This window comes from Sutcliffiella sp. FSL R7-0096 (assembly GCF_038595065.1).
Lineage (GTDB): Bacteria > Bacillota > Bacilli > Bacillales > Bacillaceae_I > Sutcliffiella_A.
Map to the genome: position 1 here is coordinate 461,374 of NZ_CP152003.1, position 57,671 is coordinate 519,044.

47 protein-coding genes, 3 rRNA genes and 4 riboswitches (1 of these 54 running past the window's edge) are annotated in these 57,671 nt (G+C 43.8%); of the genes, 38 read left to right on the top strand and 12 right to left on the bottom strand.

The annotated features are described in order from the left end of the window. Positions 1-58: 58 nt before the first annotated feature. Complete coding sequence (locus tag MKY77_RS02575; protein WP_339148674.1) at positions 59-1,966, bottom strand: acyltransferase family protein; 1,908 nt, start codon at positions 1,964-1,966, stop codon at positions 59-61. A gap of 338 nt (positions 1,967-2,304) precedes the next feature. Between MKY77_RS02575 and MKY77_RS02580 the strand changes: the two genes are divergently transcribed. The 4 genes from MKY77_RS02580 to MKY77_RS02595 all read left to right on the top strand — a co-directional run bounded on the left by MKY77_RS02580 (position 2,305) and on the right by MKY77_RS02595 (position 9,636). After that, a complete protein-coding gene (locus MKY77_RS02580) occupies positions 2,305-2,802 on the top strand; it encodes a sigma-70 family RNA polymerase sigma factor (protein ID WP_339148676.1) in 498 nt (165 codons plus the stop codon). After that, positions 2,802-3,659, top strand: a complete 858-nt coding sequence (locus MKY77_RS02585) for a DUF3298 domain-containing protein (protein WP_339148678.1) — start codon at positions 2,802-2,804, stop codon at positions 3,657-3,659. Before MKY77_RS02580 ends, MKY77_RS02585 begins: the two co-directional genes overlap by 1 nt. Before the next feature lie 364 nt (positions 3,660-4,023). Further along, positions 4,024-8,259, top strand: a complete 4,236-nt coding sequence (locus MKY77_RS02590) for a S8 family serine peptidase (RefSeq protein ID WP_339148680.1) — start codon at positions 4,024-4,026, stop codon at positions 8,257-8,259. Positions 8,260-8,391: 132 nt separating this feature from the next. Next, complete coding sequence (locus MKY77_RS02595) at positions 8,392-9,636, top strand: helix-turn-helix transcriptional regulator (RefSeq protein ID WP_339148682.1); 1,245 nt, start codon at positions 8,392-8,394, stop codon at positions 9,634-9,636. A gap of 34 nt (positions 9,637-9,670) precedes the next feature. On the opposite strand, the gene guaC is transcribed toward MKY77_RS02595, so the two are convergent. After that, positions 9,671-10,654: a GMP reductase gene (gene guaC, locus MKY77_RS02600; RefSeq protein ID WP_339148684.1), complete on the bottom strand. Its 984-nt coding sequence runs from the start codon at positions 10,652-10,654 to the stop codon at positions 9,671-9,673. A gap of 81 nt (positions 10,655-10,735) precedes the next feature. Further along, positions 10,736-10,835, bottom strand: a riboswitch (purine riboswitch). A gap of 397 nt (positions 10,836-11,232) precedes the next feature. Here guaC and MKY77_RS02605 point away from each other — a divergent pair. The 11 genes from MKY77_RS02605 (at position 11,233) to MKY77_RS02655 (ending at position 21,352) form a co-directional block, all read left to right on the top strand. Further along, positions 11,233-11,784 (top strand): HD domain-containing protein, encoded by a 552-nt coding sequence (locus MKY77_RS02605; protein WP_339148686.1) that lies wholly within the window; start codon positions 11,233-11,235, stop codon positions 11,782-11,784. Between the two features lie 98 nt (positions 11,785-11,882). Then, entirely contained in the window at positions 11,883-12,410 is a 528-nt protein-coding gene (locus tag MKY77_RS02610; protein ID WP_339148687.1) for a hypothetical protein, read from the top strand. Positions 12,411-12,462: 52 nt separating this feature from the next. Then, positions 12,463-12,891: a hypothetical protein gene (locus MKY77_RS02615; protein ID WP_342515638.1), complete on the top strand. Its 429-nt coding sequence runs from the start codon at positions 12,463-12,465 to the stop codon at positions 12,889-12,891. Positions 12,892-13,142: 251 nt separating this feature from the next. Further along, positions 13,143-13,331 (top strand): hypothetical protein, encoded by a 189-nt coding sequence (locus tag MKY77_RS02620; RefSeq protein WP_339148689.1) that lies wholly within the window; start codon positions 13,143-13,145, stop codon positions 13,329-13,331. Positions 13,332-13,879: 548 nt separating this feature from the next. Then, positions 13,880-14,920: a DUF3231 family protein gene (locus MKY77_RS02625; protein ID WP_339148691.1), complete on the top strand. Its 1,041-nt coding sequence runs from the start codon at positions 13,880-13,882 to the stop codon at positions 14,918-14,920. A gap of 231 nt (positions 14,921-15,151) precedes the next feature. Then, complete coding sequence (locus MKY77_RS02630) at positions 15,152-15,838, top strand: response regulator transcription factor (RefSeq protein ID WP_339148692.1); 687 nt, start codon at positions 15,152-15,154, stop codon at positions 15,836-15,838. 1 nt (position 15,839) lies between these two features. After that, complete coding sequence (locus MKY77_RS02635; protein WP_339148694.1) at positions 15,840-16,847, top strand: HAMP domain-containing sensor histidine kinase; 1,008 nt, start codon at positions 15,840-15,842, stop codon at positions 16,845-16,847. Positions 16,848-16,982: 135 nt separating this feature from the next. Next, positions 16,983-17,666, top strand: a complete 684-nt coding sequence (locus tag MKY77_RS02640) for an ABC transporter ATP-binding protein (RefSeq protein WP_339148696.1) — start codon at positions 16,983-16,985, stop codon at positions 17,664-17,666. After that, positions 17,663-20,239 (top strand): FtsX-like permease family protein, encoded by a 2,577-nt coding sequence (locus MKY77_RS02645; RefSeq protein WP_339148698.1) that lies wholly within the window; start codon positions 17,663-17,665, stop codon positions 20,237-20,239. The genes MKY77_RS02640 and MKY77_RS02645 overlap by 4 nt, the downstream gene beginning before the upstream one ends. Before the next feature lie 214 nt (positions 20,240-20,453). After that, positions 20,454-20,654 (top strand): hypothetical protein, encoded by a 201-nt coding sequence (locus tag MKY77_RS02650; RefSeq protein WP_339148700.1) that lies wholly within the window; start codon positions 20,454-20,456, stop codon positions 20,652-20,654. A gap of 329 nt (positions 20,655-20,983) precedes the next feature. Continuing rightward, a complete protein-coding gene (locus MKY77_RS02655; protein WP_339148702.1) occupies positions 20,984-21,352 on the top strand; it encodes a VOC family protein in 369 nt (122 codons plus the stop codon). 257 nt (positions 21,353-21,609) lie between these two features. Here the strand turns inward: MKY77_RS02655 and MKY77_RS02660 are convergent, their stop codons facing one another. Together MKY77_RS02660 and MKY77_RS02665 are read right to left on the bottom strand one after the other, a co-directional pair. After that, the gene (locus tag MKY77_RS02660) at positions 21,610-22,011 is read right to left on the bottom strand and encodes an anti-sigma regulatory factor (protein ID WP_339148704.1); all 402 of its coding nucleotides are present in this window, start codon (positions 22,009-22,011) and stop codon (positions 21,610-21,612) included. A 178-nt stretch (positions 22,012-22,189) separates the two neighbouring features. After that, positions 22,190-22,879 carry a Na-translocating system protein MpsC family protein gene (locus MKY77_RS02665; protein ID WP_339148706.1) on the bottom strand — a complete coding sequence of 230 codons (690 nt, stop codon included), beginning with the start codon at positions 22,877-22,879 and terminating at the stop codon, positions 22,190-22,192. 387 nt (positions 22,880-23,266) lie between these two features. Between MKY77_RS02665 and MKY77_RS02670 the strand changes: the two genes are divergently transcribed. From MKY77_RS02670 to MKY77_RS02710, 9 genes are all read left to right on the top strand, one after another. After that, on the top strand, positions 23,267-24,220 hold the full coding sequence (locus MKY77_RS02670; RefSeq protein WP_339148707.1) for a MoxR family ATPase: 954 nt from the start codon (positions 23,267-23,269) through the stop codon (positions 24,218-24,220). Beyond that, on the top strand, positions 24,220-25,434 hold the full coding sequence (locus tag MKY77_RS02675) for a DUF58 domain-containing protein (protein ID WP_339148708.1): 1,215 nt from the start codon (positions 24,220-24,222) through the stop codon (positions 25,432-25,434). The genes MKY77_RS02670 and MKY77_RS02675 overlap by 1 nt, the downstream gene beginning before the upstream one ends. Before the next feature lie 2 nt (positions 25,435-25,436). Then, positions 25,437-27,650: a transglutaminase domain-containing protein gene (locus MKY77_RS02680; RefSeq protein WP_339148709.1), complete on the top strand. Its 2,214-nt coding sequence runs from the start codon at positions 25,437-25,439 to the stop codon at positions 27,648-27,650. Between the two features lie 40 nt (positions 27,651-27,690). Further along, positions 27,691-27,792: riboswitch (purine riboswitch) on the top strand. 398 nt (positions 27,793-28,190) lie between these two features. Then, positions 28,191-29,711, top strand: coding sequence for a glutamine-hydrolyzing GMP synthase (guaA, locus tag MKY77_RS02685; RefSeq protein ID WP_339149935.1), 1,521 nt, complete (start codon positions 28,191-28,193; stop codon positions 29,709-29,711). A 155-nt stretch (positions 29,712-29,866) separates the two neighbouring features. Then, a riboswitch (purine riboswitch) is annotated at positions 29,867-29,968 on the top strand. Positions 29,969-30,097: 129 nt separating this feature from the next. After that, on the top strand, positions 30,098-31,423 hold the full coding sequence (locus MKY77_RS02690) for an NCS2 family permease (RefSeq protein WP_339148711.1): 1,326 nt from the start codon (positions 30,098-30,100) through the stop codon (positions 31,421-31,423). Between the two features lie 498 nt (positions 31,424-31,921). Next, positions 31,922-33,473, top strand: a 16S ribosomal RNA gene (locus tag MKY77_RS02695). Positions 33,474-33,675: 202 nt separating this feature from the next. Further along, positions 33,676-36,607: ribosomal RNA gene (locus MKY77_RS02700) — 23S ribosomal RNA — on the top strand. A gap of 119 nt (positions 36,608-36,726) precedes the next feature. Next, a 5S ribosomal RNA gene (rrf, locus tag MKY77_RS02705) occupies positions 36,727-36,843 on the top strand. Together the 16S, 23S and 5S rRNA genes form the textbook arrangement of a ribosomal RNA operon. Positions 36,844-37,539: 696 nt before the next feature. Continuing rightward, positions 37,540-38,076, top strand: a complete 537-nt coding sequence (locus MKY77_RS02710) for a topology modulation protein (protein WP_339148713.1) — start codon at positions 37,540-37,542, stop codon at positions 38,074-38,076. Positions 38,077-38,110: 34 nt separating this feature from the next. On the opposite strand, the gene MKY77_RS02715 is transcribed toward MKY77_RS02710, so the two are convergent. From MKY77_RS02715 to MKY77_RS02745, 7 genes are all read right to left on the bottom strand, one after another. Next, positions 38,111-38,887, bottom strand: coding sequence for an ABC transporter permease subunit (locus MKY77_RS02715; protein WP_339148715.1), 777 nt, complete (start codon positions 38,885-38,887; stop codon positions 38,111-38,113). After that, a complete protein-coding gene (locus MKY77_RS02720) occupies positions 38,884-39,780 on the bottom strand; it encodes an ABC transporter ATP-binding protein (RefSeq protein WP_339148716.1) in 897 nt (298 codons plus the stop codon). The genes MKY77_RS02715 and MKY77_RS02720 overlap by 4 nt, the downstream gene beginning before the upstream one ends. Before the next feature lie 13 nt (positions 39,781-39,793). Then, positions 39,794-39,985 (bottom strand): PLD nuclease N-terminal domain-containing protein, encoded by a 192-nt coding sequence (locus MKY77_RS02725; protein WP_339148717.1) that lies wholly within the window; start codon positions 39,983-39,985, stop codon positions 39,794-39,796. Next, positions 39,985-40,206, bottom strand: a complete 222-nt coding sequence (locus tag MKY77_RS02730) for a transcriptional regulator (protein ID WP_339148718.1) — start codon at positions 40,204-40,206, stop codon at positions 39,985-39,987. Before MKY77_RS02730 ends, MKY77_RS02725 begins: the two co-directional genes overlap by 1 nt. Further along, positions 40,203-40,538 (bottom strand): YxlC family protein, encoded by a 336-nt coding sequence (locus MKY77_RS02735; RefSeq protein WP_339148719.1) that lies wholly within the window; start codon positions 40,536-40,538, stop codon positions 40,203-40,205. Before MKY77_RS02735 ends, MKY77_RS02730 begins: the two co-directional genes overlap by 4 nt. Beyond that, a complete protein-coding gene (sigY, locus tag MKY77_RS02740) occupies positions 40,531-41,070 on the bottom strand; it encodes an RNA polymerase sigma factor SigY (protein ID WP_339148720.1) in 540 nt (179 codons plus the stop codon). Before sigY ends, MKY77_RS02735 begins: the two co-directional genes overlap by 8 nt. Before the next feature lie 202 nt (positions 41,071-41,272). Further along, positions 41,273-41,770 (bottom strand): Hsp20/alpha crystallin family protein, encoded by a 498-nt coding sequence (locus MKY77_RS02745; protein WP_339148722.1) that lies wholly within the window; start codon positions 41,768-41,770, stop codon positions 41,273-41,275. 292 nt (positions 41,771-42,062) lie between these two features. Here MKY77_RS02745 and MKY77_RS02750 point away from each other — a divergent pair, with 292 nt between their 5' ends. Continuing rightward, on the top strand, positions 42,063-43,310 hold the full coding sequence (locus MKY77_RS02750) for an MFS transporter (RefSeq protein ID WP_339148723.1): 1,248 nt from the start codon (positions 42,063-42,065) through the stop codon (positions 43,308-43,310). Between the two features lie 100 nt (positions 43,311-43,410). Here MKY77_RS02750 and MKY77_RS02755 read toward each other — a convergent pair whose 3' ends face one another. Then, entirely contained in the window at positions 43,411-44,949 is a 1,539-nt protein-coding gene (locus MKY77_RS02755; protein WP_339148724.1) for a BCCT family transporter, read from the bottom strand. Positions 44,950-45,163: 214 nt separating this feature from the next. Between MKY77_RS02755 and MKY77_RS02760 the strand changes: the two genes are divergently transcribed. The 13 genes from MKY77_RS02760 to purH form a co-directional block, all read left to right on the top strand. Continuing rightward, positions 45,164-45,718 (top strand): DUF5698 domain-containing protein, encoded by a 555-nt coding sequence (locus MKY77_RS02760; protein WP_339149936.1) that lies wholly within the window; start codon positions 45,164-45,166, stop codon positions 45,716-45,718. After that, entirely contained in the window at positions 45,682-45,888 is a 207-nt protein-coding gene (locus MKY77_RS02765) for an NETI motif-containing protein (protein WP_339148725.1), read from the top strand. Before MKY77_RS02760 ends, MKY77_RS02765 begins: the two co-directional genes overlap by 37 nt. 105 nt (positions 45,889-45,993) lie before the next feature. After that, positions 45,994-46,096: riboswitch (purine riboswitch) on the top strand. A gap of 422 nt (positions 46,097-46,518) precedes the next feature. Next, positions 46,519-47,007, top strand: a complete 489-nt coding sequence (gene purE / locus MKY77_RS02770) for a 5-(carboxyamino)imidazole ribonucleotide mutase (RefSeq protein ID WP_339148726.1) — start codon at positions 46,519-46,521, stop codon at positions 47,005-47,007. Beyond that, positions 46,991-48,145 (top strand): 5-(carboxyamino)imidazole ribonucleotide synthase, encoded by a 1,155-nt coding sequence (purK, locus tag MKY77_RS02775; protein WP_339148727.1) that lies wholly within the window; start codon positions 46,991-46,993, stop codon positions 48,143-48,145. The genes purE and purK overlap by 17 nt, the downstream gene beginning before the upstream one ends. Then, complete coding sequence (purB, locus tag MKY77_RS02780; RefSeq protein WP_339148728.1) at positions 48,142-49,434, top strand: adenylosuccinate lyase; 1,293 nt, start codon at positions 48,142-48,144, stop codon at positions 49,432-49,434. The genes purK and purB overlap by 4 nt, the downstream gene beginning before the upstream one ends. Positions 49,435-49,801: 367 nt before the next feature. Then, positions 49,802-50,527, top strand: a complete 726-nt coding sequence (gene purC / locus MKY77_RS02785) for a phosphoribosylaminoimidazolesuccinocarboxamide synthase (protein ID WP_339148729.1) — start codon at positions 49,802-49,804, stop codon at positions 50,525-50,527. After that, complete coding sequence (gene purS, locus MKY77_RS02790; RefSeq protein ID WP_060664027.1) at positions 50,520-50,774, top strand: phosphoribosylformylglycinamidine synthase subunit PurS; 255 nt, start codon at positions 50,520-50,522, stop codon at positions 50,772-50,774. Before purC ends, purS begins: the two co-directional genes overlap by 8 nt. After that, positions 50,771-51,457, top strand: a complete 687-nt coding sequence (gene purQ, locus MKY77_RS02795) for a phosphoribosylformylglycinamidine synthase subunit PurQ (protein ID WP_339148730.1) — start codon at positions 50,771-50,773, stop codon at positions 51,455-51,457. Before purS ends, purQ begins: the two co-directional genes overlap by 4 nt. Further along, the gene (gene purL / locus MKY77_RS02800; protein WP_339148731.1) at positions 51,441-53,663 is read left to right on the top strand and encodes a phosphoribosylformylglycinamidine synthase subunit PurL; all 2,223 of its coding nucleotides are present in this window, start codon (positions 51,441-51,443) and stop codon (positions 53,661-53,663) included. Before purQ ends, purL begins: the two co-directional genes overlap by 17 nt. Then, entirely contained in the window at positions 53,648-55,063 is a 1,416-nt protein-coding gene (gene purF / locus MKY77_RS02805) for an amidophosphoribosyltransferase (protein WP_339148732.1), read from the top strand. Before purL ends, purF begins: the two co-directional genes overlap by 16 nt. A 290-nt stretch (positions 55,064-55,353) precedes the next feature. Further along, complete coding sequence (gene purM, locus MKY77_RS02810) at positions 55,354-56,394, top strand: phosphoribosylformylglycinamidine cyclo-ligase (protein ID WP_339148734.1); 1,041 nt, start codon at positions 55,354-55,356, stop codon at positions 56,392-56,394. After that, positions 56,391-56,981, top strand: a complete 591-nt coding sequence (gene purN, locus MKY77_RS02815; protein ID WP_339148735.1) for a phosphoribosylglycinamide formyltransferase — start codon at positions 56,391-56,393, stop codon at positions 56,979-56,981. The genes purM and purN overlap by 4 nt, the downstream gene beginning before the upstream one ends. Next, positions 56,978-57,671: the 5' end (the start) of a bifunctional phosphoribosylaminoimidazolecarboxamide formyltransferase/IMP cyclohydrolase gene (gene purH / locus MKY77_RS02820; RefSeq protein ID WP_339148736.1), read on the top strand. Its footprint extends 836 nt past the window's final position; 694 of the gene's 1,530 nt are visible here — the first part of the coding sequence; its start codon is at positions 56,978-56,980; its stop codon lies off the right edge, out of view. The genes purN and purH overlap by 4 nt, the downstream gene beginning before the upstream one ends.

A 57,671-nucleotide genomic window follows, 5' to 3' on the forward strand; every position in this document is an offset into this window, starting at 1 on the left:
GGCTGGTGAATTTATACAAATAATTATTTTGATTATTAGTATTAAATTTAAAAAGACATTATTGTAAAGTTATCTTAGTGAGAGAGTGGTGAATAAGGTCAGTTAAGGCTTCTATTCCTTTGGGCAATAAATGGACACCGTCTGCTACAAAATATTCTGGGTGATCAATAGCTTCGGAATGCCAATCAACCAACTTCACATTCTCATATTCTTGGGCTTTTTTATAGAATGCCTGATTTACTTTTCCTTCCCATGGGCGAGGAACACGTGTGTTAATTAAATAAATTTGAGCCTCTGAGAAAGAATTGAGTAATGTGTCGATTTGATGTTCGGTAAAATAGCCGTTTGTTCCTAGATGAATAATGACTGCTTTTTCAGGATGATTGAAATCTGCATAGCTGGGGGCCAATTTGACCGCTTGTGAAACTTGTCTTCCAATTTCTGCATCTATTGTGATGTTTGGAAATATTTTTTGCAAGCTGGCAGCCAAATCAATCATTACGGAATCACCAATGGCAAGTATCCCCGTATACGGTTGATGTAGAGGCTCATCATTTGTATTCATTATCTCCTTTTGTGATATTTCTTCGTCGATTTCAGGTTTATATACTTCGTCAATAACTTGATCGGATGGATTTATTTCAGATTCCTTGATCTCCTTGTTCTCGTCGTTTTTACCTAAAGATTCTCCGTCATTAATTTTTACAGTAGCTGGGTAGGAAACCATTGCATCCTTTTGTTCTTCATCAATAAATAGACCTGTGATCCCGATAACAAACACAAGAAAGACTAAAGGAAAGAGCCCTGTTAAAGCTTTTCTGGCAAAAGGAGAGCTTCTCCACTTTATCCTGTTGATGACAAAGTGGCTTTGAAAAAATAGTCGGAAACCATGTTGTTGGATCGGCATTTCAATGAAGCGATAAGATAGTTCCGCTAGGATGAATGTGAAAATGAGTTGGGACGCTATAAGCCAGTATTCAGGATTTCCAATTTGATAAACTGGCGTGCTCAACACCATCACTGGATAGTGCCAGAGGTAGATACCGTATGATCTTTTACCTATCCAGCGAAGGGGCTTCCAAGCGAGTAAGTGTCCTAAAAAGCTTGCTGGATGACAAATGCAAGCGATTAGGATCATAGCATTCAAACAAATCAGGAACATGCCTCCTCTGTACAAAAGCTCCTGATATTCATCCACAAACAATAAGCAAAAAATGAAGATGGCAAGTGAAAGGATACTTATTATATCCAGTGTAAGATGATGTTTGATAGAAAGTTTGTTTGACGAAAGTCTCTTCATTGGCCAGACAAGAGCCAGCCAGCAGCCCATGAGCAATTCAAATGAACGGGTATCCGTTCCATAGTAGACACGACTGGGGTCTGCCATGGGTTCATAGAGCAGACCCATTAATATAGCAGAAAAGATTGCACCGCCAAAAACAAAAATCGCAAATTTGCTTTGCTTTTTAAATATATATAGCCCTATTGCCAACACAATCGGCCATATGAGATAAAATTGCTCTTCGATAGCTAAAGACCATAAATTTTTCAATGGTGAAGGGGCTCCGAAACTATCAAAATAGGAAACTTCATGAAAGATAAACCACCAATTGCTTGTATAAAGTAGAGAAGAGACTGCATCTCCCCTTACTGTATGAAGAAGTTCTTTGTCAAATAACGTTACCCACACGATAATAACCATAATCATGACATATGCAGCAGGAAGGAGACGCCGCATCCGCCCGACCCAAAACTTACGCAAATTTATTGTAAACCTCTCTCCATGATCCGGTAAGATGATCGATGTGATTAAATAACCTGATAAAACAAAAAAGATACTTACCCCGAGGAACCCACCTTTAGCCCAGCTGAAGTTAAAATGGTATGCAATGACAAATAATACCGCTAGAGCTCTAAGCCCATCCAATCCACGGATATAACGGCGTTTTTCTACTTTTCCTCTCATAATCTCTTCCTCCAATTTTTGTTCTGCCCTATGTTGAAAATAAATAATAGTTTGGGAGAGTAAAAAATCATTCCGATGAATAGACGTGGCCGCCCAATCATTTAGTTTCAAAAAAAACAAAAGTAAATAAATTACATTTATTTACTTTTTTGAGAACAAAAATATTTGTTCTATTCAACAATGGTTGTTTAAAAAGAGATAAAATTGGTTGGTATCATTTTTGATTGTGCGAATGAAACTTTTTAAGGATGTTTCTTCGTCTAACATACGAAAGATTAATCAGCATGATTTTATGCTTTCTTAAGAAGGTATTTTTGCAAAAAGGGGCCATCTAAATAATGAAGAAAAAACATATGAAAAAACTACTTGTCACCTGTATAAATGAGCACAAAGAGGATTTTTATCGGTTGGCATTCAGTTATGTGAAAAATCAAGAGGATGCATTGGATATCATCCAGGAATCAATAAAAAAGGCCCTCATTTCGATTGAAACAGTTCAAAAAGCGGAATCGATTAAAAGTTGGCTTTATACGATCATCATTCGTACTTCCATTGATTTTTTAAGAAGACAAAAGAAAATAACTCCTATGGATGATCAAACTATTGAACTACTAAGTCTTGGAAATGAGGACGAATACAAGGACATAGATCTATCCAATGCATTGGAGGAATTACCTGTTAAGTATAAAACCGTCATTATCCTGCGATATTTTGAAGATATGAAACTGGATCAAATAGCTGAAATCATCGGTGAAAATGTTAATACCGTGAAGACAAGGCTCTATAGGGGAATAAAGTTATTGCGCATCAGCATTACGGAGGAGGAAATAATCTGATGGATAAGAAATTAAGAAATTTGAAAAAAGAATATAAAGATACACCTATCCCAGATGAATTGGATTTTATCGTAAAAAAAGCCCTCAAGGAAAAAAATAAAAGAAATGGGAGCTGGATGAAGCGTATTATTGGTGTAGGAATAGCGGTGCTGGTATTCATCACGGTGGTTAATGCGAGTCCGAGCTTTGCAAATGCCTTATCAAGGATGCCTGTGGTTGGTTCACTCATTAAGGTGTTGACTGTTAAGGAATTTAAAGTGGACGAGGGAACAGCCAAAGTGGATATAAAAGTACCTGCCATTACGAGCATGGAAAATGAAACACTCGAATCCACCTTGAATGAAAAATACCTAGAAGAAAGTAGAAAACTATACAGTGATTTTCTATCGGAAATGAAGGAAGTAAAGGAGAATGGTGGAGGTCATTTGGGTGTGGAAAGCGGTTATGACGTAAAAACCGACAATGAACAAATTCTTGCTGTGGGCAGATATGTTGTAAGCACGGTTAATTCATACTCAGAGTATACCTATGATACGATCGACAAGAAAAATGAACTTTTGATCACCTTACCGAGTTTATTTAAAGATGGTGAATATATAAACCTGATAAACGAAAATCTCGAGGAACAGATGAAGAGTCAAATGGAAAGCGACTCTGACAAGTTTTATTGGTTGGAAGGGGAAATGGGCTTTAAAACAATTGCCAAAGATCAAAGCTTTTATATTAACGATGAAAGTAAACTTGTCATCGTATTTAATAAATACGAAGTCGCACCGGGGTATATGGGTGTTTGTGAATTTACCATTCCGACGGATGTCATTGAGGATATATTAGTAAGTAAAGAATATATTAAATAGCAGAATTCCAACAAAAAATCAGGGTTTGGACCCTGATTTTTTGTTGGTGTATACCAAGCACACTATTAACTTCTGGATGTGGAACCTATTAATCCCTATACTTACCAGGGGAAAATTTAATAACCCCAATTCAGCAACTCTATAGCTGAGGCTTTTTGACTATTTGTCTATCGATAGAGCAGAAAATATGATGAAAAATCACTAATAATTATGTGTGGATTAAGGTCTATCACCTCCTTTTAACCCCGATTTACACTGCAATAGTCACCATGCTACCATTCATATTGAAAAGTTAGACTTTTCAAAAAATAGAAAAGGAGCGGAATGTTTGATTGCCGGAATAATTTAAAGGGGGAATAGAGACGTGAAGTCTAATGCTTTGAAAATAATCACATCATTAGTATTGATTTATTGTTTATGCATGACTCCAATAAGTTCGTTGGCAATGGGGTTGGATTACTTGAAAAAGGCATCAAATGATAATATGGGGATTTCTGATGCGGAAGGAATCCTAACAAATTTAACCGATGAACAAAGGTCGAAGTTTAAGGACTTATATTCATATGAATTATCTAAATTGCGTATTTCATCGGATGTAAATCTAAACAATGAGGAAGAGTTAGATATTATCGTTCAGTTTCAAGTAGACCCAGCAGTCGTGCAAGTGGCAAAAGAGAAAGCTAAAGGTAAGTCTGCGAAAACTTTAGGGCTTAAAGAAGCGAAGGAAAAAGTTGATAAATCCCATAAAGATTTTAAAGATAAAATGAACAAATCAAAATCATCTAGAAAAAATAAGATTTTGAAAGAATATAAAGATGCCTTTAACGGTGTATCAATGACAGTACCAGCCAAGGAGGTAATGGAGCTCATCGAATTTCCAGAAGTTAAAGCTGTTTGGGTAGATCAAAAGCTGCAGCTGGAACTTCCTCCTGAAAAAGCAAAAGAATCCATTGCTCCCCAGATGATCGATAGTATTCCTTTTTTGGGAGTCGACGGCCTTCATGATGAAGGAATAAATGGGGAAGGGATTAAAGTAGGAGTTCTAGATACTGGAATTGACTATCACCACCCAGATTTAGAGGATGTTTACAAAGGTGGTTATGACTTTGTAGATAATGATGAAGACCCAATGGAGGCTACTTATGAAGAGTGGCAGGGTCTGGATCCTGACTCATGGCCAGAAACATGGAACGGGGTCCCATATTGGACATCACATGGCACACATGTTTCCGGTATCATTGCAGGACAAGGAAAAAATGACTCGATGCATGCGATAACAGGTGTTGCGAACGGAGTAGATTTATATGCTTACCGTGTGTTGGGACCTTATGGTTCAGGGTATACAAGCTCGGTATTAAGCGGCATTGATAAGGCGGTTCAAGATGGGATGGATATTATTAACCTATCTTTGGGAGCTGCCGTGAATGATCCTCTTTATCCAACATCCATTGCATTAAATAATGCGATGATCGCAGGAACAGTAGCACTGGTAGCTGCAGGAAATTCTGGTCCTAATGACTATACGTTGGGCTCTCCTGGAACATCCCCATTAGCTATTACAGTAGGTGCCAGTGATGTTTCTGTCAGCATTCCAACAGCAAAAGGAAAAACGGGAGAACATTTATATAATCTTCAATTGATGGGAAAGCATTTTGATGACAACATAGTCGATTTATCTGATATATCCCTTGAGATAGTCGATGCAGGTTTAGGTTTTGCAGAGGATTTTGATGGGAAAGATTTTTCTGGTAAGTTAGCGTTGATTGAACGGGGTTCCATCTCTTTTAATGAAAAAATTGCAAATGCAAAAAATGCAGGCGCAAGTGCAATCATTATATGGAACAATGTTGACGGAGCAATTTCCAACTATTTAGGTGAAGGAATCGATTATCTTCCTACTTTCACGATGACGAAAAAAGAAGGGCAAAGTCTAAAAGATAATTTATCCGAAGAGAAGCAGATTACATTTAAAGATATCAGCGAGATCAAGACAGAAGGCGACAAATTAGCGGACTTCAGTTCTCGTGGACCAGCTTTAAAAACGTATGATATCAAGCCAGAAATCATCGCACCAGGAGTCAGTATCTTATCGACTGTACCGGCCTTTATTCACGACAAGGAAGATCCTTCTAATTACCAGTATGCATATGAAAGATTGTCTGGAACATCCATGGCTACCCCATATGCCGCTGGTGTAGCTGCACTTGTCCTTCAACATAATCCTGATTACTCACCATTCGATGTGAAAACGGCATTGATGAATAGTGCAGACGATTTACGCGAAGATTATAGTGTATTTGAAGTCGGTGCCGGAAGAGTCGATCCAAAAAATGCTGTCCATTCAAGAGTGAAACTGCAAGTGATGGACAAGACGACATCATTTGATGGTGCCAATAATGAGATTATCATCGATGATATCACAGGTGCGATTGCGTTTGGATATCATTACAAACAAAAAGATTCAGCAATTGCAGATAGTAGAAAAATAGAATTGCAAAATGATAGTGATGAAAAGAAAGATTTTCATATAAGTGTAGAACTATTGTCTTCAGAGGTTTCAGGTGCAAATGATGCAGAGACAAATGGAGTTGCAATTAATGTAAGTGACTCGGTATCGGTGGATGCAAACAGTAAGGTGGAATTTTCTGCAAGTATCGAAGTACCATCAGCAGCGGAGGCAGGAACATATGAAGGATATATTCATTTTACAAATACCAAAGACAATCATGAAATCTATCAAATTCCTTTCTCTATAATTGTGGCTGATAGAGGAATAAACTATTCAGTCGATCGACCGGCATTCGCCTCGGATGGTAGTAATTATCATGCTCATATGAGTGTTCCAGCTACATTTTTATATGTGGGGTTAAGAAGTCCGATGGAAACAATGGATCTAGTTGTAAAGGATGGGGATACAGGTGAATATTTAGGATATCTTGGCTATATTGATACAGATTTTTTAAATGATCAAATAGGTATCGACTTTTTAGTTCCCTTTGTCTTTGGGGGAGGGGCATACTATCCATTCACTGGAGATGAAGAAAATCCAATAAGTGGGGAAATGGTGTTAGCACCTGATGGAGCATATCAACTAGAAATCATCGGAGTGAATGAATTTGGGGAAACGTTCAAACCATCAGACCATGTATTCATTGATAATCAAGCTCCGAAAATTACGATGGAAAAGGGTCCTGGCGTCTATGAAATAGAGTATAACAAGGATGATGAACAAGGAATCACATGGTTTAATGGAAAAATATACGATTCAAACGTTGATTTAATGAAAGAAAAAGGACTAAAGGAAATAAGGAATAATCTTGATGGACAGTTTAGTCCTGTTGACCAAGGGTTGAACACAGTTGTTGGCTATGATAGTAAAGGCTGGGGATGGCCTACCCATTATTTTACTCCTGAAGCGGATGGAAGCTTTGAGTTTGGTGTAACTCCTAAAGAAGTTGCAGAGGGTCAATACGTAGACTTTGGTTTCTATGGGTTTGATGCTGCTACCGCAGGTGATCAAGGAGGCGGTATGCATAAATATTACTTCATAGGAAAAGGCGAAAAATATGCTACGGCTAATCTTAATAAGAACGAACTGTACTTGGGTGATGAAGTTACGGTTACATTAACGATGAATAATGTGGAAGATTTCATTGGTGGAGAATTTAAACTTAGCTACCAAAATTCTTATTATGAATTCGTTGATGCCAAAATCAACCCTGAATTGAAGAAATTCGCCGATGATAAGAATCTACGTACAAAAGTGGAAGTGGGAGAAATAGAGCATGATTTTTGGGAGCATCACATTCCACTTAGTGCATTTTTAGAAGGAGATGTAACAAGCGGGGTAGATGGTAATATGCCAATTCTGGATGTAACCTTCAAGGTCATTAACGACGAGTTTTATAATTATCTCACATCTTTTATTTTTACAGATGCTAAGTACCATAAAGCAGGAGAAAAGGAAGCTGTACAAGTCCCAGGCTTTATTACAGATAAGTTAGAAATAGTGCCTAAGCATACTGTTGTCTGGGGATATTTAGGACCTGAAGCATTCCTTCATGAACAAGGTTGGGTAAATGTTGATTTACATGATAAAGGTGTTGAAATTACAGCTATTTCACCAGATGGAGAAAAATATAAAGGTGAACTCGTAAAATCATCAAAATCAGAATTTGAAATTCATGGTATCCCAGCTTCTGAAGAGACCTATAAAGTAGTGGTGAAAATACCAGGGCACTTTGAATCCCACACGACAGTTACGGTAGGTAAAGAAATAAATGGGGATGTATTGGGAGTAAGAGAAAGAATGTATCCCGGATTACAATTAGCTGGGGATGTCAATGGTGACCAAGTCATTGATATCAAGGATGCTTTCTTCTTGAAAAATCATTTCAATAAGACCGGAAATGGACCGATAAAAGCAGATATCAATCAAGATGGAACGATTGATGCCACTGATATGAGATATATCGTCCAAAATTATTTGCGTGTGAATGAAATGGTAGACAGTACATCAGTACCAAAAGAAAAGCAAGGTGGCAAAACACTTGAAGATATTCTTAAGGAGTTAGGATTAGATGATTTACTAGAACAATAAGTATTTTATATAAGAGATAAATCCCACTTTGATTTAACGTTAAAGTGGGGTTTGTTAATTAATTGCAATAAATAGATTACGCAAGAAATATTTAGCAAAAACTAAAGTGGATATGAAAAGGGGGGCTTTTGGATGATCGAGGGGAAAATCATTAAGTTTTATCGCGAGAAAGCGAAACTGACTCAAGGGCAACTTGGCCGGGGCATCTGTTCTGCCACTCATTTAAGTAAAATTGAACGAGGATTAACAGAGTGTTCCCCATATACAATAAATCTTATTGCAAAGCGTTTGGGAATAAATATGGAAAAGGAAATGGAAATACATAACTCCATAAAGAAGCTTCTGGATCGTTGGCTTGAGGTGATGGTGAAAGAAGGAGTACCAGAAATGGATGTAATCAAAAAGGAGCTTGAACACACTCTATTACTAGAAATTTCTACCTATAAACATTTATACAGCTTGCATAAGGTAAGGTACGAACTTATTCAAAATAACCATGAAAAAGCCTCTGAATCAATTCAAGACATCCATAAATTAGAACCCCATTTCTCTACATATGAGAAGAATCTATTTAAACATGTAAAAGGTATGTACTTCTTATCGAGAGGCGATTATCAAAAAGCAATAGATATTCTAAAAACGATTTCACCTAATGAGTATAATAATCCGGAATATTATTATCACCTGGCAGTCGCGTATCACAATTTAAACTCTCAAATAATGTGTTATCACTACGCATACAAAGCATTGCATTATTTTAAGAACAACAATAACATTCTTAAGATTATTGATACGGAAATGCTTTTGTTGGTCCAACTCCAATTTGATAAGCATCATGATTTTGAAGATACAGTAAAACAATATGAAGGCTTAATTGAAAACTGCAATATTTGTAATGCGAAAAGAAGGAAATCAAAGCTTTTACATAATTTAGCGTTCCAATATTTAATTAGGAACAACTATCCTAAAGCAAGTGAACTTTATAAAAAGTCATGTGATTTAAAGAATCAGAAGTCAAGCGAATACTTATTATCCTATGAAGGATACATTCGCAGCTTATTCGAAGGGGGACTATTATCAAGGTATCAATTAGAAAGCTTAACTAGTGAGGGAATAAAAAAGGCGAAGGAAATAAATCATGAACTATTTATTATCCTTTTTACTCTCTTAATGTATCTAATAAAAGATCAACAAGATGAGTATTATAACTACTTATCTACAAAAGGCCTACCATACTTTAGGGAATTTGGATTAATCTATTTGGTTCAACGCTCAGAAAAAGAGCTTTTTAATTTTTACATTAACAATGGAGAAGCGGAAAAGGCTTTGGATATAACCAAGCATTTTTTTAAACAGAATGAGGAAGAAACACAATAAAAAACAGCATAATCAGATTATGCTGTTTCCCTGTTTAATACACCTTATCCCCATTAAAAATAGAGTTCTTCACAATCACATAATCTACGTGACGGATGGAGTCCAAAGTGGTTCCTCCAGCGTAGGAGATGGAAGATTGAAGGTCTTGTTCCATTTCAGTCAATGTATCCTGTAAGGAACCTTTATGCTCGACGTACATTTTTTTACCTTCTACGTTCTTCTTTTCGCCTTTTTGGAATTCGGAAGCGGAGCCGAAGTATTCTTTGACTAGCTTTCCGTTTACTTCGCTGGTTTCGCCTGGTGATTCTTCATGGCCTGCAAAAAGGGAGCCGATCATGACCATCGTTGCCCCGAAACGTACGGATTTAGCGATATCTCCGTGAGTACGGATTCCACCATCTGCAATGATCGGTTTGCTTGCAGCCTTTGCACATAAACGTAGTGCCGCTAACTGCCAGCCACCAGTTCCAAAACCAGTTTTAATTTTCGTGATACATACTTTACCAGGACCAATCCCGACTTTTGTTGCATCTGCGCCTGCATGTTCCAGTTCGCGCACAGCTTCAGGAGTACCAACGTTACCAGCAATGACGAAGCTCTCTGGCAGGTGCTTTTTGATATGCTGGATCATGTTGATGACAGCATTTGAATGCCCATGGGCAATGTCGATTGTGATGAATTCTGGAGTAAGCGCTGCTGATGCAAGCTCTTCAACAAATGTATATTCTTCTTCTTTCACTCCTACACTGATGGAAGCGTAAAGGCCTTTTGCATGCATGTTTTCAATGAATGCCTGACGCTTTTCTGGCTCAAAGCGGTGCATGATGTAAAAGTAATTATTTTCAGCAAGATAAAGGGCAATCTTTTCATCAATGATGGTTTGCATATTGGCTGGCACGACAGGAAGCTTAAATTGACGGCCACCAAGTGTCACCGTTGTATCACACTCGGAACGGCTGTTAACCACACATTTATTTGGTACTAATTGAATATCTTCATAATCAAATACATTTTCCATGAGATACACCCCTAAAAAATTATTTTCAAAGTAATGTTCGATGAATCTTTACGCAACAAAAAATCCAGACTAAAAATGGGCAGAGTTATCCTACCCATTCGTAGTTAGGATTTTACGGCTCCTAGTAGAAACTCTTAGACCATATCTCTAAGAATATACGAATGAAACGATATAAGTTATTTCAACACAAGTTTGATTATAAACGAACTTTATTGTTGTGTAAATAATAAAATGTTCGTATTTTATCGAAAAAGAGGTGGAGATTTAAATATTGCCACTTGAAATGAAGGTTATTTACTAATGGTATAGGCATGAAATCCTAGGGGGTTTCGTGTGTCTTTTTTCTATGAATCAGTTTAGACTTAGAGAAAGAGACAGAAAGAATGCACCGGATTTTGGAAGCACTCTATACTTATAATTTTCTTATAAATTGAATAGTAATTTTTAATCAAACGTTTGATCAAATTGAATTTTGTTATTGAACGAAAGGGCCTAAAAGTGGTTCGGGAAATATCGACTATTTTCGAATGGTATATTGATATAAATTAGGAGCGGAGCTTAAGGAGGAGGATAAAGATATGAATCTAGTGGAGACAGCCATAATGTTCGCAGCAGAGGCACATAAGAATCAAACAAGAAAAGGGACGGAGGTACCATATATCACACACCCTTTTACAGTTGGAATGATGTTGCAAGGCGCAGGTTGTTCGGAAGAAGTGGTTGCTGCGGGTATTTTACACGACACATTGGAAGACACAGAAGCCACTTATGAAATCCTGGTGAAAGAGTTCGGTGGTCGTGTCGCAGATTTGGTTGTGGCTGCTTCCGAAAATGACAAGAGCCTGTCATGGGAAGAAAGAAAACAACACACCATTGATGGATTGAAAAATGCATCCATGGAAGAATTGCAAGTGATCGTTGCCGATAAGTTACATAATTTACGCTCCATCAGAAGGGACCTTGTCGAGCATGGGGATATGATTTGGCAGCGATTTAATCGTGGGAAGCAGAAGCAACATTGGTACTATGCAAGCATTGTGAAGGCATTAACTCCTGGAAAGGGAGACTTTAAGTTGATTGGTGAATTGGAGGAGGAAGTTAAAGGGGTTTTTGGTTCTATAGATTTCTAAATGGAAAGGCTCCCTTAATGGAGGCTTTTTTTATCCTGAAAAAGGAAAAAAAGTCTATATCTTCTTAGTAATCCTTGCTAATATGAGAAAGGAAGGAGATGGAAATTATAGAAAAAGTAAAAATGTTATTGCTAGTGGTGGGTTTATTTGTAGTAGGAAGTGTACTGACTGCTTGTAGCGAAATGGTGGATAAAATAAATGAACAGGCCGAGGCGCAAGACGAGATCATAGACTATATTGAGGCTAGCAATCCAGTCATCCAAGCTGCTGCGGATGCCGAGATCGCGGCAGATGAATTTGTGTTTGGAGAAGAGGACTTGGAACGAGCTCACACATTCTTAGTCAAGACGACCATTCCTGAACTTGAAAAAGTAGTAGCAGATACAGAGGCGATTGTACTTACATTGGAGCCGTTGCAGCCATCACATGATAAGTTGATTGAGGCTCATAATAAACTGTTAGAAGCCTATTCGACCTATGCAGAAGGCTTTTACAATGGAGACGAAAGCCTGTTGGATAAAGGAGACATGCTTTACGAAGAATATGGAGCCATTTCTGAAGAGCACGAATTCCTGTTCACGGAATTAGCGGACGAGTATAGGTTAGAGGTGGAAAAGAAGAAATAGAATAGGACAGTAAAAAGGATGGAGATAATTGAAGAAAGTAGTTTTTTTCCTAATGTTAGCTATTATCTTAGGTGCTTGTGATCAACAGAATGGGGTTGTGGATAATGAATCACCACCTCAATTAGTGGTCCGTTCTAATAGTAATGAAGTTGTTGCAGCTCTTGGAGAGTATAGCTGGACTATAGATAATGGTGATGGAACAGCCACTACTACTAGTGTTGACTCAGATATACCTCCGAGAATAGTGGGGAACCAAGTGAATCCATTTGATACCGAACTGGGCACAGAAATCCGATTGGATTTTGCAAAACCTCCACAAGAAATTATGGTAAATATATGGAACAATAGTCAAAGGGAAAGAGAAGTTGAGGTTGAAGGTGCTACTTTTAAAACAGATGAAAAAGGTTATATTGTATACGAGATTATTGCTACCTGGGACCAAGGTAAGGTTCATTACGCAGTAAAACTTAATGTTCAATAACGAGGTCTTGTTGAACTGCAGGATTCTATCCTTTAATCAGTTACAAAAATGAATAGTAATTTTTAAACAAACGTTCGATTAAGCTGGCTTTTTTTGTTGTAATGGCGGTCTTAAAATTGCATCGAGTAATATCGACTATTTTTGCATAGTATAGTAGAAAAATATTTGATGGGACGGATTGTTCTTGCTCATGGGGGTAAAATCTCACTCCTACCACATCCACCGCATATACTGGTTCAGAGGTGATCCAGATGGGAGACATCATCCCTTTTCGCAAGCGTGGGTGCACATTAACTGACCAAGAATTAGAGGAATATTACTACATTAAACAACAAATAAAGCAGGCTAAAACACTTAGAGAATTTTTTTATTGTCGAAGGATTGTGAAGGAATTCAGTGCAAAAATGACAGCTCGTTATGGACTGGATGAAAAGAAATAAACAAGGTGGTGCAAATCTGCATCACCTTTTAATTTGCAAACTTTTCATCCGGTTGCCATGCCTTCGGGATAATTAACACTTATAGTTTTTTGGGGGAAGGGCATGGATAATTTCCTAAGTACTAAAAAGGCACGGTGCTACAAGGCTCATGTGAGTATCTTTGGAACCGCGCAGATCCATTTAAGTTGCCATATGATCCGTTGCATGCCCCGGATTTGGTCACTCCCTCTTAAATAAGTATTTTATAGAACTCAGAAGTTATTCTTGTCGTGGAATGCGAACAACACTAGAAAGAGTGTGAAGATAGTATTCTTCTCTGGACCTACTTGCTTAAGGAGTGGCAGGATTGAATTAAAATTAAACTTTTCTTAACTTGGGGCAGTGGATACAAGCAAACGTAGATTGTTGAAATAAGTATATTACCTACGCTTTTCTCACTTCACCGATGAATTAGATTAATTATGAATAATGTTCGGGTTTAAATACCATTATAAAAATAAATTGTGCAAGATTAGGCAATAGGCAATCTAAAGGAGGAAACTCTTAGAATGATAAATCCATATGAGGATAAAAAAGAATTGACCAAACATCACATTCCGCTTACTGCATCAGAAGTTGGTTTTCTTTGGACACAATATTTAAGTGATAGCTTAGCGGTTTGTGTAATGAAATATTTTAAAAGTATATGTGAAGATAAAGAAATCCTCCCTTTGATAGAAAATTCATTAAATATAGCAGAAAATGACATCAAAATTATTACGGAAATTTTCACTAAAGAAAATCATCCGATACCAGTCGGCTTTACGGATGAAGATGTAAATGTGAATGCGCCAAGGTTATTTTCCGACGTATTTATACTTATGTATATACAAAAATTGGAGATAATTGCGATGGCGGGGTGTGGAGTAGCAATTGGTGTTTCAGCACGGTCTGATGTAAGTGATTTTTTCAGGAATTTGCTTAATTCCGTTTGTGATTTACACGAAAAGTCAAGAGTGGTTTTGTTATCAAAAGGTGTATACGTCCGGCCATCGCAAATACCAATTCCGAATAAGATTGATTATGTAGATAAACAAGGTTTTTTATTTGATTTCTTAGGTTCTCATAAACGACCATTAACTGCTATTGAAATTACACATCTTTTTATCAACACTCAAACAAATGCAATGGGGAAAGCATTGATGATGGCGTTTGCACAAGTTTGTAAGAATGAAGATGCCAAACAATTCTTTTTAGAAGGAAAGGGAATTTCTAATAAGCATTTGAATAAATTTAGTACAATTTTAACCAATGAAGATATTCCCGCACCAATGAGCTGGGATTCTTACGTGATGGATAGTACGGTCGCCCCGTTTTCCGATAAGTTAATGATGTTTCATACAACTACACTGATTGCAGTAGGAATAGGAAATTACGGTACTGCTGCAGGAACATGCCATAGGATGGATTTAAGTGCTACATATACAAGACTTTCTGCAGAAATTGCTTTGTATGCGGAAGATGGTGCGAACATCCTCATTAAACATGCTTGGCTTGAAGAACCACCAATGGCGGCTGACCATAACGCTCTTATCAAAAAAAGGAAGTAGCACTCTTTCAATCGGATTTTGAACAATAGGAAACTAATTCAGTATTTCTGTTTTCATCGGCTCTTTTCTCAAAGATAATTGCTGAATTGGACTATAGAAAAGTATCAAAAAGACAGGTATTCGTCTGTCTTTTTTTGTATGTCTGTCTGGACCATGGAAAAAGCAACTTTTGACGGGAACGGAGGGATAAAATATGATAAAGGAAAAGGCTTATAGTTAGGGTGTTGAAAGATGAGAGTGTTATTGGTGGAGGACGATAGGACGATTGCTACTGGCCTGGAGTATTCGCTTCGGCAGGAGGGCTATGAGACGATTCTTTGTCAGGATGTCAAGTCGGCTGAGTCGGCGATTGGTAGTAAGCTTGATGAGATAGATTTATGTTTATTTGATTTATCTTTACCTGATGGAAGTGGCTATGACCTTTGCGAACAGGTGAAGAAGCGTGAGGACAAACCAGTGATTTTTCTTACGGCCCTTGATGATGAGGTGAATGTGGTGATGGGGCTTGATATGGGAGCGGACGATTATATTACGAAGCCATTCAGGGTCCGTGAGCTGCTTTCCCGGATCAAGTCCGTCTTACGGCGCTATCATAAGCAACCTGAACAGGCAAAAAGCTACATAGATATTGAGAATATCCGTATCAATACTTTGGAGGGCAAGGTATTTAAAAACGGGGAAGAGGTACTGCTGACCGCATTGGAATACCGATTGTTGATGATATTTGCCAACCATATCGGGCAGGTGCTGACGAGAGCTCAACTTCTTGATCGCATATGGGATGTGGCGGGGGATTTTGTCAATGACAATACGCTTACAGTGTATATCAAGCGTTTGCGGGAAAAGCTGGAGGATAACCCCCAGAGCCCTGTGATCATCCGGACCGTGCGTGGCCTGGGCTACAAGGCAGGTCAATGAGATGTGGCGTAACAGAGAAATCCAACTATATTTAAGCATCATGATCTTGATCGGCGCTGTAATCAGCGGGGCAGCGGCTTTCTTCCTTTCCATATCTGCAGCAATGCTTGTTCTGATAACCTCCGTGCTACTTATTGCTTGCAGTTTGGTTTTCACCAGGTGGAGGTACCGCGAAATGGAAAAACTTTCGGGGTATTTACGCCGTATCAGCAATGGTGATTATGAATTGGATGTCCGTGACAATCATGAGGGAGAACTGAGCATTTTAAAAAGCGATATCTATAAAGTCACCCTGATGCTCTCAGAACAGGGTTCCTATTTAGAACAGGATAAAATCAAATTGACGAATGCGATTTCCGATATCTCGCATCAATTGAAAACTCCGCTGACCTCCATGATGGTCATGGCCGATTTGCTCAGCGATAATGAGCTGGATGAATCGAAGCGTGCTGAATTCACCCAGAATATCCGTGTGCAATTGGAAAGAATCGAGTGGCTTGTGTCTTCCCTTTTAAAATTATCCAAAATTGATGCTGGCACTGTCATCTTTAAAAAAGACAAAGTTTCAGTACGCACGCTTATAGAAAGGGCGGTGCAGTCGGTGTTGATTCCAATGGATATTAAGGAACAATCCTTATTGGTGGAAGGGGACGACTCTATCACTTTTACGGGAGATAATCACTGGACAGCAGAGGCATTGATCAATATTTTGAAAAACTGTGTGGAGCATACTTCAGTCGGCGGCCAGGTATCCATTTCATTCTCTGAAAACCCTCTTTATACAGAAATAAAGGTGAAGGATAATGGGAGTGGAATTCCCAAGGAGGATCTGCCCTATATTTTCAGGCGTTTTTATAAAGGGAAAAATGCAGGGGAGGACAGTGTTGGAATTGGGCTTGCCATGGCATATAGCATCATCACCAGCCAGCAGGGGGATATCGAGGTCAGAAGCGAACAAGGAAAAGGGACCGAGTTTCATATCAAGTTTTATAACAAGTCGCGTACCTGACATAAAGGGGATAGGTTCGTCCTGTGGGACATGGATCTGTCCCCTTAAGTGACTAAATTGTCACAATGGAAGTCACTTTATAGTCATCTTAGGCAGATATACTAAGGTTACATTTAAAGATATGGAGGGAATGCTATGAGCATTTTACAAATAGAAAATCTGTCTAAGGTTTATGGGAATGGAGATACAGCGGTAAAGGCTTTGGATGATGTATCGTTTTCGGTTAAAAAAGGAGAGTTTGTCGCGATCATCGGTCCATCCGGATCCGGCAAATCAACGCTGCTTCATTTACTGGGTGGTGTGGACAGGCCGTCAAGCGGGAAGGTGCTGGTTGATAACACGGATATTTATCAATTGAATGAAACACAGCTGGCAATTTTCAGACGCAGACAGATCGGATTGATTTATCAGTTTTATAATCTGATCCCAATCTTGACGGTGGAAGAGAATATGACACTGCCATTGCTGTTGGATGAACATAAGGTCGATCAGAAACAGTTCCAGGAGATCTCTTCTACTTTGGGATTGACGCATCGCTTGAATCACTTGCCGAATCAGCTTTCCGGGGGACAGCAGCAACGTGTATCCATCGGCAGGGCACTGATTAGCAATCCGGCGATCATTCTGGCGGATGAGCCAACAGGAAATCTCGACAGCAAAAATAGCGGCGAGATCATGGAGCTTCTGAAAATGTTCAATAAAACCTATAATCAGACCCTTATCGTCATTACACACGATGAAAGGATTGCCCTGCAGGCTGACCGTGTGATTGAAATCAATGATGGAAAAGTCGCCAAGGATGAGGTGATCCGTCCATGAACATCGTCAATAAGCTGACATTGAGGCATCTGAAGAAAAATAAGAGAAGGACACTTGTGACCATCATTGGGGTGATCATCTCAGTTGCGATGGTGACGGCAGTCGCAACGCTTGGTGTCTCCTTCCTTGATCTTTTGAAAAGAGAGTCCATCGCAGACAATGGGGAGTGGCATGTTCAATATAAAAACGTCACCACCAGTCAGATAAAAGCTATCGGGGAAGATGAGAATACGAAAAGTTTGATCCTCGCAAGCGATGTGGGCTATGCGAAATTGGAAGGAGATGAGGTGACGGATAAGCCCTATCTCTTTTTTAAAGGATACAATCAGGAGGGCCTGGAACAATTTCCAATTGAATTAAGCAGTGGACGCCTTCCTGAAGCAACGAACGAAGTGGTCGTGTCGGAGCATATTGCGAAAGACACAGGGATTCACTATGAAATCGGCGATGAAATGACTGTTGAAATCGGGAATCGCATAATGGAAGGTGAACCAGAACCCTTGTTGCAGAACTATTCGGTTCAAAGGGGGGAAGAGGGATATCTTGAAAACTTGGAAATTCACACAACAGCAACATTCACCGTTGTAGGCACCATTGAAAGGCCCTCTTGGGAGCAGCCCTGGGCACCTGGCTACACAGTGATCAACTATATTGATAAAGAAAATTTAACGGCGAGTGTCGATGCCATTGTGGTTGTAAATAAACTGAATGGATCACTATTTGAACAGGCAGAACAACTGGCTGAGCAAAACGATATAGTTGGGGTGGGTTTCAATGATGAATTGCTCCGATATTATGGCATCACAGATAATGATAACCTCCATACCACTATGTATTCCTTGGCGGGCATCATCATTGCTGTCATCATCATCGGATCGGTATCACTGATATATAACGCTTTTGCGATCAGTGTTTCAGAACGAGCAAGGCATTTAGGGATGCTTTCAAGTGTGGGGGCGACCAAAAAACAAAAACGCAATTCGGTCTTTTTCGAAGGGGCCGTCATTGGGGTGATCAGTATCCCGATTGGTGTCTTGGCGGGCCTCGCAGGAATAGCAGTCACCTTTATGTTCATCAACACTTTCATTGCGGATGCCTTGGGGGCAACAGAAAAGCTTGAAGTGGTGGTCACGCCGGCTTCCATCCTGATCGCGTGCTTGATCTCAAGTGCCACCATTTTTGTTTCCACTTACATGCCGGCCCGTAAAGCATCCAAAGTCTCGGCCATTGATGCGATACGCCAAACACAGGATATTAAGCTGACAAGTAAAGGGGTCAAAACCTCCAAGCTAGTCAGAAAAATATTCGGCTTGGAAGCGGAAATCGGACTGAAAAATGTAAAAAGGAACAAAAAAAGATACTATGCCACACTCTTTTCACTCGTCATCAGCATCATCCTTTTCTTAACCGTATCTTTCTTCACGAATAATTTGAGCAGGTCTGTGGAAATGTCACAGAATGGAACCGATTTTGATATTTTAGTTTCAGGAAGCAGCGGAGAAATTTCCGACCTTGAATCCTTGGTTCATACAGAAGGTGTAACCGGTTATAGTCTCCAAAAGACGGTCCAGTTAACGTCATTAATGGAGAAAGATAAATTCACCAAAGAATTGATCGCTGTTATCGAAAAAGAAAATATCGAACTTCAAGAAGGCAGATATCCATATTACGTCAATGTATATGGGTTGAGTGAAAGCAGTTTTCAAGATTATGCTGCTAAAGTCGGTACGGACCCAAAAACCTACCAGGATTTAGAAGAACCGAAGGCCATCATTATTGAAAAAATATCTTTCCAGGATTACGAAGCATCCAAGTTTGTGGAAACGAAATCAATCAACACTAAACCCGGTGAGAGAATCGAGCTTCAATTTACCGATTATGAAACAAACGAGCATACCGCGCTTGCGGAACTTGAAGTCGGTGCACTGACAGATGAGCTCCCTATGGGAACCAATACAGCAAGGATTGGCGGCTTGGATATAGTCGTACCGATGGAAACCTTGGATGCCATCCTCAATGAGAAGGCGCGTAATGAGGTGCAATTATTCCTTTACATGAATAGCAGTGATCCCATGAAGACGCAGGAAGCACTCGAAGAAGTCGTCCCCTCTTCCATGTATATATATAACGTCTTCCAAAACAGAGAGCGGGAACAACAAATGATCATGTTCTTATCGGTATTCACCTATGGATTCATTGCATTGATTTCTTTGATTTCCATTGCCAATATCTTTAATACCATTTCCACCAGCATTACCTTACGAAAAAGGGAATTTGCAATGCTGAAGTCTGTCGGAATGACCCCGAAAGGCTTTAACAAAATGATCAATTACGAAAGCATTTTCTACGGAGTGAATGCCCTGCTATTTGGCTTGCCGATCAGCTTCGTTGTCATGTATCTGATACATCGCTCTGTAAACGAAACATTCCAATACGGCTTTACCCTACCGTGGCTGGACATCCTTTTTGTGATAGCTGCCATCTTCATAATCGTCAGCTCGGCCATGCTATATTCCATATCGAAAATCAAGAAAGAAAACATCATCGACGGATTGAAGCAAGAGAATATATGAGATATTAGGTGAGTCGGTTAAACCGGCTCATTTTTTTGTTGTGCAGAGGATAGGTAATAAAACTATTCCTATGTAGCATTTTTTGAACAAACGTTTGATTAATTGATATTTCACTATTGTTTTGACGCGGTTTAAAATAGTTCGCTATACATCGACTATTTCTGCATACTATTGTGAAATAGTCTTATAAAGTTAAAAGTGGGTGGCTCTACTGTTGAATGGTATGGAGGGATTTTTTAAAATTGGTGAAAGAAGCGACTATAAGAATACGCAAGCTTGGGCAGAGGCTAAAAAGAGATGCCGGTTAAATGCGAGTGATATACAAATGGCCAAGGAGTTGGGAATGGCACCAAAGAGTTTAATGAAAAATACCCCTGGACCAAATCAGAAATGGAAGGCGCCAGTTAAGGTTTAAATCCGTGATTTATATGAGGAGAAGTTTGGGAAGGTCCTAACCCCCAAAAAGCAGGAAAAACCGGTTGTTTCTGAAGACTGGTATGAGGAGGAGGATTTACCGTTTTGATGAAAACTAAGACTGATTCATTATCTCATGCTGACAGCACGGGGAACATTTTATTTATCTGCTCGCTATGTAAAGATAGAGGATCGGGATGAAGAATTATCTTGAAAAACAACCGTCCTTATAAGAAAAGCTTATAGATCTTCATAAAATAACAGTCATTTCTATTATGACCCCTCTTGAGTAAGATGGAAGTATATTCTAACAACTCAGGAGGGGTTTCTATGTCGTTTACCATCAACAAAATTGACCATGTTCAGCTTGCGATGCCAAAGGGTCTGGAGGAGAAAGCCCGCAGATTTTATGGTGACATTTTAGGATTTGAAGAAATGGAAAAGCCTGAACCACTTCGAAAAAGGGGCGGTGCTTGGTTTACGTTAGGAGCGGTACATCTTCACTTAGGGGTGGAAGAGCCTTTTTCACCGGCTAGAAAAGCGCATCCTGCCTTTGAAGTACTCGTAATTGAAAAGTTGAAAAGCCATTTGAGCTCACATGGAGTGGACTACAAAGTGGATGACAACTTGCCGGGGGCCAATAGAATTTATGTGAGTGATCCATTTGGAAACAGGTTGGAGTTTTTGGAGTGGCTATAATTTTATGATATGAAATTCTTTTAGCACATGCCCGGTAAAAACCAGGGTGTGTGTTTAATATAGTAATTTTTAAACCAACGTTTGATTAAATTAAAATGTGGTCTTGTAATAATGGGGCTAGAATTAGGGCGATAAATATCGACTATTTTTGCATAGTATAGCAAAATAATGATTGATGGGGGATATGTGTTTCCTTCAAGTGGAAGTAAAATTATAGAAGTGAAAGTGGGTGGAAAGGGGTCGAGGAACCTGTCCCACTACGCTCTCAACCACTTTACCACCTCGATTCTCGTTCCTTGTTCCAATACGGAATCTATTAAAAACTCATCCATCATCCTTTTCACCCCAGGTAAACCCGCCCCTAGGCTGTTGGAGGTGGAGTAGCCGTCTTCCATTGCTTTGCCGATACTGGTGATGCCTGGTCCGTTATCACTTACTACCACACTTAAACCAGGTGTATACTTATGTATTACCTCAATGGAAATGGTGCCTGCCCCGGCATAGTTAATGACGTTTCGTGCGAGCTCGGAGATTGCGGTGGTGATTCGGACCTGATCTATATAGCTGAATCCAAGATTGGTTGCAATTTCGCGTCCAAGTCTTCTGACTATGATTATATCTTTCTCGTCTTTGATGGTAAGTTGGTGTTTAATTTCCATCGGTTCGTCCCTCCTAGGGTAAAGCTGTTTTGCCATAAGCGGAGAGGTAAGCTGCCCATAAGTTGCTTTTTTTTGGGTGAATAGAGCTTAATAAAAAAAGCCAAAGAGAGGGTGGGTTCATTACCGCCTTCTCTTTGGCTTACGTCTAGTTCCATGCCTAGCTCATTACTGCCGGTTATTATTTTTTGGGGGACAAGATGAACACGATGATGCTCTTGTCCAGAATGAAGTCCCAGCTTACAAAAATCTCTGTAATATCTTTTTGCAGGTGATACTGGAATAATGCTTTTTCTTGGAAAAGTAGTTTTTTCTCCAGTTTCCGTTTGGCAAGTGTTAATGCTTCTTCAAACCCAAGTTCAATGAGTTGCTCTTCTATTTTTACGAGAATGCCTTCTCTGATAACAACAAAAGTTCGTTCATTCAGCATATGAGAATATGTAACATCCGGATGCTTCTCTGCTTCTGCACTGATTTTGGCGACGAGGGTTTCTACTTCACATCGATTGGGGTAGTTGTATTCAAAAAACTTCTCTGCCTTTTCTACGACTCCGACCAAAAGGCCAGATCCGTTTTGGAACGACCAGTCATAGTAAAATTCTTTGATTGGTAGTCCGGTGACGGAATGAATGGTTTCTATAATTTTATTATTTAATTTACGCATCATTTTATCACGTATTTCCTCGACCGTCAGAGTGTGGTCGTCTTCTAGCAACATATTTTCTATGGGAGATAGGAATTGACGCAGATAGATGATGACATAGGGTGAAGCGATGGTGACGAATATCGATTCCGGACCTTTTCCGAAATGCTTTCTGAGTAATCTTCCAATTTCACTTGATAATTCTGACTGCTGCACTTTAACTTCCATCGTCCCATCCCTTTAAGAACAGGGATTTTGCCCCGAGTTCTCTATCAATGTTAAGGGTTGTAGTAGAAATTTAATAAGTTTACCCGTGAAAATAATGGGGTACATTTAATAGTTAAACCCTCTTTAAGTATATAATTCTACAAAAATGACGAAAAACCTTCTTGATATTGGCTTTTTAATCGAAAACCTCTTCATAAATTTCCCTGAGTGCGATTAGTATCCATCGGTCTCTTTTTTTTGTTATTCTATAAATAGGGAAAATTGAAACTATTTACCCATTAATTAAAGGGTTTTTATGCCAGAAAAGCGAATATAGTGTAGGTTAGGTAGGAGAAAATTGTCGATAAAAAAATCTTCAGAACATAGAGTATCTAGGGGGTACAATTCATGGAAACTTCACAGCTTCAGGTCAAGCGTATATTAGATAATATCGGTAATGTCATGATTGGGAAGGAGCATGTGGCAGAACTCAGCATTGTCGCATTACTTGCGGGAGGACACGTGTTGCTCGAGGATGTGCCGGGAGTGGGGAAGACATTGATGGTACGTTCCTTGGCAAAATCGGTAGGTGCGAATTTCAAGCGCATTCAGTTTACTCCGGACCTTTTGCCTTCTGATGTAACGGGAAGCTCCATCTACAACCCCAAGGAATTGAAGTTTGAATTCAGGCCAGGGCCGATCATGGGAAACATCGTACTTGCCGATGAGATAAATCGTACGTCGCCGAAAACGCAGGCAGCCTTGCTAGAGGGAATGGAAGAGGGCAGTGTGACGGTGGATGGGAATACGCTTTCTTTAGGTAGTCCATTCTTTGTCATGGCGACACAGAATCCGATTGAATATGAAGGAACCTATCCATTACCAGAGGCGCAGCTAGACCGTTTCCTTTTCAAGATGAACATGGGTTACCCATCGCCTCAGGATGAAGTGAATATTTTACATAGCACGGAAAAGAAGCAACCGATCAATGAGCTGCAATCCGTCATTACCTTAGAGGAACTTCAGGAAATGCAGAGGCAAGTAAAGGGTGTACATGTGGATGTGACAGTCAAGGAATATATTGTGGATATGGTCAACCGCACCCGCACCCATCAATCCGTCTACCTTGGTGCAAGCCCTCGTGGTTCCGTTGCATTGATGAAGGCGGCGCAAGCCTATGCTTTCATTCATGGCAGGGATTATGTGCTGCCGGATGACATTCAATACTTGGCTCCATACGTATTGCCGCACAGGATCATTTTGAAATCGGAAGCGAAATTTGAAGGGATGACAGCCGAGCAAGTGGTCAAAAAGGTCATTGATCGAACGCCGGTCCCTGTACAAAGGTCGATGAGCAGATAATGAAGGTATTTTTTCAGAAAGCCAAAAAAGTCTGGAAGTTGATTTCCTTTCTGCTGCTTGTGGTGATCACCTTCGTGTATGCCATGTTCCAAGGGGGCTTTGTCAGTTGGTTCCTGTTCATCAGTTTCCTGCCATTTGCATTGTATGCTTTTTTGGTTATGGTCTATCCGCTACAAGATTTCGAAGTGACAAGGACCATTAATCAGGAAAAGTATCGGGCGGGTGACCGCCTTGTCGGAACGATTACACTAAGGCGTACTGTACCGGTTCCACTCGCTTACCTTCTAGTGGAGGAAGTGTTGCCAAACAATCTATTATTCTGTCAGCAGACAAAGCAGGCGAAGCGGATCCTATTTCCTTGGTTTAAAAGCACCGTCACCATTCAGTATGCGCTCGATCGCCTTCCGCGTGGGGAGCATACTTTGACTGGGATCCGTCTTGTGACCGGTGATTTCCTCGGGCTTGTGGAGAAAGAGAGAATGATAGAGCTGGACCGCCATTTCCTTGTTTATCCGAACTATGTGGAGATGACTTACAGGCAGCATGAGAATAAGTTTGATCAGGGATCCACCTCCTCCAGGATGAAAATGGTGCGTGATACGTCCATGACAGTCGGAGTCAGGGAGTATCAGCCTGGCGATCGCTTTTCCTGGATCGATTGGAAGGCGACTGCGCGCCGTAACGATATTATGACAAAAGAATTTGAACAGCAACAATCGCATGATGTCATGCTGTTTCTTGACCGGTCTCAATCTGCTTCTTTTGAAAGTGCGGTCAGTTACAGTGCTGCGTTAACAAAGGCGATCCTTAAATATGGTTCACAGGTCGGCCTTGTGTCGGTCGGGGAAGACAGGTCTATTTTTTCCTTGCGGAGCGGCGAGGAGCAATTTGCGGAAATCTATTATCACCTGGCAAAAATCCAGCCGAATAGCAAGAGGGACTTTTCCAAAGTGATAGAAATGGAGATAGGGAAATTCCAGCCGACAGTGACCTTTGTTTTCCTTACAGGGAAGCTCACAAAAGGAATGGTGGAAAGTTTCGAAAAGCTCTCTTCCCGCCATCTTCATTTGGAAGTGCATCTAACAAAGGATGTAGGAGTTCGCGTGACAAAAGAAGAGTTGGCCTATATGGACTTATTAAAGCGCCGTAATATTTTTGTGAAGACGGTCTATCCGAGTAAACCTGCGGCTGATGTCATAAGTGAGGTGAGTTAATCATGGCGAAGTCAAACCCTTATCAGCGCAATGGTTATGCTTTTCTGATGCATGTATTCGGTTTTATTCTTCTGTTGGAGTGGATTCTTCCCTTAAAGGATGTCACCGATACTGCTAATCTCTATATATTTGTCGTATTCTTGCTCCTGTCATTTGCCCTTTCCTTTTTGCAAATCATCCCTTTATTGAGCTTTTTTGTTCATCTAGGGTTCATGTTTTACTTTATTCATATCATTTATATGGACGGCAGATTTTTGAGCAAAAGCTGGTTTGGTTACCTTTGGCATGATTTGAAGTATAATGCCAACATTATATGGGCGGCAGATTGGATGGCGATGACCGGTTTGTTCAGGAGCATCCTTCTGTTCATCCTGTTATGGCTTGTGAGCTACCTTGTAATTTATTGGATCCTGTACCGCAAGCAGATGCTTTTATTTGTCATTTTCACCATCACATACGTTGCCATCCTGGATACCTTCACCCCATATCAAGGGGACGGGGCCATCGTCCGCTTGATCATTGTGGGACTCGGCATTGTTGGATTTGTCCATTTAGAACGATTGAAGGAACGGGAAGGCATCTATCGAAACAGTAAGCTCCTGTTTGGATGGGGGATCCCATTGATCCTATTCATCCTGTTATCAGCGACAGCGGGTTATCTATCACCAAAAGCGGCACCGATCTGGCCTGATCCAGTACCGTTCCTGACAAGCTTCGGAAACGGGGATGGCCCTGGTGTCGGGAATGGTGTGCGCAAGATCGGCTACGGAGAAAATGATTCCCGCCTTGGTGGACCATTTGTCCCGGATGACAGCGTCGTGTTTCAGGCAGAGCTAACGCGTACACATTATTGGCGCGTTGAAACGAAAGACATTTATACCGGGAAAGGCTGGGATTCCACCGATGGAAATAGGGTGGAACTCGCCCAGGGAATGAATGACCAAGTTTCCTGGATGAGCGATGCGGTAGAAACCGACGCGTTAACTGCAACACTGACGATGGAAAAAACCTACCCGCATATCAATTACCCGCTAGGCCTGAAAGAAATACAGGCAGAAGATGCTTTTTACAGGCTAAATGATAGTACAGAAAAAATCACAACAGTGGACGGCGACGGCGAACCACTGGAGTTGGAAGAATACCAGGTGAACTATGAGTTCCCAAGATACTATATAGAAGCGTTGAAAGGCGCGGAACCTGGCACAGGTGAGGAAAGTGATGAGGAGTTTATCGAGCGTTACACGCAATTGCCCGATTCCTTGCCAGATAGAGTGGTGGAGCTGGCTGAGGAAATCACCGCATCCTTCCCAAGCCGATTTGACAAGGTCAATGCGGTAGAACGTTACTTCCGGAACAATGATTTTGTATATGAAACAACAGATGTGGCCGTTCCGACCGGAAATCAAGATTATGTAGATCAATTCTTATTTGAGACGATGCAGGGATATTGTGACAACTTCTCCACCTCCATGGTCGCTCTGCTGCGTGCGGTGGATATTCCGGCACGCTGGGTAAAAGGGTACACGCAGGGGGATTTTGTCGATGTTACCGATCTTTCAACTCGGATTTTCGAAGTGACCAACAATAACGCCCATTCCTGGGTGGAAGTATACTATCCGGAAGTCGGATGGGTGACATATGAACCAACAAGCGGCTTCTCCAACCCATACCGTTTTGTGTACCAGTCTGCTGAAGAAAATACAGGGGAAAATGGCGAAGACGATAACATGGAACAACCAGATAGACCGGAAACCGAAGAGATGGATAGACCAGAGCTTGATCCGGGGCAAGACGAGGAGACAGCTGGTGCATCCGTTTCAGATGGTGGTGGACCGTTGAATTTCTCTGTGTCATGGAAGCCTGCGCTCTTGTTTGTTGTTGTATTTTTGACAATAGGTTTGGTACTGTTCTTCGGCCGTAATAAGTGGATTCCATACGTGTATATCTTACGCTACAAAGGCAAACGGGAGGAAGGGACCTTCAACAAGGCCTATCCTGCTTTGCTGAGACAGCTGCATGCAGTCGGTCACACCCGGAAAGACGGGCAAACATTAAGAGAATATGCCAAGTATATTGATGACTATTACAGCACAAGTGAGATGGGAGTGCTTACAGCCAATTACGAGCGTGTCCTCTACCGTGGCGATTCCTCCGAACAAGAATGGGAGAAATCGGTGGAATTATGGGAAAATTTAATTAAAAAGACATCATCTTGACCTGTCCTGACTTGGTTGATAGAATAAGGACAATTAAATCAAGTAATCTAATTATTGGCTTCATATATCCTCGATAATATGGTTCGAGAGTCTCTACCGGGTTGCCGTCAACTACCCGACTATGAAGGCAGTTCTTTTTACATGGCAGGGCGCCATCAATCCTTCAAGCGCCCTCTCGTAAACTAGAATTCTGCCTTCTTATGTATATATGAGGGGAAGATTCTAGTTTTTTTGTGTTTTAAGGGTATTTTTGTTGAGATTATGTTCCTAGCTGTTGATTGGAGCACAAGGCAGAGACTCCAGTGGGAGGTAGCGCTTTGATGAGAACCCGCAAGCGGAAGTTGAGGAGGCTCACCGAGCGCACCGCGGAAAGCGAAGTAGAGCGCGGAAATCAACAGTGGTGCATAACGGACTATACTTTTTAAAATACATGGTGTCAAAAGGCATATATTTCCTTTTATAGGTCAAAATAAACGGGACGATATGCTCCGAAAATAAATTATATCTATGAGGTGAATTCGGGTGGAAGGTATCCAACAAATGGTCGTGGTCCTCGACTTCGGCAGTCAATATAACCAATTAATTACTCGTCGTATCCGTGAGTTCGGAGTCTATAGTGAACTTCATCCACATACGATTACAGCAGAAGAAATCAAAAAGATGAACCCGAAAGGCATCATCCTTTCCGGCGGACCGAACAGCGTATACGGGGAAAATTCCTTCCGTTGTGACGAAGAAATCTTCGAACTTGGCATTCCTGTCCTGGGTATTTGCTATGGAATGCAATTAATGACGATGCACTTTGGTGGAATAGTGGAAAAGGCAAGCCACCGCGAATATGGAAAAGCGCTTGCTACTGTTTCCAACCAATCTACGGTATATCAAGATATCCCAGAACAACAAGTCGTGTGGATGAGCCATGGTGACTTAGTTGTTAAAGAACCTTCTGATTTTGCGGTGGATCTGACAAGCCCTGCATGTCCAATCGCTGGTATCAGCAATGAAGAAAAGAAAATGTACGGCGTACAATTCCATCCAGAAGTACGTCATTCTGTATACGGAAACGACCTGTTAAGAAACTTCGTTTATAACGTTTGCGGTTGTACTGATAGCTGGACAATCGAGAACTTCCTTGAAATCGAAATGCAAAAGATCCGTGACGTTGTCGGCGACAAAAAAGTACTTTGCGCACTAAGTGGCGGAGTGGACTCTTCTGTTGTAGCAGTTCTGATCCACAAAGCAATCGGCGACCAACTGACATGTATTTTCGTAGACCACGGCTTGCTTCGTAAAAATGAAGCAGATGCGGTCATGAAAACATTCAGTGAAGGCTTCCACATGAATGTCATCAAAGTGGACGCGAAAGATCGTTTCTTAAACAAACTAAAAGGTGTATCCGACCCTGAACTTAAACGCAAAATCATCGGAAACGAATTCATCTATGTGTTTGATGACGAGGCTTCCAAGCTTGAAGGGATCGACTACCTTGCACAAGGTACCCTTTACACAGATATCATCGAGAGCGGTACCGCAACTGCACAAACGATCAAATCCCACCACAACGTGGGCGGACTTCCAGAAGACATGCAGTTCCAACTAATCGAGCCGTTGAACACATTGTTCAAGGATGAGGTTCGTGCATTAGGTACAGAGCTAGGTATTCCGGACGAAATCGTTTGGCGTCAACCGTTCCCAGGTCCGGGTCTTGGTATTCGCGTACTTGGCGAGATCTCTGATGAGAAACTGGAGATCGTTCGCGAGTCTGATCACATCCTACGTGAAGAGATCAAGAAAGCGGGACTTGACCGTGACATCTGGCAATACTTCACCGTACTTCCTGACATCCGCAGTGTAGGGGTAATGGGAGACCAACGCACATACGATTACACAATTGGTATCCGTGCCGTTACATCCATCGACGGAATGACGTCCGACTGGGCGCGTATCCCATGGGATGTCCTTGAAGTGATCTCCACTCGTATCGTAAACGAAGTGGACCACATCAACCGCGTCGTGTATGACATTACTTCCAAGCCACCTGCAACGATTGAGTGGGAATAGAATAGCGTTAAGTTTAAAGTTTAGAGCTGACTGGAGTGCTTCCAGTCAGCTCTTTTTACTAAAAGGCGAACATTGGAAGAAAAATAATTGTCGAATGTTCGTTTTTATTGTTGACGAAAGCAGGAGGGCTTGGTAAGATAAGAACAGAAATTATCTTAATTATATAGTTCAAATCTCGTATAAATTTGGGAATATGGCCCAAAAGTTTCTACCAGGCTACCGTAAACGGCTTGACTACGAGGTAATAGGAACTACGTGATATATTCATCTGTGTTCAGTTGGATGTTCTCGCCTTTTCCTATCCTCGGAAGTTAATGGTTCACGCTCCTGGTTTATGCCAGGGGCGTTTTCTTGTTTGTACGAATTATCTTGAGGAGGATTTTGGCATGAAGAATTATTTTGAGTTTGACAAACATGGTACAAGCTATAAAACAGAATCCATCGCGGGACTAACGACATTCCTGGCAATGGCTTATATACTAGTCGTAAATCCGCTAATGCTTTCCTTGGCTAGTGTTGGGGATTACCCTGATGCGCTTCGCATGGACCAAGGCGCGATCTTTACTGCAACAGCATTATCAGCAGCAATTGGCTGTTTGATCATGGGCCTCTATGCAAAATACCCAATCGCACTTGCGCCGGGTATGGGACTTAACGCCTTCTTCGCTTATTCTGTAGTTCTTGGCATGGGCATCCCATGGCAAACGGCTCTAGCAGGGGTATTGGTTTCTGGTATCATCTTTATCTTCTTAACACTATTCGGCATTCGTGAAAAAATCATCAACGCCATCCCGGCTGAACTTAAATATGCCGTTGGAGCAGGTATCGGACTTTTCATCACTTTCATCGGTTTTCAAAATGCCGGCGTCATCGTCGGGGACGAAGTAGTACTTGTAGCGCTTGGAGATTTGACAAACGGTAATACATTACTGGCAATTTTCGGTTTAGTAATCACTGTCATTCTAATGGTTAGAGGCTTAAAAGGCGGTATCTTCTTCGGGATTGTCATTACCGCAGTGGTTGGTATGCTGTTCGGCCTTATTGATACACCTTCGAAAGTAGTGGGGGCTGTACCAAGTCTAGAGCCAACTTTTGGAGCGGCATTTGCTAGTCTAGGAGATATCTTCACAATCCAAATGCTAGTCGTAATCCTTACATTCTTATTCGTAGACTTCTTTGACACAGCAGGAACACTTGTTGCTGTAGCGAACCAAGCGGGCTTCATGAAAGACAACAAGCTTCCACGTGCAAACAAAGCTCTATTTGCAGACTCTGCAGCAACAGTGGCGGGAGCGACACTTGGAACTTCCACTACCACTAGTTACATTGAATCATCTTCCGGTGTAGCTGCTGGAGGAAGAACAGGTTTTACATCCGTTGTAACAGCTGGATTATTCATACTGTCACTGGTATTCTTTCCGTTGTTATCGGTCATCACAGAACCGGTTACCGCACCAGCCCTAATCATTGTAGGTGTGCTGATGGTATCCGCATTAGGTAAAATTGATTGGAACAAATTCGAAATCGCAGTGCCTGCTTTCTTGACAGTTATTGCAATGCCGTTGACTTACAGCATCGCAACAGGCATCGCGGTAGGATTCATCTTCTACCCAATCACGATGATCATGAAAGGGAGAGCAAAAGAAATTCATCCAATCATGTATGCGTTGTTCGTCATCTTCATTCTGTATTTTGTTTTCTTGATTGAATAGATTAATAGAAGTTTTTTAAAATCCCTGCTATAAAATGGCAGGGGTTTTTTCTTGTTGAAAATGTTTAATCGAATGTAGAGGTGGTACAGGAATAACAAGTAGATAATAAAAGATAAAGATAAGAATGGATTCGAGCATAGCGATTCATTTGTATAATGGAAGAAGGGGGGGATTATATAGAAGGAATTCACTCTTAAGATAGTAATTTAAAATTATATTAAAAAAGTAGTTGACCTTATTTATGATGGCATGGTATATTATTATTCGTTGCTGCGAAACACGGATTGTTAATTGGCCGTAACGCTTGCAACAAAAACTCAAAAAAACATGTTGACGAAAAACACACAACATGATATAGTAATTAAGTCGCCACGGAGCGACGGAAAATGATCTTTGAAAACTAAACAAAACAACAGCGTCATAACGTTAATCCTACGGGATTAACAAAATGATTTAAGTAACACAAGCTAGCAAATTTTGAGCAAAAGCTCAGACTCTTTATTGGAGAGTTTGATCCTGGCTCAGGACGAACGCTGGCGGCGTGCCTAATACATGCAAGTCGAGCGGACCTTTTAAAAGCTTGCTTTTGAAAGGTCAGCGGCGGACGGGTGAGTAACACGTGGGCAACCTGCCTGTAAGACTGGGATAACTTCGGGAAACCGGAGCTAATACCGGATAATATAAGGAACCTCCTGGTTCTTTATTGAAAGATGGTTTCGGCTATCACTTACAGATGGGCCCGCGGCGCATTAGCTAGTTGGTGAGGTAACGGCTCACCAAGGCGACGATGCGTAGCCGACCTGAGAGGGTGATCGGCCACACTGGGACTGAGACACGGCCCAGACTCCTACGGGAGGCAGCAGTAGGGAATCTTCCACAATGGACGAAAGTCTGATGGAGCAACGCCGCGTGAGCGATGAAGGCCTTCGGGTCGTAAAGCTCTGTTGTTAGGGAAGAACAAGTGCGAGAGTAACTGCTCGCACCTTGACGGTACCTAACCAGAAAGCCACGGCTAACTACGTGCCAGCAGCCGCGGTAATACGTAGGTGGCAAGCGTTGTCCGGAATTATTGGGCGTAAAGCGCGCGCAGGTGGTCCTTTAAGTCTGATGTGAAAGCCCACGGCTCAACCGTGGAGGGTCATTGGAAACTGGGGGACTTGAGTGCAGAAGAGGAAAGTGGAATTCCAAGTGTAGCGGTGAAATGCGTAGAGATTTGGAGGAACACCAGTGGCGAAGGCGACTTTCTGGTCTGTAACTGACACTGAGGCGCGAAAGCGTGGGGAGCAAACAGGATTAGATACCCTGGTAGTCCACGCCGTAAACGATGAGTGCTAAGTGTTAGAGGGTTTCCGCCCTTTAGTGCTGCAGCTAACGCATTAAGCACTCCGCCTGGGGAGTACGGTCGCAAGACTGAAACTCAAAGGAATTGACGGGGGCCCGCACAAGCGGTGGAGCATGTGGTTTAATTCGAAGCAACGCGAAGAACCTTACCAGGTCTTGACATCCTCTGACACTCCTAGAGATAGGACGTTCCCCTTCGGGGGACAGAGTGACAGGTGGTGCATGGTTGTCGTCAGCTCGTGTCGTGAGATGTTGGGTTAAGTCCCGCAACGAGCGCAACCCTTGATCTTAGTTGCCAGCATTCAGTTGGGCACTCTAAGGTGACTGCCGGTGACAAACCGGAGGAAGGTGGGGATGACGTCAAATCATCATGCCCCTTATGACCTGGGCTACACACGTGCTACAATGGACGGTACAAAGGGCAGCAAAACCGCGAGGTCGAGCCAATCCCATAAAACCGTTCTCAGTTCGGATTGCAGGCTGCAACTCGCCTGCATGAAGCCGGAATCGCTAGTAATCGCGGATCAGCATGCCGCGGTGAATACGTTCCCGGGCCTTGTACACACCGCCCGTCACACCACGAGAGTTTGTAACACCCGAAGTCGGTGGGGTAACCTTTTGGAGCCAGCCGCCTAAGGTGGGACAGATGATTGGGGTGAAGTCGTAACAAGGTAGCCGTATCGGAAGGTGCGGCTGGATCACCTCCTTTCTAAGGAATGTACGCTTGTTGTTTTGTTTAGTTTTGAGAGAGCATTCTCTCTAAATAGGCAATTCTTACGAATTGTCATAGTTGTTCCTTGAAAACTAGATAATGTAACTAATATCAAGATATTCACAAAATATCGTTCATCTTAGTAATTTTCTTTATAGATATCATCGCTGATATCGACACATGACCAATTTTGGTCGACGGTTAAGTTATTAAGGGCGCACGGTGGATGCCTTGGCACTAGGAGCCGATGAAGGACGGGACTAACACCGATATGCTTCGGGGAGCTGTAAGTAAGCTTTGATCCGGAGATTTCCGAATGGGGAAACCCACTGCTCGTAATGGAGCAGTATCTTTACCTGAATACATAGGGTAATGAAGGCAGACCCGGGGAACTGAAACATCTTAGTACCCGGAGGAAGAGAAAGCAAACGCGATTTCCTGAGTAGCGGCGAGCGAAACGGAATTAGCCCAAACCAAGAGGCTTGCCTCTTGGGGTTGTAGGACACTCAACATGGAGTTACAAAGGAACGGGGTAAATGAAGCGATCTGGAAAGGTCCGTCATAGAAGGTAAAAACCCTGTAGTTGAAACTTCGTTCCCTCCTGAGTGGATCCTGAGTACGGCGGGACACGAGAAATCCCGTCGGAAGCAGGGAGGACCATCTCCCAAGGCTAAATACTCCCTAGTGACCGATAGTGAACCAGTACCGTGAGGGAAAGGTGAAAAGCACCCCGGAAGGGGAGTGAAATAGATCCTGAAACCGTGTGCCTACAAGTAGTTAGAGCCCGTTAATGGGTGATAGCGTGCCTTTTGTAGAATGAACCGGCGAGTTACGATCCCGTGCAAGGTTAAGTCGAAGAGACGGAGCCGTAGCGAAAGCGAGTCTGAATAGGGCGAATGAGTACGTGGTCGTAGACCCGAAACCAGGTGATCTACCCATGTCCAGGGTGAAGTTCAGGTAACACTGAATGGAGGCCCGAACCGACTCACGTTGAAAAGTGAGCGGATGAGGTGTGGGTAGGGGTGAAATGCCAATCGAACCTGGAGATAGCTGGTTCTCTCCGAAATAGCTTTAGGGCTAGCCTCATGTGTTAGAGTCTTGGAGGTAGAGCACTGATTGGACTAGGGGTCCTCATCGGATTACCGAATTCAGTCAAACTCCGAATGCCAAAGACTTATCCATGGGAGTCAGACTGCGAGTGATAAGATCCGTAGTCAAGAGGGAAACAGCCCAGACCGCCAGCTAAGGTCCCCAAGTATACGTTAAGTGGAAAAGGATGTGGAGTTGCTTAGACAACCAGGATGTTGGCTTAGAAGCAGCCACCATTTAAAGAGTGCGTAATAGCTCACTGGTCGAGTGACTCTGCGCCGAAAATGTACCGGGGCTAAACGTATCACCGAAGCTGCGGACTGTTCTTACGAACAGTGGTAGGAGAGCGTTCTAAGGGCGTTGAAGCTAGACCGTAAGGACTGGTGGAGCGCTTAGAAGTGAGAATGCCGGTATGAGTAGCGAAAGAAGGGTGAGAATCCCTTCCACCGAATGCCTAAGGTTTCCTGAGGAAGGCTCGTCCGCTCAGGGTTAGTCGGGACCTAAGCCGAGGCCGAAAGGCGTAGGCGATGGATAACAGGTTGATATTCCTGTACCACCTCCACTCCGTTTGAGCAATGGGGGGACGCAGAAGGATAGGGTAAGCGCGCTGTTGGATATGCGCGTCTAAGCAGTAAGGCTGAGAAGTAGGCAAATCCGCTTCTCGATAAGGCTGAGCTGTGATAGCGAGGGAAATATAGTACCGAAGTTCCTGATTTCACACTGCCAAGAAAAGCCTCTAGCGAGGAGTATGGTGCCCGTACCGCAAACCGACACAGGTAGGCGAGGAGAGAATCCTAAGGTGAGCGAGAGAACTCTGGTTAAGGAACTCGGCAAAATGACCCCGTAACTTCGGGAGAAGGGGTGCTCTGTTAGGGTGTTAAAGCCCGAGAGAGCCGCAGTGAATAGGCCCAGGCGACTGTTTAGCAAAAACACAGGTCTCTGCGAAGCCGTAAGGCGAAGTATAGGGGCTGACGCCTGCCCGGTGCTGGAAGGTTAAGGGGAGAGGTTAGCGCAAGCGAAGCTTTGAACCGAAGCCCCAGTAAACGGCGGCCGTAACTATAACGGTCCTAAGGTAGCGAAATTCCTTGTCGGGTAAGTTCCGACCCGCACGAAAGGCGTAACGATCTGGGCACTGTCTCAACCAGAGACTCGGTGAAATTATAGTACCTGTGAAGATGCAGGTTACCCGCGACAGGACGGAAAGACCCCGTGGAGCTTTACTGTAGCCTGATATTGAATTTTGGTACAGCTTGTACAGGATAGGTAGGAGCCTGAGAAGCCGGAGCGCTAGCTTCGGTGGAGGCGTCGGTGGGATACTACCCTGGCTGTATTGAAATTCTAACCCGCAGCCCTTATCGGGCTGGGAGACAGTGTCAGGTGGGCAGTTTGACTGGGGCGGTCGCCTCCTAAAGAGTAACGGAGGCGCCCAAAGGTTCCCTCAGAATGGTTGGAAATCATTCGCAGAGTGTAAAGGCACAAGGGAGCTTGACTGCGAGACCTACAAGTCGAGCAGGGACGAAAGTCGGGCTTAGTGATCCGGTGGTTCCGCATGGAAGGGCCATCGCTCAACGGATAAAAGCTACCCCGGGGATAACAGGCTTATCTCCCCCAAGAGTCCACATCGACGGGGAGGTTTGGCACCTCGATGTCGGCTCATCGCATCCTGGGGCTGTAGTCGGTCCCAAGGGTTGGGCTGTTCGCCCATTAAAGCGGTACGCGAGCTGGGTTCAGAACGTCGTGAGACAGTTCGGTCCCTATCCGTCGTGGGCGCAGGAAATTTGAGAGGAGCTGTCCTTAGTACGAGAGGACCGGGATGGACGCACCGCTGGTGTACCAGTTGTCTTGCCAAAGGCATAGCTGGGTAGCTACGTGCGGACGGGATAAGTGCTGAAAGCATCTAAGCATGAAGCCCCCCTCAAGATGAGATTTCCTTTTACTTCGGTAAGTAAGATCCCTGAAAGATGATCAGGTAGATAGGTTCGAGGTGGAAGCATGGCGACATGTGGAGCTGACGAATACTAATCGATCGAGGACTTAACCCAACAATTGAAATAAGTGAACGATATGAATTCTTGATATGAACACATTATCTAGTTTTGAAGGATCAAGAAAGTTGAAAAACTTCTTGATTTTCTTTATCAATTTTGTATAATATTATTTGTCTGGTAATGATGGCGAAGAGGTCACACCCGTTCCCATACCGAACACGGAAGTTAAGCTCTTCAGCGCCGATGGTAGTTGGGGGATCTCCCCCTGTGAGAGTAGGACGTTGCCAGGCAAATTTAAGGAAACCAGTGCTTATTTAATTAGGCGCTGGTTTTTTTGTGTTTTTTGGGGTATGGGGAGGAGCGAGAGGGAGAGAGTATAGGTGATTTTGAGGTAGTGGATTTTATCAGTTGTTGTCGAATGGAGTTTAAATGATGTGACTTGGTTGATAACACTGAAAAGTTGACTGATAATATCCAAGCTGGCTGGATTGAAAGCAAAGATTTAGAGTGATTAATCACTTCATCAGAGCTATAAAGACAATCTGGAGGTGAATTTTCCGTCGAGATTGTCTTTATTAGGGCTATAAAGACAATCTGGAGGTGAATTTTCCATTGAGATTGTCATAATCAAGGCTATAAAGACACTCTGGAGGCGAATTTTCTGTTGAGATTGTCATCATCAGAGCTATAAAGACAATCTGGAAGCGAATTTTCCATCGAGATTGTCATAATCAAGGCTATAAAGACAATCTGGCGGCAAATTTTCCATCGAGATTGTCATCATCGCCTTCATGAAGACACTTTGGCACCGAATTTCTAACTTAAAAGGTCTTTTCCAATGCCCTTATGAGAACACTTTGGCACTCCAAAGATTTTTCCACCAAAAAGCTCTCCGCCATTTATCTCTCTCTAGATTTTCCAGTCCCAATCCTCTATACTAAGTTATCTAAATATAGAGCGTACCTAAAAAGGGAGGAAGTCCATGCATGAAGCGTATTATGGTCATTGGGGTATCGGCAGGAGCAGGTAAGTCCACGTTTGCCACCAGGCTAGGAAAAGCATTAGAGATAGATGTATTTCACTTAGATGCGTTCTTTTGGAAGCCAGGCTGGGTGGAAGCGAGTATGGAGGAGTTTACAAGCGCCCAGAAAGATATAATTCATACAAACAGCACTTGGATTGTGGAAGGGAACTATACGGCTACTTTTGATATAAGGGCAGAAAAGGCGGATATCATCATTTATTTGGAGATACCGTTACGGGTTTGTTTGTATCGTGTGATAAAGAGATGGTTAACTAACCTTGGGAACAGGCGTCCTGATCTGGGTGGAGGATGTACGGAGAGGATGGAGTGGGCTTTCATCAAGTTTATTATCACCACTTATCGGGCAAGGAAAATAGCGATGAAGAAGAGGCTGGATTTTTATCAAGAAGACAAGTTGGTTGTGAGGTTGAAGGGAAAAGCGGCCATAGAATATTTTTTACAAGCGATAGAACAATCAAAGAGTAGCTCGGCTTCTTAAATGAAGGACCGATTGCTACTCTTTTTTTACAAGTTTAAAACTGTTCGAATCTTTTAAAATTGAAGATTGCTAATAGTACAAGCAGTAGAGAAAGACTGAGTGTAGCTGCAATGACGAGTAAGCCGTTCTCTAGTAGCTCTCCTTGCATGAGGATGGAGGTGGCGTGTTCACGAAGCTTTGCTGGGCTCCATTCCATGAATTTGGTGAAGAGGCCGGTTGATACGGTTAATAGCGCTAGGAAAGAGATACTGACACCTGCAATGCCCCCTGATGTACGGAGCAAGGTTCCGGCAAGAATAGTGACAGAGATGATCAAGACAACCCATAAGCTGTAGACGCCAAGGCTTGCAAGCATGATTTTCCAGTCTACTTTGTTGAAAAGCAGATTGGTATAGTACCAGGTTAAAAGGTAGCTTAGTAGCAGAGAGACTAGGGCGATGACGAGCTGTGCCGCCCATTTGCTTAGGATGTATTGGAGTGCCTGGACAGGCCGGGCCATGACGAGTGTGAGTGTGCCATTTTGGCGTTCCATGGAGATTGCACTCATGGTGACCAGCACGAACAGTAGTGTGGCGAGCGTGCCGTATTGTCCAAGTACTCCGGCAAGCACCTCTTCTCCTGATGGAATTGGGATTTCGATGACCGCCCCTTCCGGTAGATTCCCTGCAGATTCAATAATTTGAGGCATATAGTAGCTTGTGATCGGTTGGGATATGCCAATGATCATGATGACGATAGGAAGCCAAATCCACTTTCCGTTACGCATGCTTTCCTGCATTTCTTTTACGAACAGTGTTATAAAGTTTTTCATTGGTTCATCACCTTCATATATGCGTCTTCTAGTGAATCTTGCACCTTTTCATAGTGTGATAGGGTAAGCTGTTTTTCTAGTAATCTAGTTACGAAAGCGTTACTTTGGAAGGTCGTTTCATCTACTAGAACAGTAGCTGTGTGATTGTCTAAATAGTTGATGGATTCGATATTTGGTAGGCCATCCAACTGTCCCGTGAGTGACTCTTCCGTCTTGATCTTTACCGTAGAAGTTGTATGCTCGGACCTAAGGGAGTCTAGGCTGCCGTCCCATTTGATTTCGCCGTTTTTTAGCATGATCACGGTATTGCAGACCTGCTCGGCATCATGTAGGACATGGGTGGAAAAAAGAATCGTCATGCGATTTTTGAGCTGGGTAAGAATTTTCAGGACATCGCGTCTGCCGTCTGGATCGAGGGCGGAGACGGGTTCATCAAGAATCAGGAGCTCTGGGTCGTGCAAAAGGGCTTGAGCCAGGCCAAGACGCTGTTTCATACCGCCAGAGAAACCGCCTATGCGTTTGTTCTTTACGTCTGTCAGACTGACGAATTCCAGTGTCTCCTCTATCTTGGCTTTAAGTTGTGCCTTGGGGAGATGTGAAAGTTTGCCGGCGAATTGTAAATATTCCTTTGGTGTCATCCAGGAAAAAAAGGAAGGATGCTGTGGTAGGAATCCGATTTGGTGACGATAGTCCTTTCCGTTGCTTTCTAAGAAACGGATCGTTCCGGATGTCGGTGTCAGAAGTCCGGCAAGCATCTGCAGGGAGGTCGTCTTCCCGGCACCGTTCGGGCCGAGAAGCGCGACACAACTTCCTTTTTCTATTTGAAAAGAAATGCTTTTGACGGCTTGGTGCTGCTTGAATGTTTTTGTTAAATTGCTGATTTCGATTAGCATTGTTTGTCGCTCCCTAGTCGTTTTTTCGGCCAATGACGAAGTAGAGAATCGGGCCGATGGTGGTGATGAAAAGAATGATGAGGGCCCAGACCCATTTCGGTCCGTTGGTATTTTCCTGACGAATGAGGCTGATGAGGGCCGTGACAACTAATATCAATTGTAAGACGATCAGTGGGGCTGCTAGTGACCAGTTGATGCTTTCCATTATAATCCTCTCCTTTTTTGCCTTTTATTATGGGGGTAAAACACGAATATCAGATAGAACAGGGTAGGCAGTGGAAATTGAATCAATCCCCAAATTCCCCAGAACCATGCGTAACTGCCTTTTTTCTTCGCGTCAATGAACAGCAGGATGCTTTGTGTCAACAGGATAGGGATGAGCCACGGAAGAATGGTGTATAGTTGGTCCAGTTTTTCCGGTGTCATGATAGGATGCTTCCTTCCTGTTTGGTTCTGTTTTTATGCAAGGTGTAAAAGATGATCGGTGCTACGACGAGTGCTGACACTTGTATGACGATAAACAGCATCGGTGCTTGGAACATGGCTGTGGTAAACGCTGCTAAAAGGATGAGCGCGGTGATGACAAACATGCCGAGTTCTTTTTGGAACGCTTTGCGCTTTGCTGTTTTGGCCATATGAAGTTGTTCCTGCATTTGCTGAGCGGTAGGGATAGGAGGTGACCCTAGCTCATCTAATTGCTTCCAGTCTTTGTGAAGCGTAGTTAAGAGGTCTTTATCTCTATTATTTTGTTTACTCATCGTGGTCCCACTCCTTTCTTAGCGTTTTGATTCCATTGTGGACTCTGGATTTAACCGTTCCTGTTCTGATGCCGAGCATGGTGCCGATTTCCTCATAGGTGTAGCCGTAATAATGCCTTAGTAAAATGGGTGTCCTCGTTTCTGGTGGCAGCTGGTTGAAGTCTGAGAACGTATCACTCCACTCCATGCCGTTTGATTTTGAGCGGAAAGAAAGCTGCCTCGACAGGACATGAAAGAGTCGGTGGGCCTTTTTCTTCTCGCGCTCTTTTTTCCGGATGGAGTCGATGTAGAGCCTAGAGGCGATCGAGATCATCCAGGTGGAAAATTTCCCCTCTCCTTTGAAGGAGGAGAGATGGGTGTAGCATTTCATCATTGTTTCTTGGGCGAGGTCGCTGCTCGTTTCTTCATTTAGTGTAAGTTTGAGTAAGTACTTATATAGGAAAGAATAGTGCTTCTGAAATAGCTGCGTGAAGGCATCGTCGTCGCCTGTTATTGCCTCTTGTATAAGATAAATGTCTTCTTCTTGCTCCAAATCGATGCCTCCTTTCTTTTTGTTTCTTGCAATTCCTTGTGTTCAACCATAAGACGCTGTGAGAATATAAAGCGTTCATTCTATTTTTATTTTTTTATTTTTGTGGGGTAGGGGTCCCATTTCACTTAAGTTTCCTTAAAACCACATGAAAAAACCCCTCTTAGAAGGGGCTTTAAGGTTAAGCGATAGCCTAACTTATATATTATTCGACGTCGATGTTGAAATTCCTAGAGGGGTCTGACCCTTTATTTGCCCCTTTTTCTTTATTAATCCCACCCCTCACGTAAATCTGCCGCTTGGTGTCGCTGGTGATGTGGCGGTGGAGTTGAATGAGGAGGAGGCCGTTTTCGTAGGTGGCGTCGACTTTGTCGTCGCGGACTGGGAAGGGCAGTTCGAAGGTGCGTTGGAAGTCACCTTGTGCGATGCCTTCTTCGATGAGTTCGTAGCCCTGGATATTGAGGTTGATTTGGCCTTTTACTTCAAGTTGCTGCGGGCGAATGAACAATTGCACTTGATCTGGGTTCACGAGGCCTGGCAGGCACATGACACAGAGCAATTCATTTTCTTTTTTATAGAGGTTGGTCTGAGTTTGCATGTTTTCAAAGTATGGCTCAAATCCGTTCCAGAATTCGTCCCCAAAGAACTGATCCCACTGTTTGCGCCAGTCCCCCATATTCTTGAACTGATTAAAAGGCATCATAGGCAATCACGCTTCCTTTCCTGCTTGCATGTCACTTTGCCATTAGAATATGCAGAAACTAGTGGGGAAGTGCCTAGTTAACGCCTGGCAAAAGTAAACCCGTATCTCCTTTTTATGTCGAAAAACACTGGAGCACAACCAAGGAAAAACATGGTATATTTTAAAGCGGAGGTGTTTAATCATGTCAAAAAACCATACATGGACTTTAAACGAGAACACAGAGGGAACAATCATTAGCAAGTGACGACTGGCGTTTAAACCCGTGTTGTTGCTTGCTGGAAGGTAGGTAACAATGAACACATTGGAAACAAAGCATGTGTATTACATCATGCATATTATCATTTCGCTTGCGAGCTCAATCATGTTTACGACGTATGCGATCTTTTATATTGAAGAATTGGGGCTGAATCCCCTTCAGTTAATTTTGATTGGAACGGCCATTGAATTGACCGTCATTATATTTGAAAGTGTAACGGGAGTGGTGGCGGACACCTATAGCAGGAGATTGTCGATCATCATTGCGACATTCATCTTGGGGGCTGCCTTTATTTTTGAGGGGAGTATCCCTTACTTGAGCGGCAGTGCAGTAGTTGCAGGAGTGTTGTCCGCGTTTGTCCTATTACTCATCGCCGAATTCATCCGGGGAATAGGGGAGACATTCCTCAGCGGTGCAGACCAGGCTTGGCTGACAGATGAAGTCGGCGAAGGGGCGGTTGCGAAAATATTTGTCCGCGCAAATCAGCTTAGGCTTATTGCAAGCCTTGCAGGAATCATCATCAGTGTTGTACTTGCAAGCATTGCATTGAATCTGCCTTATATTGTGGGAGGGGTTCTCTACATCTTGCTTGGGATATTCTTATGTGTATTCATGAAGGAGAAGAATTTCGAGAAGGTGGAAGCTGCTGACGACAAGCCTTGGAAGGCGATGTCATCGACCTTTCTATCAGGAATTGCCTTTATCAAAAACAAGCCGGTACTTATGATGTTGTTAGTGGTGACGGTCTTTATGGGAGCCACTTCAGAAGGCTTCGATCGTCTTTGGGAGGCACATTTGCTGGAGGCCTTCACTTTTCCGAGCATCGGGCAGCTGGATGCGGTCGTTTGGTTTGGGATCATACATTTTGTCGGCACTTTAATCAGTATCGGTGCGATGGAATGGTATCAAAGAAAATTTAATGTGAATCAGCCAAAGGTGATCAGATATAGCCTGTTCTATTTCACCATCGCACAAATTGTTTTCATGATTTTCTTTGCGGTAACACCATATTTCTACTTGGCCATTTTCTGTTTCTGGATGCTCGGCATCGTCGGCTCCATCACTGCCCCGATGTATCAGGCATGGCTGAACCAACAGCTTGAAAGCAAGTCCCGGGCTACCGTACTGTCCATCATGGGCCAGGGCAACGCGGTCGGGCAAGGACTAGGAGGCCCATTCGTAGGGGTGATCGCCACTAGATACTACATTCGCACAGCCCTAGTACTAAGCGCGATCCTGCTGTTACCGGCTGTTGTTTTGTACGGTAAAGTGATGAAGAAGTAAAAGGGGTCTGACCCTCACTCCGTTAAAGCACTAAAACCCCCGCCTCAAAGAGGCGGGGGTTTTACATTGCGTATCCGATCGTTCAGTCTTTCTTTGTCCGTTAATCCTTCTTGTCCGGATGCACCGGTTTTGTGACATTGACGAACTTTTCGCTCTTAAAGGACTTCATGAGCGAGAAGACCATGAGAATCATGATGATGGCGAATGGGAAGGCTGCGATAATGGAAGCCGTTTGTAGCGCTTCTAGTCCGCCTGTCCAAAGCAGGATTGCTGCTGCTGCCGATTGGATTAGCCCCCACACAAACTTGATGGAGTTTGGCGGATGCAGGCTACCATTGGTCGTTTGCATGCCAAGCACAAAAGTTGCTGAATCTGCTGAAGTGATGAAGAAGGTACAGATCAGGAAAATGGCAAGCCCAGACATGATCATGCCAAGCGGGTAGTGCTGCAACACAGAGAACAGTGCAACTTCCATCCCGGATTCCTCAATGACGCTATATACAGAGACTCCTTCAAAGTACTCAAGAAATATCGCAGAGCCTCCGAAAACAGAGAACCATAATCCTCCGAAAATGGTTGGAACTAATAAAACTCCAAGCAAGAATTCACGGATTGTCCGTCCTTTAGAAATACGGGCGATGAAAGTCCCCACAAATGGTGCCCAGGCAATCCACCATGCCCAGTAGAAGATGGTCCAATCCTGTACCCAAGAATTATCCGCATCAAATGGGAACAGACGGAAACTCATGGTTGGCAGGTTTTGAATATAGCTACCGATCGTTGTTGTGAACAAATCCATGATGAAATTGGTCGGTCCTGCAAATAGCAAGAAGAACATCAACGAGATGGCAAGCACCACATTCAGGTTGCTCAAGTATTTAATCCCCTTGTTCAAGCCGGTTTGTGCAGATAACATAAACAACACCGTCACGACTAAGATGACAAGCAGTTGGGTGGTGATATTGTTTGTGATAGCCGGTGTGAGGCTTGAAAGTCCACCGCTGATTTGGATTGCGCCCAGCCCAAGGGAGGTAGCGACACCGAAGATGGTAGCAAAAACCGCGATAAAGTTTATGAAAGTCCCAAGATGCCCATCAACCCGGTCTCCTAGAATTGGCCGTAAGATGGAGCTGATAACTCCTGGAGAGCCTTTTCTGAATTGGAAATACGCTAACGCAAGCGCGATGACAGAATAGATGGCCCATGGATGCAGTCCCCAATGGAAAAATGAATAGCGCATTGCTACCCTGGCCGCTTCAGCAGTTTCTCCCGCTCCGGTCGGTGGGGCGAAAAAATGATACATCGGCTCTGAAGCACCCCAAAATACTAATCCGATACCCATCCCGGCACTAAATAACATCGCAAACCAAGTGATGTAATTATACTCCGGCTCATCCGTATCTTTACCAAGTTTGATACGACCGAATTTGGTGAATATAAGAATAATACTAAATAATAGAAAGCCTGTAGCAGTTAAAAGATAGAACCAGCCGAACTTATTGACAATGAAGCTTTGAATCGCTTCAGTCGCAGGCTTTAGAGCGGCGTCTCCCAACATGCTCACGGGAATCACGCCCCAGATAATGAATAAGACAGCAACTATAATAGAAACAATAAATACAGGGGTTGTTTTCTTCATGTTGTTTGTTTTCACTCCTTCAATGATTACTCATCACTTCTTTCATAGGTTAAGTATTTGTTACAAAAACGGCAGCTATACCATCCTAACATTTCTGGGACTTTAGTCCAATTAATTTACTTTAGGTGTTTACAGGTTATAGCGAGTTCCATTAGAATTAGTTACTAGATTTGGCATCTAGGAGGCAGATATCTTGCTTGAAAACAGTTTAGTTATGGTAGCAATCATCATCATTATCAATATTGTCTATGTTTCTTTTTTCACCATACGAATGATTCTGACTTTAAAGGGGCAGCGTTACTTGGCTGCGGGAATTAGCATGGTCGAGGTTGTCATCTATGTGGTAGGTCTTGGCTTAGTGCTGGATAACCTCAATCAGATCCAGAATCTTGCTGCATATGCACTTGGTTATGGAATCGGTGTGATTGTCGGGATGAAAATAGAAGAAAAGCTGGCACTTGGATACACCACGGTAAATGTCATCACAAAGGAATATGACAAGGATTTACCAAAGCTTTTGCGTGAAAAAGGCTACGGGGTAACCAATTGGCAGGCGAACGGTCTGGAAGGCGACCGTATGGCGATGCAAATTTTAACGCCAAGAAAATATGAAGTTAGCCTCTATCATGCCATCAAAGAGCATGATCCCAAGGCATTCATCATCGCCTACGAACCGAAAACCATTCATGGCGGGTTCTGGGTAAAGGCTGTAAAGGAAAGGAAAATTAAAGAATGGATAAAACGCCGCGAAAACGAAAATTCGAAGTGATGGAAAACGAAAGCATCAGTGACTGCTTGGACCGTATGGCTAAAGAAGGCTATATGCCATCCCGCCGGATGGAAGAGCCGATTTTTCAAGAAACCATCAAAAACGGCCACAAGGAAGTAAATCCAATCGGAAGAAAAATAGTATTTGAAGGCAAGCTAATAGAAAAATAACACCAAAATACGAACAATAATCAATAAAAACAATCACATCGTTCATGATTTTCGTTGACATCAACGTTAATTGACGATAAGATAAACGTAGATGAACACGAAATAAAAAACGAAATAATGAAACCTCATATAATTTTGGGAATATGGCCCATAAGTCTCTACCTGACCGCCGTAAATTGGTCGGACTATGAGGGGAAGTTACATCTATGTTTTTCATGGCGACTAAGTTTGTTTACCTATGCTAATGAAAGCCCAGATGGACTGCTTTCCCTCTATAACAGGGACCAGTCCATGCTGGGCTTTTCTGTTTTCTGTTGAACACCGCTGTTTCTTTCCGTAAAAGGCTACGCTTTCCGCGGGGCGACCTTGAGCCTCCTCGGCAAGCCTGCGGGGTCTCAACATTGTCGCTACTCCCCCGCTGGAGTCTTCGCCTTTTTCTCCAAGAAACAGCTAGGTACTATAGAATCCACCCTGTTGACTGAAGTGCAAGGTGTGAGACTCCTAAGGGAGATAGCGGTAGGTTGAGACCTCGCAGGCGAAAGTACCGCCCCTAGGAAAGCGAACACCTGGAACGAAAGGAAACAGGGAGTCAAACAGATAGACATTCAAATCAAAAAGGGAGGCAACATAATGAACGCTTTAGTTGGAGTGATCATGGGAAGTACTTCCGATTGGGAAACAATGAAACACGCATGTGACATGCTTGACGAACTACATATACCTTACGAAAAGAAAGTCGTATCCGCACACCGCACACCAGATCTGATGTTCACCTACGCAGAACATGCAAGAGAAAGAGGGTTAAAAGTCATTATCGCAGGAGCGGGTGGAGCAGCCCACCTACCTGGAATGGTAGCGGCAAAAACCACCTTACCAGTAATCGGCGTACCGGTTCAATCCAAAGCACTGAACGGCTTAGACTCCTTGCTCTCCATCGTCCAGATGCCAGGTGGCGTACCGGTCGCAACAGTCGCCATTGGAAAAGCGGGGGCGACCAACGCCGGCCTCCTTGCAGCACAGATGATCGGCGCTTATGACAGTAATACGGCAGAACGCCTGCAAGCACGACGAGACGCAACAGAACAACAAGTGATAGAAAGTAGTGATCAGCTTGTTTAAACATATTGTACCACCAGCAACCATCGGCATCATCGGCGGCGGACAACTAGGTCGGATGATGGCCTTATCAGCTAAAGCAATGGGATTTAAAATCGCTGTGCTTGATCCGACACCTGATTCTCCATGCGGCCAGGTGGCAGACATCGAAATCACCGCGGCATTCAGTGACATGGAAGCCATCAAAAAGCTTGCATCATTATCAGACGTTGTCACCTATGAGTTTGAAAACATCGATTACGAAGCATTGACATGGCTTGAGGAGAACGCCTACCTGCCACAGGGTAGCGAGGTGTTAAAAGTAACCCAACACCGTGCGACAGAAAAAAGAGCGATTGAAGCAGCTGGCCTTCAGGTTGCCCCTTTTATGGAAGTAACGACGAAGGAAGAGCTTCATGAAGCCATCCGCAAAATCGGGTATCCAAGTGTCCTGAAAACGTGCCGATTCGGTTATGATGGCAAAGGCCAGGTGGTATTGAAGGACGACACTGCTCTCGAACAGGCCGCAAAGCTCCTTGAACACGGCGAGTGCGTACTGGAAAAATGGATTCCTTTTGTAAAAGAAATTTCCGTTGTAGTAGCACGTAGCACAACTGGTGAAATCAAGGCATTCCCAGTAGGGGAAAACGAACACAGGGAAAATATTTTATATAAGACTATCGCACCGGCAAGGGTCGATCAGATCCTTGAGATGAATGCGATTCAAAGTGCGATGACATTGGCAAGGACCTTCAACCTTATAGGGACACTGGCGGTAGAGATGTTCGTCCTTGAAGATGGTACCTTCTATATAAATGAACTGGCACCAAGGCCGCATAATTCTGGACACTATACGATGGATGCATGCGAGACATCACAATTCGAGCAGCACATCAGAGCGGTGGCAGGGATGCCTCTTGGAAAAACGACCTTATGGAAGCCTGCGGTTATGGTTAATCTATTAGGGGAGCATGTGGACGCGGCAATTGAGCATATCCCACATTACGAAACAGCAAAGCTTCATTTATATGGCAAGCAGGAGAAAAAAGAGAAACGAAAAATGGGACATATCAATATTTTAGCTGATACAATAGAACAGGCTTTGGAGCAAGAGGCTTCCTGGCAGATATGGAACACAGTTGAACGGAGGATTTTAACATGATTGAACGTTATACAAGACCCGAGATGGGCGCGATTTGGACAGAAGAGAACCGGTTTCAGGCTTGGCTTGAAGTGGAAATCTTAGCTTGTGAAGCATGGGCAGAGCTTGGGGACATCCCGAAAGAAGATGTAAAGGTGCTTCGCGAAAAAGCATCCTTTGATATCGAGCGCATCAAAGAGATCGAAGCGGAAACTCGCCATGACGTGGTTGCTTTCACAAGAGCGGTATCCGAAACATTGGGCGACGAGAAAAAGTGGGTACATTACGGGCTAACGTCAACGGACGTAGTAGACACAGCGTTGTCCTACCAGCTGAAGCAGGCAAACGAGATCTTACTTGCTGACATCGAACGCTTTGTATCCATTTTAAAAGAAAAAGCGCAAGACCATAAATACACGGTCATGATGGGCCGTACGCACGGAGTACATGCGGAACCGACGACTTTCGGCTTGAAACTAGCGCTATGGTACGAGGAAATGAAGCGTAACCTGGAGCGTTTCAAACAAGCGGCAGAAGGCATCGAGTTCGGAAAAATCTCCGGCGCGGTTGGAACTTACGCCAACATCAACCCATTTGTAGAAGAGTATGTATGCGAAAAGTTAGGCTTGCAGCGTGCGCCAATTTCTACCCAAACCTTGCAGCGTGACCGTCATGCCCACTACTTAAGTACATTGGCGTTGATTGCCACTTCTATCGAAAAGTTCGCAGTGGAAGTACGTGGACTACAAAAGAGTGAAACACGAGAAGTGGAAGAGTTCTTCGCAAAAGGTCAAAAAGGATCTTCCGCAATGCCGCATAAACGTAACCCAATCGGTTCGGAAAATATGACAGGCCTTGCTCGCGTCATTCGCGGATACATGATGACAGCATACGAGAATGTGCCACTATGGCATGAGCGCGATATCTCGCATTCCTCTGCAGAGCGCATCATTTTACCGGACAGCACGATCGCATTGAACTATATGCTAAACCGTTTTGGCAACATCATTAAAAACTTGACGGTGTTCCCGGAAAACATGAAGCGCAACATGGACCGCACATTGGGGCTTATCTACTCCCAACGCGTGCTGCTTGCCTTGATCGACACTGGCATGTCCCGTGAAGAAGCATACGATACGGTCCAGCCAAGAGCGATGGAAGCATGGGAAAAGCAAGTCCACTTCCGTGAGCTAGTGGAAGGCGAAGAGAAAATCACTTCTCGTCTAACGCCGGCACAGATTGAGGATTGCTTCGACTACAACTACCACCTGCAACATGTTGATACGATTTTTGATCGACTAGGATTATAAAATATAAATTGGTGAAGCACCGCTGTTGATTTCCGCAAAAGGCTGCGCTTTCCGCGGGGCGACCTTGAGCCTCCTCGTTTCACTGCGGGGTCTCAAGATTGTCGCTACTCCCCCGCAGGAGTCTACGCCTTTTGCTCCAATCACCAGCTAGGTTATCTTGTGATATCAGCAGAACCATTCATTCAAAAAGCTTTCCCCTGTTCATTGAAGTGGAAGGCACGAGACTCCTGCGGGAGGTAGCGGTAGGTTGAGACCCCGCAACGAAGTGAGGAGGCTCAAGCACCGCCCCGCTGAAAGCGAGTGCCTGCAACGGAAATGAACAGGGAGTTATATAAAAACCCATCTCTTTTTTATAGGAGGCAAATCCATGACCTTACAAAAGCAAGAACTACTATACGAAGGCAAAGCAAAACTGGTCTACTCAACAACCGACGAGAACACCGTCTGGATACAATACAAAAACTCCGCCACCGCTTTCAACGGCGAAAAAAAAGCCGACATCACAGGCAAAGGCCGACTGAACAACGAGATTACCAGCTTACTATTTTCCATGCTCACAGAAGCCGGGATCGAAAACCACTTCATCGAGCGTAAGTCCGAAACAGAACAGCTCGTGAAAAAAGTCGACATCATCCCACTTGAAGTCGTGGTCCGCAACATCACCGCCGGCAGCATGGCAAAACGCCTTGGCATCGAAGAAGGCACCACGCTCGAGCAGCCGATCGTTGAGTTTTATTATAAAGATGACTCACTTGGTGATCCGCTCATCACAGAAGATCATGTTCAGCTTTTGAAGCTTGCAACACCTGCAGAAATGGATATTTTGAAGCATGTAGCGCGCAAGGTGAATGTTGTATTATCGGAATTTTTTGAAAAGAAGAACCTGAGATTAGTAGATTTCAAGCTTGAATTTGGTAAGACGGAGGACGGCAGAATCATTTTGGCAGATGAGGTGTCACCGGATACTTGCCGCCTGTGGGATAAGGATACGAATGAAAAGTTAGATAAGGATGTCTTCCGCAGAAACCTTGGAAGCCTGACAGATGCATACGAAAAAATACTGGCACGTATTGGAGGAGAGCAGCATGTATAAAGTGAAGGTATTCGTAACGTTAAGAGAGAGTGTGTTAGATCCACAAGGAACAGCAGTGAAAAATTCGCTTCATAGTCTTTCTTACAAAGAGGTCGAGGAAGTTCGCATAGGAAAATTTTTGGAGTTGACGATTGCCAAATCAGACCGTGACCTAGACGTGCTTGTAAAGGAAATGTGTGAACGCTTATTGGCAAATACAGTGATTGAAGACTTCCGTTATGAGGTGGAGGAGGTTGTTGGATCGTGAAATTTGCAGTCATCGTGTTTCCGGGCTCCAACTGTGATGTAGATATGTACCACGCGATCAAAGACGAACTTGGGGAAGAAGTCGATTATGTGTGGCATGATGCAACAAACTTAGAGGAGTATGACGGGATTTTACTTCCAGGTGGATTTTCATATGGGGATTACCTAAGATCTGGCGCGATTGCACGTTTTTCCAATGTGATGCTTGAGGTGCAAAAGGCTGCTGAAGCCGGTAAGCCAATTTTGGGTATATGCAACGGGTTTCAAATTTTGCTGGAGTCGGGTCTTCTTCCAGGGGCAATGAGAAGAAACAAGAACTTGAAGTTCATGTGCCGTCCGGTGGAATTAAAAGTGGTGAACAATGAGACGATGTTCACATCGGGGTATGCAAAAGATGAGATCATCACCATCCCCATTGCGCATGGGGAAGGAAATTACTATTGTGATGAGAAAACCTTAGGGGAATTAGTAAGCAATGGGCAAATTGCTTTTTCCTATAATGGTGACAATCCAAATGGTAGTCTACATGATATTGCCGGGATTGTAAATGAAAAAGGAAATGTACTGGGTATGATGCCACACCCGGAAAGAGCGGTTTCTGAGCTGTTGGGCAGTGCAGATGGACTTAAACTCTTTCAATCTATCGTTCGTAATTGGAGGGAATCACATGTCGTTACTTCTTGAGCCAAATCCAGAGATGATCAAAGCGGAAGGCATTTACCGTGAAATGGGACTGAGCGATGAAGAGTTCCTAATGGTAGAAAAAATTCTTGGGCGTTTGCCGAACTACACGGAAACCGGACTATTTTCGGTGATGTGGTCCGAGCATTGCAGCTACAAGAATTCCAAGCCGGTACTGCGCAAGTTCCCGATTGATGGACCAAAAGTATTGCAAGGTCCTGGGGAAGGTGCCGGAATCGTGGACATCGGCGACAATCAGGCAGTGGTGTTCAAAATCGAAAGTCATAATCACCCGTCTGCGATCGAGCCTTACCAAGGCGCGGCAACAGGTGTCGGCGGGATTATCCGCGATGTCTTTTCGATGGGCGCACGTCCGATCGCACTATTGAATTCTCTACGTTTTGGGGAACTGACAACTCCGCGTGTGAAATATTTGTTTGAAGAAGTGGTGGCAGGAATCGCAGGCTACGGTAACTGTGTGGGAATCCCGACAGTTGGCGGCGAGATCCAGTTCGACCCGGCTTATGATGGCAACCCGCTAGTGAACGCGATGTGTGTGGGTCTGATCAATCATGAAGATATCAAAAAAGGACAGGCAAAGGGTGTCGGCAATACCGTCATGTACGTTGGGGCAAAAACGGGACGCGACGGGATTCACGGGGCAACTTTTGCATCAGAAGAACTTTCTGAAGCTTCCGAAGAAAAACGTCCGGCGGTTCAAGTCGGGGATCCTTTCATGGAAAAATTATTACTGGAAGCATGCTTGGAAATCGTGAAATGGGACGGATTAGTAGGAATCCAGGACATGGGGGCAGCAGGTCTGACAAGCTCGTCTGCGGAAATGGCATCCAAGGCTGGTTCCGGAATCGAGATGGACCTTGACCTTGTACCACAACGTGAAACAGGCATGACTGGCTATGAAATGATGCTTTCTGAATCACAAGAGCGCATGTTGATCGTCGTGGAAGCGGGCCGTGAGCACGAAGCGCATGAGATTGTTTCGAAATATGGTCTTGAGGCAGTTTCGATTGGAAAAGTGACAGATGATAAGAAACTTCGCTTGTTGCATAAAGGGGAAGTGATTGCGGATGTACCGGTGGATGCTCTTGCGGAAGAAGCACCTGTATACCATAAGCCTTCTACTGAGCCTGCGTATTATCGCGAGTTCCAGGAGATGGAGGTAGCGGTACCGGAAGTAACTGACTTTGAAGAGACATTGGTGGCTCTATTGAAACAACCGACAATCGCGAGCAAAGAGTGGGTCTATGACCAATATGACTACCAGGTTCGTACAAATACCGTTGTCGTACCTGGTTCCGATGCGGCAGTTGTCCGTATCCGCGGGACGGAAAAAGCCTTGGCTATGACAACCGACTGTAATTCCCGTTATCTCTATTTGGATCCGGAAGTCGGCGGGATGATCGCAGTGGCGGAAGCGGCTCGTAATGTCGTGTGTTCCGGTGCAAAGCCGTTGGCAATCACAGACTGTTTGAATTTTGGTAATCCTGAAAAGCCTGAGATCTTCTGGCAAATCGAAAAAGCAACAGATGGTATGAGTGAAGCGTGCCGCAAGTTAGAGTCGCCAGTTATCGGTGGTAACGTGTCTTTATACAACGAAACAAATGGCGTGGCTGTTTACCCTACACCTGTAGTCGGCATGGTCGGATTGATTGACGACTTGAAGCATGTGACAACTCAGGAGTTCAAGAACGAAGGCGACCTGATTTATGTGATCGGGGAAACAGGTTCCGAGTTTGGTGGAAGTGAGCTGCAGAAGCTTGTGTACGGCAAGATTTTTGGTAAGGCACCTGCGATTGACCTGGATGTCGAAGCTAGACGCCAAGATCAGCTATTGGCTGCGATCCGAGCTGGCCTTGTAGCTTCTGCGCATGATGTGTCAGAAGGCGGACTTGGTGTGGCATTTGCGGAAAGCGCAATGGGAGCTCGCGGATTGGGTGCGACAGTGACGCTTACGGGCGACATGACGTCTGCACTGTTCAGCGAAACGCAATCTCGTTTTGTCGTATCTGTTCGTCCGGAAAATCAAGAGACATTTGAGGCAGCGGTGGCGGATGCTAGTTTAGTAGGTACTGTGACGGCAACTGGTAATCTTCATATCGAATCGGCATCACGTGAAGTTGCAATCCATGTGTCTGTGGACGACCTTCGTGATGCTTGGAAAGGAGCTATTCCATGCTTGCTGAACTAAAGGGCTTAAATGAGGAATGTGGGGTGTTCGGGATCTGGGGACATCCCGAAGCGTCCCAGATTACCTATTACGGACTGCATAGCCTGCAGCACCGTGGCCAGGAAGGCGCAGGGATTGTTTCAACAGATGGGGAAAAGCTTGTAGCGGTAAAAGGGGAAGGCCTTGTGAACGAAGTGTTCGGAAACGGTAGATTGCAAGAGTTGGGGGCAGGTAAAGCGGCCATCGGCCATGTGCGCTATGCAACGGCAGGGGGCGGCGGCTACGAAAATGTCCAGCCCCTATTATTCCACTCCCAAACTGGCAGTCTTGCACTTGCCCACAACGGGAATCTCGTCAATGCGAATGCGTTGAAGCATCAGCTGGAGACGATGGGGAGTATTTTACAGACGACATCGGACACAGAAGTATTGGCCCATCTTATTAAAAGAAGCGGCTACACACTTTTGAAGGACCGTGTGAAAAATGCCTTGTCTATGTTAAAGGGCGCCTATGCATTTTTAATCATGACGGAGACGGAAATGATGGTGGCACTTGACCCGAACGGCTTGCGTCCACTTTCGCTTGGCCGGCTGAATGACGCCTATGTCGTGGCGTCGGAGACCTGTGCGTTCGATGTGGTCGGAGCGGAATTCATCCGCGACATCGAGCCTGGGGAACTGTTGATCATCGACAATGGCGGCTTGCATTCCGAGCGGTTCACGATGCATACCCAGCGTGCGATGTGCAGCATGGAGTACATTTATTTTTCCAGACCTGACAGCAACATAGATGGTATCAATGTTCATACAGCAAGAAAAAGTCTTGGCAAGCAGCTGGCAATGGAGTCAGCGGTGGATGCGGATGTGGTGACAGGTGTGCCGGATTCCAGTATCTCAGCGGCCATTGGTTACGCGGAGTTCTCCGGAATTCCTTATGAACTTGGATTGATCAAAAATAGATATGTGGGCCGTACGTTCATCCAGCCATCCCAGTCATTGCGGGAACAAGGAGTAAAGATGAAACTTTCTCCGGTCCGTGGAGTCGTGGAAGGAAAACGTGTCGTGATGGTGGATGACTCCATCGTTCGCGGGACGACGAGTAGACGAATTGTGAAGATGCTTCGTGACGCCGGTGCGACCGAGGTGCATGTGCGCATCAGCTCACCGCCGATCAAGAATCCATGTTTTTACGGAATCGATACGTCTACACATGAAGAGCTGATTGCCTCTTCCCATTCGGTGGAGGAGATGCGTGATATCATCGGGGCGGATTCACTGGCATTCTTGAGCCCTGGTGGTATGGTCGAAGCGATCGACCGCCCATTTGACGGTGAAAATCGCGGCCAGTGCATGGCATGCTTCACCGGCAAGTATCCGACGGAAATTTTTCCGGACACGGTGCTGCCTCATGAGAAGTGCTAGGTTAGGAAGGTTTATTTTAGCGGAAAAGTCACAATAACGGTGGGATATGTCACAATAACTGCTGAAAAACTCACAATAACTATCAAAAAAGTCACAATCAGCACCGAAAAAGTCACAATAACACCAAAAATAGTGACAATAACCAGAATTACGAGCGAGACACCCTGGTGGAGTCCCCCTCAATACATCGAGAAACCAAACATAATTACCTTTTTTAAAAAAAGCTTACAAAAAAGCGGCGGGATTTCAAAGATTCGTCGCTTTTCCATTGGAAGGGAGACACGACACATATGGCAAATGCATACAAGCAAGCGGGTGTAGATATAGAAGCGGGCTATGAAGCCGTAACGCGTATGAAAAAGCATGTGGCTAGAACGATGAGGCCAGAAGTGATGGGGGGCCTAGGCGGATTTGGAGGCCTGTTTGACTTATCGGCAGTGAATGTAAAGAACCCGGTGCTCGTATCCGGTACGGATGGTGTCGGGACGAAACTGATGCTCGCTTTTCAGCTCGACAAGCATGACACCATCGGGGTGGATGCAGTTGCGATGTGTGTCAACGATGTCGTCGTTCAAGGCGCGGAGCCACTATATTTTCTAGATTATATTGCATGCGGCAAAGCGGTGCCGGAACGTATCGAGGCCATCGTGAAAGGAATCGCGGATGGCTGTGAGCAGGCAGGGTGTGCATTGGTCGGCGGTGAAACCGCGGAAATGCCTGGCATGTATGAGGACACGGAGTATGACCTGGCTGGATTTACGGTTGGTGTGGTGGAAAAAGAGCGCCTGATCACCGGTGAAAATATCAAACCAGGAAACGTGCTGATCGGACTGAGCTCAAGCGGGATCCACAGCAACGGCTATTCTTTAGTACGAAAAATTGTGTTCGAAAAAGGTAAACTCGATATGAACACGAAGTACGAAGGATTAAGCCGCCCACTTGGCGAAGAGCTACTGACTCCGACGAAAATCTATGTAAAACCGATCCTTGAAGTCCTGAAAAAATTCGACATCAACGGAATGGCCCATATCACTGGCGGCGGATTTATCGAAAATATCCCGCGCATGCTTCCTGAAGGCCTGCAAGCAGAGGTGGATTATGGTACATGGCCGATCCCACCGATCTTTGATCTTTTGCAAGAGGTGGGCGAGCTGAACCGCAAGGAAATGTTCAATATTTTCAACATGGGAATCGGCATGGTGCTTGCGATCAACGAAGAGATTTTACCGGAAGTGGTACGTATCCTGGAAGCGAACGGGGAGAAGGCTTACCTGATTGGCCGCGTCAAAGAGGGAGAAGGAATCACGTTTGGCGGAGGAGAAATCCGATGACAACGAGGATTGCTATTTTCGCATCAGGGAGCGGTTCTAATTTTCAAGCGTTAACGGATGCTTGTCGATCTGGAGAACTGGATGCCACTCCTGCATTGCTTGTCTGTGACAGACCCGGTGCATACGTGGTAGAACGTGCGACGGCAGCAGACATTCCTTACTTTGCATTTGCACCAAAAAGCTACAAGCATAAAGAGGAGTTTGAAGAGCACATCCTTCAGGAGCTAAGTAGATATGAAGTCGACTTTATCGTCTTGGCAGGTTATATGCGCCTGATTGGCCCGACTTTGTTGAGTGGGTATAAAGGCAGGATCGTCAATATCCATCCATCCCTTTTGCCGGCATTCCCTGGCCTTGATGCGGTGGGTCAAGCGCTTGAGTATGGTGTTAAACTGACAGGGGTGACGATCCATTTTGTCGATGAAGGCATGGATACAGGACCGATCATCGCTCAACAGGCAATCGAGCTCGGAGCGGACGACACCCGAGAAACATTAGAAAAGAAAATCCATCAAGTGGAACATACATTTTACCCAAAAACCCTACAACAACTTTTTTCAGTCAAAGGAGAGGCAGCGATACGATGAGAGCATTAGTGAGTGTTTCCAATAAAGAGGGCATCGTCCCATTTGTACAACAATTAGTGGACCTGGGAGTGGAGGTCATCTCCACCGGTGGCACCAAAAAAGTTTTGCAGGATAATGGTGTGAAGGTTATCGGCATATCTGAGGTGACAGATTTTCCTGAAATCCTGGATGGGCGCGTAAAAACCTTGCATCCGATGATTCATGGTGGATTACTCGCGATGCGTGACAACGAAAGCCATAAAGCACAATTAGAGGAGCATGGAATTACTCCAATCGACTTGGTCGTGGTGAACCTCTATCCGTTCAAAGAAACAATCTCCAAAGCGGATTCCACATTTGAAGACGCAATCGAAAACATCGACATCGGCGGTCCGACGATGCTTCGTGCGGCAGCCAAAAACCATAAGGATGTAGCGGTTCTTGTGGACCCTACCGACTATGAAGGAGTAATCGCCGAGCTGAAAGAAAGCGGGAAGGTGGAGGTAGCAACACGCCGTCGGCTTGCAGCAAAAGTATTCCGCCATACAGCGGCATATGATGCGATGATTTCCAACTATTTGACGGAAGCAGTGGAAGAGAAGCACCCTGAATCACTGACTGTTACGTTTGAGAAAAAACAAGGCCTTCGCTACGGAGAAAATCCGCATCAACAGGCAGCGTTCTATCAAACACCTTTAGCATCTGAATTCT

Excerpts from the sequence above, each read along its gene's own strand:
- MKY77_RS02610 (WP_339148687.1), top strand. The coding sequence starts at position 11,883 with ATGGAAATTATAGAAAAAGTAAAAATGTTATTGCTAGTGGTGGGTTTA.
- guaC (WP_339148684.1), bottom strand. The coding sequence starts at position 10,654 with ATGGAAAATGTATTTGATTATGAAGATATTCAATTAGTACCAAATAAA.
- MKY77_RS02670 (WP_339148707.1), top strand. The coding sequence starts at position 23,267 with ATGGAAACTTCACAGCTTCAGGTCAAGCGTATATTAGATAATATCGGT.
- purM (WP_339148734.1), top strand. The coding sequence starts at position 55,354 with ATGGCAAATGCATACAAGCAAGCGGGTGTAGATATAGAAGCGGGCTAT.
- MKY77_RS02665 (WP_339148706.1), bottom strand. The coding sequence starts at position 22,879 with ATGGAAGTTAAAGTGCAGCAGTCAGAATTATCAAGTGAAATTGGAAGA.
- MKY77_RS02720 (WP_339148716.1), bottom strand. The coding sequence starts at position 39,780 with ATGCTAATCGAAATCAGCAATTTAACAAAAACATTCAAGCAGCACCAA.
- MKY77_RS02580 (WP_339148676.1), top strand. The coding sequence starts at position 2,305 with ATGAAGAAAAAACATATGAAAAAACTACTTGTCACCTGTATAAATGAG.
- purL (WP_339148731.1), top strand. The coding sequence starts at position 51,441 with ATGTCGTTACTTCTTGAGCCAAATCCAGAGATGATCAAAGCGGAAGGC.
- MKY77_RS02635 (WP_339148694.1), top strand. The coding sequence starts at position 15,840 with ATGTGGCGTAACAGAGAAATCCAACTATATTTAAGCATCATGATCTTG.
- guaA (WP_339149935.1), top strand. The coding sequence starts at position 28,191 with ATGGTCGTGGTCCTCGACTTCGGCAGTCAATATAACCAATTAATTACT.
- purC (WP_339148729.1), top strand. The coding sequence starts at position 49,802 with ATGACCTTACAAAAGCAAGAACTACTATACGAAGGCAAAGCAAAACTG.
- MKY77_RS02675 (WP_339148708.1), top strand. The coding sequence starts at position 24,220 with ATGAAGGTATTTTTTCAGAAAGCCAAAAAAGTCTGGAAGTTGATTTCC.
- MKY77_RS02645 (WP_339148698.1), top strand. The coding sequence starts at position 17,663 with ATGAACATCGTCAATAAGCTGACATTGAGGCATCTGAAGAAAAATAAG.
- MKY77_RS02655 (WP_339148702.1), top strand. The coding sequence starts at position 20,984 with ATGTCGTTTACCATCAACAAAATTGACCATGTTCAGCTTGCGATGCCA.
- MKY77_RS02750 (WP_339148723.1), top strand. The coding sequence starts at position 42,063 with ATGAACACATTGGAAACAAAGCATGTGTATTACATCATGCATATTATC.
- MKY77_RS02735 (WP_339148719.1), bottom strand. The coding sequence starts at position 40,538 with ATGAGTAAACAAAATAATAGAGATAAAGACCTCTTAACTACGCTTCAC.
- MKY77_RS02725 (WP_339148717.1), bottom strand. The coding sequence starts at position 39,985 with ATGGAAAGCATCAACTGGTCACTAGCAGCCCCACTGATCGTCTTACAA.
- MKY77_RS02615 (WP_342515638.1), top strand. The coding sequence starts at position 12,463 with ATGTTAGCTATTATCTTAGGTGCTTGTGATCAACAGAATGGGGTTGTG.
- MKY77_RS02620 (WP_339148689.1), top strand. The coding sequence starts at position 13,143 with ATGGGAGACATCATCCCTTTTCGCAAGCGTGGGTGCACATTAACTGAC.
- MKY77_RS02595 (WP_339148682.1), top strand. The coding sequence starts at position 8,392 with ATGATCGAGGGGAAAATCATTAAGTTTTATCGCGAGAAAGCGAAACTG.
- MKY77_RS02575 (WP_339148674.1), bottom strand. The coding sequence starts at position 1,966 with ATGAGAGGAAAAGTAGAAAAACGCCGTTATATCCGTGGATTGGATGGG.
- MKY77_RS02760 (WP_339149936.1), top strand. The coding sequence starts at position 45,164 with ATGGTAGCAATCATCATCATTATCAATATTGTCTATGTTTCTTTTTTC.
- purS (WP_060664027.1), top strand. The coding sequence starts at position 50,520 with ATGTATAAAGTGAAGGTATTCGTAACGTTAAGAGAGAGTGTGTTAGAT.
- MKY77_RS02605 (WP_339148686.1), top strand. The coding sequence starts at position 11,233 with ATGAATCTAGTGGAGACAGCCATAATGTTCGCAGCAGAGGCACATAAG.
- purB (WP_339148728.1), top strand. The coding sequence starts at position 48,142 with ATGATTGAACGTTATACAAGACCCGAGATGGGCGCGATTTGGACAGAA.
- MKY77_RS02640 (WP_339148696.1), top strand. The coding sequence starts at position 16,983 with ATGAGCATTTTACAAATAGAAAATCTGTCTAAGGTTTATGGGAATGGA.
- MKY77_RS02585 (WP_339148678.1), top strand. The coding sequence starts at position 2,802 with ATGGATAAGAAATTAAGAAATTTGAAAAAAGAATATAAAGATACACCT.
- MKY77_RS02755 (WP_339148724.1), bottom strand. The coding sequence starts at position 44,949 with ATGAAGAAAACAACCCCTGTATTTATTGTTTCTATTATAGTTGCTGTC.
- MKY77_RS02660 (WP_339148704.1), bottom strand. The coding sequence starts at position 22,011 with ATGGAAATTAAACACCAACTTACCATCAAAGACGAGAAAGATATAATC.
- MKY77_RS02715 (WP_339148715.1), bottom strand. The coding sequence starts at position 38,887 with ATGAAAAACTTTATAACACTGTTCGTAAAAGAAATGCAGGAAAGCATG.
- purF (WP_339148732.1), top strand. The coding sequence starts at position 53,648 with ATGCTTGCTGAACTAAAGGGCTTAAATGAGGAATGTGGGGTGTTCGGG.
- MKY77_RS02625 (WP_339148691.1), top strand. The coding sequence starts at position 13,880 with ATGATAAATCCATATGAGGATAAAAAAGAATTGACCAAACATCACATT.
- MKY77_RS02630 (WP_339148692.1), top strand. The coding sequence starts at position 15,152 with ATGAGAGTGTTATTGGTGGAGGACGATAGGACGATTGCTACTGGCCTG.
- purN (WP_339148735.1), top strand. The coding sequence starts at position 56,391 with ATGACAACGAGGATTGCTATTTTCGCATCAGGGAGCGGTTCTAATTTT.
- MKY77_RS02680 (WP_339148709.1), top strand. The coding sequence starts at position 25,437 with ATGGCGAAGTCAAACCCTTATCAGCGCAATGGTTATGCTTTTCTGATG.
- purE (WP_339148726.1), top strand. The coding sequence starts at position 46,519 with ATGAACGCTTTAGTTGGAGTGATCATGGGAAGTACTTCCGATTGGGAA.
- MKY77_RS02765 (WP_339148725.1), top strand. The coding sequence starts at position 45,682 with ATGGATAAAACGCCGCGAAAACGAAAATTCGAAGTGATGGAAAACGAA.
- MKY77_RS02690 (WP_339148711.1), top strand. The coding sequence starts at position 30,098 with ATGAAGAATTATTTTGAGTTTGACAAACATGGTACAAGCTATAAAACA.
- MKY77_RS02730 (WP_339148718.1), bottom strand. The coding sequence starts at position 40,206 with ATGACACCGGAAAAACTGGACCAACTATACACCATTCTTCCGTGGCTC.
- MKY77_RS02745 (WP_339148722.1), bottom strand. The coding sequence starts at position 41,770 with ATGATGCCTTTTAATCAGTTCAAGAATATGGGGGACTGGCGCAAACAG.
- MKY77_RS02710 (WP_339148713.1), top strand. The coding sequence starts at position 37,540 with ATGAAGCGTATTATGGTCATTGGGGTATCGGCAGGAGCAGGTAAGTCC.